Here is a 57671-nt window from a genome sequence, read left to right as displayed (position 1 = left end):
TAACACCCAACAGCTGAACCAGGGTAAGATAGGACCGCTTAACCCTGGGTTTCCCTACTATCTTGACAATGGTGGCGCCGGCAAACAGCAGGATGCCATATCCCGAATCGTTCATGCCAAATCCGAAGAAAAGAGCAAAGAAGGGAGCAAAGAAGATGGTAAGGTCAAGGTCTTTATAGGACGGAAGGGAGAATAGTTCAGCTATCGGCTCAAAAAGACGGTTGAACCAATTATTCCTGATCAATATAGGAGGATCGTCCGAAAACCGGGCCCGTTTTTGGAGATAGGCAATTTTTTTACTGTCGAGAAATCCGGCAAATACCTTCCGTTGCGCCCTTGGAACGAATCCTTCCAGCACCCTTACTTTCCCCTCGCATGCGACCTCTGTATTTATCATAATGCGGTATAATTCCTCCTTCGCGGTGAGCGTCAAATGTTCTTTTTGCAGCGAAGACAAATAAGAGGAAGCCAGCTGTTCGACGATATCACTGGTATTTTTATCGGGGTCCTCTTCTGATCTTTCCTTTGCCTGTTTTATTTCCGTGAGCATTTCAGAAACAGGTTTTTCTTCCTTCGACGACACAGCCTGGTCTTCGGGCCGGTGGGACATGAGAAATGTGATCGCCTCCTCAATTTCCGTTATCATCTGTCTGAGCTGAATTTGCTCGGTATCATTCCCATTCTTTCTCTCAGCCACATGGAAGGTCCCGATCTGTCCAAGATCCTGCAGGAAGGACTCATATTCCCGATGGAAAATGAGCAGGGAAAATTTGGTCATGGGGACAATCATATATTCTATTTTATAGTGACATTAGTTTATTCTTCATGATCTTTTGTATCGCCTTGCCCAGCGCCTCTTCATCGTCCAGGTACTTCGTTATCCTGGCAATCGCATCTGAATATCCCGGCACCTGTACTTTTTCATAAAGATTTACTTTTTGCGTTGTCTTTTTCCTGGTTTTTTCCAGCAGATCTGCTGTCTCAGAGAGGATGCGCTGTTCGATGGCAAGACAGGCCAATTCCCTGAGCATCCACATCCCATCCGGGATCCAGGAAGGCATGGTAAACCAGCAGACGGGCTGCTGATCGAATTCAACGTTTTCCAGCTTCGGCACTCTTACCCCGGCAATATTCTTCGTGCTTGTTCTGACATTTCCGACAGCGAGCGCATACAGGGGAAACTCCTGCCATAATATATCCATGTGCATATATCCCTCCATCTTAGCCTTCAGCTTTTGTTCCAACTCGGCCTTGGTCTTTTTCGCTTTTTCTGCCTCCGACCTGAGAACAGCCTCCTTAAACTTCAGCACAGGCAAGGCGTCCACCCTGATCTTCAGTTGCTGCTGCATCTGCTTTAGTGAGATCTTGTTATATTGAAATCGAATGGCCATTTAATTCTCGCTTTTTTTTGCCTTGCCCCAATATTTATCTATGAGTTGCTTTCGAATGCCGAGCTCTTCCATTTGAAAATGCTGTTTGAACAATGCCCAGGTGATGTCCAGCATCCGGGTGATGTCGATATTTATGTCTATTGCTAATAATTGCCCGGCATATTCTTTCGCGAACCGGATGGTGCGCCGGTCGTAATCGCTTAGCTCAAATCCATTCTCGAGTTTGGTTTTGGCTTTGGCGGCGTCCGCATATAGCCGGATAGCGGCATTCATCACTTGCGGATGGTCCTCCCTCGTTTGTTTACCTATAACCAGCTGCTTTAACCTGGACAGGCTCCGGAAAGGGTCGATAATCACCTTGCCGATCTCCGGGTCCCTTTTTAAGAATAACTGACCTTCCGTGATATACCCGGTATTGTCAGGTATGGAGTGAGTAATATCTCCTTCCGAAAGGGTAGTTATAGAAATGATGGTAATGGAGCCGCCGGACGGCAACTGCACCGACTTCTCGTATATTTTAGCCAGGTCGCTGTACAGGGATCCCGGCATGCTGTCTTTGGAGGGTATCTGGTCCATCCGGTTGGCTACAATGCTCAATGCGTCGCAGTATAGGGTCATATCGGTGAGCAGCACCAGGACTTTCTCATTCTTTTCCACCGCGAAATACTCTGCTGCTGTTAGCGCCATATCGGGGATCAACAGTCGTTCTACCGCCGGGTCGTTGGTAGTATTGATAAAACCCAAGGTCTTTTCCGGTCTGTCTGTGTCTGTAAACAATGCTTTGAAATAGAGGTAATCATCGTTGGAAAGACCGATCCCTCCCAGAATGATCCGGTCGGCATTCGACCTGAGCGCCACGATCGCTATCACGGCATTGTAAGGCTGGTCGGCGTCGGCAAAAAAAGGAATCTTTTGTCCTGCCAGCAGGGTATTGTTCAGGTCGATGCCTGCAATGCCCGTTTCTATCAAGCTGTAAGGCTGCTGGCGTTTAACAGGGTTTACCGAACGACCTCCAATGGCGACCCGCCTTCCCTGCGGAACGTATTTCCCGTCGATAGGTTCTCCATACGCGTTGAAGAATCTCCCTCCCAGGTCGTCGCTTAGCGCGAGGGTAGGGGCATGACCCAAAAATATCACTTCCGCATCGGTCCTGATCCCTTCCGTGCCCCCGAATACCTGCAGGGTCACCTCCCGGCCGCTGATCTTTATCACCTGCGCCGATTTACCGTCCACCAGCGCCATTTCCTCATAACCCACATTTACGGCTTCCAGCGTACAGGTTGCCTTGGTCAGACGAGTTACCCTGGTATGGACTTTCCTAAACGACAGATCTTTCATGGCTTTGTTTTTTTGTGTTTACCATTTCATCCAACTGCCGGTCGAACTGGCCGAACGCATCCGATAGGTAGGGTGAATAGTTGATCTGCTTCCATATATTGATGATGGATCTGAAAAATACGCTTACCTCTTCGTAGGCCGAAAACTCAAACACCGCTTCACAGATGCCGGCTATCTTCTGCTGCATATAGCGCAAGCGTTCCAGTGACGTGAAACTATCCTCCGGATCAAAAGCATCCTGCTGCAGGAGTGCAAAATCGATCAGCTCCGACTTCCAGAACCGTTCATGATACCCCACCGGCACATTGTCGTCGCCCAGGATATTCATCTGGTCCATGGCCTCCCGGCCCTGTAACAGCCGGTCGCGCATCCTCGCTACTTCTGCGTTCCAACCAGGTGCGATGACCTGTTCCAGCCAAGATGTCAATTCCGGGTAATCAAGGAATTTCGAATAGCTTTCAATAGGATCTACCGCGGGATATCGCTTACTGTCGGCTCTTGCCTGTGACAAGGCGTAAAAACTATGGGTTGCCTTCTTCGTGGCTTCGGTCACAGGCTCCTTCAGATTCCCTCCCGCCGGCGATACGGTGCCCAGCAGGGTGATGCTTCCGAAAGCACCGGACGACAGTTTCACCTTCCCTGCCCGGGCATAAAAATTCGAAATGACAGAGGACAGGTCCATTGGGAATGCATCAGGTCCCGGGAGCTCTTCCATTCTATTGGACATTTCTCTCAATGCCTGCGCCCACCGGGAGGTAGAATCCGCCAGCACCAGGACCTTCAATCCCATGGCCCGGTAATACTCGGCGATGGTAATGCCCGTGTATACCGACGCCTGTCGGGAAGCCACAGGCATATTCGATGTGTTGGCGATGATCACCGTTCTGTCCATGAGCTTGCCTCCCTTCTGCGGGTCATCCAGTTGGGGAAACTCTACAAAGATCTCGACCACCTCGTTGGCCCTCTCTCCACAGGCCACCATGACCACGATGTCAACCTTTGCCTGCCGGGCAATGGCGTGTTGCAGCACTGTTTTTCCACTGCCGAAGGGGCCGGGAATAAATCCTGTGCCTCCTTCAGCCAGAGGATTCAGCATATCCATAGTCCGGATGCCCGTTTCCAGTAGCTGATCAGGGCGTATCCTTTCCATGTATCCTTTCAAAGGCCTGATCACCGGCCATTTCTGTATCATGGTAACTTTTAGCTCTTCTCCATTCCCTCCTTCCAGCAGAGCAATGGTATCCGTCACCCTATACCTTCCAGCTCCGGCAAGATGTTTTACGCGAAATCCTTCTTTCAGCGTAAAAGGGGCCATGATCTTATGCGGGATATTCTTTTCCTTCACTTCGCCCAGCCAACTCCCGGGGCCGGCGGGATCGCCCACCTTTGCCAGGGGAATGAAGTCCCATTCGCCATCCATATCCAATGCGTCTGCAGCATATCCCGGTAGCAGAAAGACTTCGTTTATCTTGTCCAGGTCATTTTGTAACCCATCGTATTTTTTCGAGAGAATGCCGGGACCCAGCGCGACTTCCAGGAGGTGGCCCAGAAAGATCACTTCATCATCCACTTTCAATCCTCTGGTATTCTCGTACACCTGCACAAATACCTCATCTCCCGTTATCTTTATTACCTCAGCCTTCAGGAACACCTCTCCCAGGCGGATATGGCACATTTCATTTTGTGCCACCGCGCAATCCGCGGCCACGATAACGAGGTTGGAAACGATGGCCTTTATTTTCCCGGTTCTCATGGCTTTTCGATTGTTTGATTATAGAGTTCCTGCTTCCCTGTCAGCGACTGGAGAATAAACGGCAGATCTCTCATCTCATGTTTTTTATGCAGGGTCACCCACCTTTCGACGATCATCAATTGAATGACAAAACATAATATTCTCTCAATGGTGAAATAATGGAAGAAGGTCATTTCTTCGACCTTCTTCCACCTGAGCAGATCGATCTTTCGTTCACGTTCCATTAAATTGTCCTTTTCGAGGAGCTTGGCTGCCTCACCAGCGAAGTCCAGCGCGGGTTCTGTGCCGAAATCGGCGATCCCATCGCCTTTGAAAAGTGATGACATTTCATTTACTTCGATAATAAATGCTTTACCTGGAAGTTGTCTTTTCCTATTCCCCAGGACCAGCAGCAGGTTCTTAAGGTTCACCTCGAAGTCTATCCATTGGTCCAGGAATGCATTCCTCATACGCTTGCCTTCAGCGAAATAACTTTCGATAAGCCTGCTTTCCCACTCGGCTGCTGTAAAGCGGTCTTTTTCTTCATTAAATGCTTCGATAAAACTCGTCATATAGTCCGGCAGCGAAAGACTTCCTTTTATTCCTTTTTCCAGCTCCTGCAAAGAATAATATCCTTCGTAATGGATGGTCTTTTTGTGGAGCAGCATGTCGATAAGATTCCGGTTATCCCGAGCATAATACAACCAACGTACCAGGTCAAGATCGACAGGAGATAGCTTACCGTCCAGCCCGGTCAGAAAGTCTCTGGTGGTGACCGGAAGTTGCGTATCCGTTATAGCCAGGTCCGGCAACCCGGCAATCAGGTAAAAGTATTGGTTAGTCTTCATGATCGTCTTGTTTTATTCCATAGATCCAATCCACCGTCTTCTTGCGTAGATAACTTTTAAAAAACGCCTCGAAATCCTCGTCGCAAAAGCTTACATAGTAATGCTCCTTTTTCATGTTGATCTTAAAGCCGCTGTTTATTTTTTTGTCAACGATAATTTCTATTTCCCCTGTCCATTCTTTTTTTATTCGTTGCTCAAAGAACCCTCTCAGCTGCCGGCCTTCTTCCGGACTGACCAGGAGGTCAAGGTCCAGCCTGGCATCGGCGGGGTCCCAACGCTGTAATACGATTGAGATCATTTTTTGCAGGAACTCGCCGTCGCTGATAGCCTCGCCAAGCCCCTGCGTTACAATTTTAGTGCTTAACGTTTCGCCCAATTCATTCTTGATGTTGCTGAGCACTTGTTTGGCGGCGGTCTTCAATTCACTGTCCAGGCTGTTCCGCTTGTGTTCCATTTCCTTTAGGGCTTCCGCTTCCATGGCCTGTATCCGGCGTTTGGCTTCTTCCATCAGCCCCGATGCCGCCTGCTGTGCGTCTGAGATGATCTGCTGCGCCTGGCCGTTGGCCCTCTCGATCCCTTCGTTGTAGACTTTGTCTATAAGGGATTGCACGTCGGGGTTAAGATAGTCGCTCATAAACATGGTTTAATTTCGGTCGAAAGATAGGACGTTGTACAAACCCGCCACACAAGCGCCGGTCAGCCATCCGAGAATGAATACTCCGGTGAGACCGAGGGACCGTGCAGCCGATGAGCATCCAGAGCATATGTTTTTTCATAACAAAGCGTTTATACGTTTTTTAAAATGACGAATTGCATAGGGTTTAAATACAGCCTGACATACCGCAATTTGCTCCCGTCCTTTTCCTGTTGCAACACTTCTACACAACTGTCATATCCAAACAGGTTTTTCATGGACGAGCTCTTCTTATTGATTCGATAATCTATTTCCACATACTCGACCTTGGCATCACTGATGGAGGAATTATACACTACCAGGACCTCTTCATTGAAAAGTATCCTTGAAAACGCCAATATGCATTTAGCGCATACCGGCAAATGAAAGGAGAGACCGTCTTCCGACGTCCTTCTCATATACATCCTTCCGAACTTAAGGATAGGGCTCGAATTCCTGAGACGTGCCATAGTCGCAATGGATTGGTAAATGGCTGATCGCCCATTCAAAAGGTTGGAATTGACATCAGCCATGTTAAACATGCTTTCCCTGACAAACCAGTCTCCGCTGCCGCGTCCTTCCAGGCCCTGTTCCGTCCCATAATAGATGCAGGGGGTTCCCAGCGCACAAAGCAAAAAGCCAATGCCTGCGATAATTTGAGAGGGAGTGGCATCGTATCCAAACCGGGCTTTAAGATCTTTCCCCACCTGGTCATGGTTGTCGATAAAGGTCACCAGGTACTCTCCATATTCACCTCTGTTGAGTGCATTATGCTGTAGAGCCGCATAGCGCTCGATCAGCTTTTCAGGGGAAGATAGTCCCTTGATCACCCCTTCCAATATATGGTACAAGGGGAAATCCAGTACGGAGTTGAGTCCATAGTAAAGGTTCTTGTCGTCTATGGTTATGGCCGTCTTGGGGCCGATGTAGCGGTTGTATGTTTCCTCCGCTCCCAGCAGCTCACCGAACAGGAAAAAATTCCTCTTCCCAAGGGAATAGGCATATTCCCGAATATAAGAGCAAAAGCGGCTGATTGACTCTTCTCGCATGTGCTTGACGGCGTCTACCCTGAAGCCGTCGATATCCGTTTCTCGTATCCAGTAACAATGCAAGGTGATAAGAAGGTCCTGTACATACAGCGCTTCCCTGGAATCATCGTTCCGGTAGGTCTTCAGCTGAAAAAAATCTCCCTCCCGTACTTCGGGCATTGCCTCGAAATCCCTTATCTGTCCTTTTCGGTTGTATAGGTCGGGATTGCGCAATTCCGTTGGAACAGGCTTATCGGCATACCGCCAGCTTTCCAGGGGGAATTGCATGCCATTGTAGTAATAGTATTCCATGTTCCCCGGGTAGCTCCAGTTGTTGCCGGAATGATGGAGCACTATGTCCAGAAAGACCCGCATATCCAGGTCATGAGCTATTTCCACCAACTCTTCCAGGTCTGCCTTAGTGCCCCATCTTTTGTCGATCTCCAGGTAGTTTTCAATGGCGTAGCCGTGATAGGATTCCGGATTATTCCCGAATATCGGGCTCAGCCAGATGGAAGTACAACCCAGGTTCCGAATATATTCGATATGGTTGATAATTCCTCTAAGGGTGCCGCCACAGCTTTGTTGCAACTGGTGGGGGTTTCCGAATCCCGGATGGCGCTCTGTAAAATCCATTGGGTGCCGGTTGGCGGAGTCATGGAACCTGTCTACCAGGACAAAGTAAATGAACTCTTCCCGCCATTCACGGTGACAGCCGCGCCAGTATTTCTTTCCCTTCTTGGGCGACAGGTCGATATCATGAATTGATCTCATATTTATCTCTTCAGGATGAGTTGATTAAACCCAACGGTTATTTTGTTTTCACCAGGCCGGGTAAGAATGCCAAACTCTTTCAGATCGATCACAAATTCAGCACTGAGATTGCAAGTTGCACTGCCAACCGGGAAATGCTCCAATGTTGAAGTGAAGCTGAAAGGCCTGATCGAACCGTTGATTGCCAGCGTTCCATTTGTAAGGAACCTGCGTTGGGGATGCGAATGTGTTTCTATATGATTTATATTCATCTTCCCGTCAAAATATGCTTCGTTTCCTACCTGTTGCTGCAATCGGGCATTCAATGAATCATTGTTCGTCGACATTGTAGGGATACCCAATCGCATATGGATCTCAGACCGGTCATCGTTTACCTGCACACGCAGGAGGTAGCTCACCGCAGTCACACTTTTCTCTTGATACCTTCCACGCACTGTTATTCTCCCGAATCGTGTGGAATATATCTGTGCCGATGATGCTATCCCCGCGCACAGAAACCATATGATCAATAAGCCTTTCATTTCAAATGATTGAACATTTTCATTTACTCACCCTGTTGCATAAATGCCGAGATCTTTTTGTATTCTTCGTCCGTCAGCATGGCCCGTTGTCGCATGTGCATGTTGATCACACTCCACTCGGGATCCGTAAAGGCGGAACTAGGTGGGGTATTGTGACAGCGCTGGCAGTTCTCACTCCATAGCTGACTGCCGCTTTTGTCGGTCACCTTGGTAGAAACACAGCTTTCGACTATGACGGCTGCTATCGTTAAAGCCGCTATTGACATGATCATTGTATTTCGTTTCATATACTTATGTTTTGCTGTACAAAAATTAGAAACCTATTGCCACCTGCACAAAAAATGCGTTGTTATCCTGCTGTGATTGCCAGGCCGCCTTTACGACAGTACGCCAGTTGAACCAGTAGTCTACCCCATAGGTATATTGTTTTATTTTTCCGGGCCCGTTGAGATTATCCGCCGGGTTCAGACCCGCATACCGGAATACCAGCTCTGTTTTCTTCAAAAACTTACTTTGGGACATATTCGGCCTGTAAGCAGCCTGGGCAAACACGGAGTTACGCTTATTGTCGAAGCTGTAAGTGGTATTTCCCGTAGGATCGGCAGGATCCGCATAGGTTGCCTTGTCAATATACTCAAAGTTCCATTGGGCCTTTACGTCAAACATGCCTTTGATAAAAGCCAGCTGTTCGACATACGTGAGGTCCAGCGCGTATTGTTGTGCCCCGGTATTCTTATAGGTGGTGGTTTTATCTCCCACTTTCCCGTTCCGGAACGATCCCCCGATCTCCAGGGATGAATTGGACAACGGTAAAAAGCCGATGCGTCCACCAACTGTCTTCTTGTTATTGCTGGCATCGATATTACCATAGGTCAGCGTGCCCTGTTTGGAGGGATCTGCTACATCCGTAATCAGTTGCGCGTTATTGGCCAGGTAAAAGCTATAGTTCATCTTTGCCGAACCCAAAGGAATTCCACCTCTAAGGTCGACGCCTATTTCCGCCGTTGGCCCTATTCCCCAGTCATCCTCTCCTGTGCCAACGGGTGTGGTGGGCAGCTTGTTGATCCATCCGGCATGCAGCCTGTCCTGAAAAATCCCCCATGGCGCAAGAAATTTTCCGGCGCGGACGGTTAGGTATTTATTTACAATGAAGGAGGCATCTGCATATCCAAGCTCGATATGTGTTTCACCGCCCTCCAGCTCCATTTCCAATTCGGCTTCTACCAGGATCCTTTGATGTGGCTGCCACAATAAAATGGGATCGAATATAAGGTTGGTGAATGAGGTTTCGTTTTTGCTGAATTTGGCGGCGAGGCCGGTATAGCCCACCAGAGCGAATTTACTGCCGCCACCAACCTGGGACCTCACGCTGCTTTTCACCAGACTGTCGATATATTCCTGGGTAAACTGTTGAGCCCGTGTTGTGCAAAAGACCATCAGTAGCAGTCCCGGCAGTAGTATTGATCTTTTTTTCATAAAATCCGTTTGTGCTGTTTATTTTAAGGTTCTTATAAAGACCACTGTCTGCCATGCCTGGTTTTCCGTTAATTTCTTCTTAAAGGAAGGCATTGGCTTCCGGCCTTCTTCTATTTTCCAGAACAAAGCGCCATCACTTTGTCCCTGTGTAGCCGCTGTTGAAAAGTTTCCCGCAGGGATATCCAGGGTCGCAGCTGAAGGACCATCACCCTTTCCCTTTTTTCCGTGGCAGGACTGGCATTCTTTGACATAGACTTCCTTGCCGGCAGCTATCGTAGCGGCATCCGATGCAAGCGGATTCTTTTTGGCATCCGCAGATGCAGGCGCCTTCCAGGGTGTTTGTTGGTAGGTTACAAAGGATGATATGCCAAGGAATAAAGCAATTATCACGGTAGCCAGGAAGAAGCTTGAATAAAACGGAGGTTGGCCAATTGTTTTCATTTTGTTTTGCTTATTGGTTAATAAATATTTTTTTTGAAGCGCTGGCTTTAATTCGATAGACCAGATAGAGGGCGTAGGCAAATGAACCCCACACCATGGCTACAACGAGCCAGAAAACAAGTTGAAGCCAAAGCGGCGGGGTAGAACTGATCAGACCGGCTTTTACCGGTGTATGTGCTGGGAAGGACAGTTTTGTTTTAATTGTCGCCCGGAAAATAGTATCATTGATAACGGCATTGTCCTCCACTTTTGCCAGGGCGATCAAATTCCCCAGCGTATCGCCGGCCGGAATGCTAAGCGGGAATTCGGCGGTAATGACTCCAGTGGTATCGGTAGTGCCGTTGCCAACCTTCATGACCCCGAACGTCCGCTGGACATAGAAGGTGATCTCGACTCCTTTCAATGGCGCCTTTGTCGCCAGGTCATTGACTTGCGCTGTCACCGTATGCATGGTATCGTTGGCGCCCAACTGCAGGGTAATCAGTCCATCTTTTTTCTCCTGGGCCATCGCGCTGATCCCTGCCGTTAATAATGCGATCAATAAGTTCTTCTTATTTGCCATGACCTTGTATGATTTGAATGTTGGACAAATGTTCTACACCGACTGCCTGCTCCCCGCTTTTTTCTACTCCCTCTATGACTTCCCACATGGTGATCACCGGGAATGGCTTGAACAGAAGGATAATGAGCAATACGAAGCCTGCCAGCGAGGAAGCCGTGATCATCCATTCTATCAGCGTGGGATTGTAGGACGCAAAGCCCGGCTGCGCATGCTGGATCGGCACAAAAGGATGCAGCATGTTGGGCACCACGATCAGGTAGCGATTGATGAGGGCGCCCAGCAACACCATTACAGCTACCGATACAACACCTTTGATCGACTCCCTGATCCGCTTGAAGGACAGCAGGACGATGGGCAGGAGCAGGCCTGCCACCTGGGTGAACCAGAACAGGAGGGACTGTCTGCCGGTGAACAGGTCTTGGAGGAGATATCGTTCATCCTTGGCCATTTTATAGGCAGGCACACCATATTTGTTGACATTCAGGTATAGGTAAAATGCTGTCAGGGCCAGCAAACAGGCCGCCAGTCTGCTGAAATGCGTAGGCGTTAGGTAGTGCTCCAGGTGATATCCGTGACGCAAAATGGCAATGATCAGGATCATAATGGCGCATCCGGCCATCAGTGCTCCGAAAACAAAATAGGGCCCCATGATGCTGGTATTCCAGCCTGACCGGAGGGTCATGGCGATCAGCCAGGCGCTGACGGTATGTACGGATACGGCTACGGGAAGGATCACCACCGACATCAGCCACATAGCTTTTTTCAATAGCCTGCGCTGCGTGGGATTTCCTTCCCAGCCCATAGCGAGCCGACGATAAACCTTTTTTCGCCAGACAGGAATATCCGTCAGCTTGTCCCGCATGATCGCCACATCGGGGATCAGGGGCAGGTAGAAGAAGATGACGCTTCCAAAGAAGTAAGTGCCGATAGCCAGGACATCCCAGAGGATGGGAGATTGTATCCGGCCATGGGTGATCAAAAAATACAGCCGTTCGGGGCGGCCCATATCCAGCACGGGCATAAAGCCTGCAAAAAGTATGGCAGACAAGGTGACCGCTTCGGCAATGCGGATCAGGGGATAACGCCATTTGGCGCCCGAGAACCGCAATATCGAGGAGATCAACGCCCCGATCAGGCTCACCCCTACGAAGAAGAAAAGGAGCGAGATGTATAATCCCCAGGAGACATAGTCCCGCATTGCTGTCACTCCTAATCCTTTTCGTAATTGAATGATCCAGGCCACTGTCCCTCCTATACATACCAGGGCAAGAAATATTACCCAGAATGTTTCCTGCCGGTAGCGGCGACCGACCGTGCTCAGGAGCTCGAGCTCGACGCGGTCTTTTATATCCTGGCTTAGCTTTTCCATACAGTCATTTTTTATTTTTCAGCTTCTTTTTTTTCAATCTTCATGTCTTTGGTGGAATAGGTACGGTTCACCGGCGGCAGATAGTATACCCTTGGCTCGGTGCCCAGCTCTTCCATGAATCGGTAAGCTGCGCCATCTTCCAACAGCTGAGACAGTTTGGTCGTCGTACCGTCGAAACAGGTGACGGCATCCTCATTGGCATCCCCGAACCAGATGGCATTCATGGGGCAGTTCGTCACACAGGCCGGCAATTTGCCTTCTCTGGCCATATGCGGACAGAAATCACATTTCTCGACACACCCTTTTTTGCTTTGGAAAACATGTTCGGCGGCTGGTGTTTGCTCTATAAAATCCGGTTTGACGGGCTCCGTCCAGTTGAACAGCCGGACGGAGTACGGACAGGCGGCCATGCAGAACCGGCACCCGATGCAACGGTCTGTGTCGATCCCTACGATCCCGTCTTCCCTTTTGAAAGTGGCATCCACCGGGCAGACCTTTGTGCAGGGCGGGTTATCACAGTGAAAACAGGGCTTAGGAAAATAATAGGGGGCCTCCTTGGGCGAATCCTGCATCTCAAGCACCTCGATCCATTCCTTATTGGATGGCAGGTAGTGCATTTTATTGCAGGCCTTGGTACATTTTCCGCAACCATCACATTTGGAAAGGTCGATCACCATTACAAACTTCTTGCCGGGGATGCCTCTTCTTACATCTTCATCTGAAATATGCGGTTTGAAATCGGCTACCTGCGACCGGGCGACTGAAACCATCTTACCGTCATGCGTCATCACATGCACCAATTCATCATTCTTTGTAGTTGGTGGGTTGCAGGATGCAAAAGCATCGATAAGGGCGCCTCCTGCGAGCCCGGTGGTTAGGGCGGCAATGGAATTCTTAAGGAAATTTCTCCGGGAGCCATCGCCGTTGCAAGTGCAGTTATTTCCGCAAGCCATAAAGTTGGATTTGAAGATTTAAACTTATTTATTGACAGAGAGAATATGATTTATCTTATACATCTTATGGAAACTATCATAGGCCGCCAAGTCCTTATCCTCTTTAAAGGTGGCATCTATGGCATCATGAAATTTGTGATTGCCCGGGAAGGCCGTTTTTAGGGTTTCCTTGGTCAGTACCTGCGGGGCTGACGCTATGTCCTTGGTGAAATAATACTGGGAGACATATTTAATGCTGCCTTTAGTGGAGCCTGTAGGGCTTTGGTATACGTATAAGATCAATCCATCCCCCTTGCTAAGTATCCTGTAAACCTTGTTTTCGACAAACCTGTAATCAACACCTTTTGTGTCCCTATAGCCATACGTATCGGCCTTCTTAAGGGTATAAGCTGTCCCTTCATGTTTGACCTTTATTTCCGATTCGTTGAACAGCAAATTGTCTTTGATCTTGTGTTTTTCTGTCTTATAATTGATGGCATAGGACAATTTTCCCTGTTGAAAGTCTGCTGCCGTCTTGTAGATCCCGCTACTGTCTTTTTGAGCTGAAGCATTGAAAGAAAGAATGGAAAAAAACGATACTGCCAGGAATAAATTCTGTTTCATTTTTTTAATTTTTAAATATGTTGTAAGAGTATGTCAAGGAGTTCAATCATGTATTAGACTGCCATGACAGCACAAATAATGCTATGTGGAATGGAATGCACGTCTTCAACAAATGTGAAGTCGTAACAAGGAAATACCGGGAGAAGGATTATATTCTGAAAACCTGATGGAGTATGTACAGGTCGGCGAAGGAGGCGTATTTAACTCTGTGCTGGTGAGGGTCCGGATCGGGTTGGCCCTGAAATCCAAGGGGTAGAAGGGGACTTATGTAGTCCGGGAAAAAGACTGGCGCCTCGATCCAATGCTGTATGCTGATCGTCGTTTCTGCTGCCTGTATTTTATGATTATCCGTTTTGCAAAAGGTAACTACGTTCTTGCAACATCCGGGCGGCATGCTGCCCGGCGGGCAATCACAGTGGGCATGACCCAGACCGACAATCGTAACATCTGCAAAGCCCCCTCCGCAAAAATGAATATCTATACCCACCCCCAACGCCGTGTTCAGGTAAATGAAGATAAAGAATATAGAGATCAGTTTTTTCATGTCGCTGTGGACTTTGAATCGTGTTTTAAAGGTAATCCTGCCAGAAAATCTTGTTTATGATCTGGATCAGGCTATAATCTGATTTTTCTCAGGCCGGAGATTTATGACTCGAATCAAGGCCGGCATTGACGGTGATCATGGTCACCGTTGATATCCTGTAATAATTTTGACAGGCACACTATTCTGAAATACTAAATTCTTTACTATGCACAACCATTCGATAAGAGTTTTCCCTGGTCACCCTTTACATTCCGTCATTGACCGAAATCCTGGCATGCAGGTGGACAAAAATGAAGAGAAAAAGGAAGGGTCCTCTCTGTCCGACGAAGAGATCATCATAAGGCTGAATATTATTGCCGGCAGACATCCATTTTGCAGGTATAGGAAAGTAAAAAGCCATGATCCTCTATAATGACATGCCGGACCTGCCGGGTCTGGATTCACTCGAGATGCTTGCATTGGATGTGCGCTGGTGCTGGAATCATGCCGCCGATGAACTGTGGCGTCAGTTGAATCCTGAACTATGGGATCTTACCCATAATCCGTGGGTTGTTTTGCAGACCATTTCCCGTGATCAATTTAAGCGTTGCCTGGCGGATTCCGATTTCCGTCAGATGATGGATAAGATCATCCAATCAGAGAAAGAGGCCGCATCGGGGTCTGCATGGTTTCAACAGCAGTACCCGGATACACCTCTTACATGCGTCGCCTACTTCAGCATGGAGTTCATGCTGAGTGAAGCCCTGCCGATCTATGTAGGGGGATTGGGGAACGTAGCGGGAGATCAATTGAAAACGGCCAGCGACCTGGGCGTGCCGGTGATCGGCGTAGGTCTGCTTTATCAACAAGGCTATTTTCGTCAGGAGATCGACAGAGATGGGCGCCAACAGGCGCTATTCCCTTACAATGACCCCGGACAATTGCCTATAAAGCCTCTTCGACGTGAAGACGGTGAATGGTTGCGGTTAAAAATATCATTATCGGGTGACGTGGTATGGCTTCGTACCTGGGAGGTGCGGATAGGGAGGACAAAGCTTTATTTGCTGGACAGTAACGATCCGGCCAATGCACCGGTCCACCGTGGAATTACGGGAGAAATGTATAGTGGCGGTCCCGAAATGCGGATCAAACAGGAGCTGATACTAGGCATCGGAGGATGGCGGTTGCTTGAGGCAATTGGCATCGATCCGGAAGTTTGCCACCTGAATGAAGGCCACGCGGCATTCCTCGTGCTGGAACGCGCCCGCAGCTATATGAAAAAGACAGGGCATCTCTTTGAAGTGGCCCTGGCAACTACCCGCGCCGGCAACCTGTTCACTACCCATACGGCGGTCGCGGCGGGCTTCGACTATTTCAACCCCTCGCTGATCGGGCAATTCCTTGGAATATATGCAAAGGACGAGCTGGGAGTATCTTTACACGATCTTCTGGCGCTTGGTCGCCGGGATGCCGATGACTCGGCCGAGTATTTCAATATGGCGTACCTCGCTATCAGAGGCAGCATGGCGGTGAATGGGGTCAGCCGGCTGCACGGAAAGGTGAGCAAGACGCTCTTTCAGTCGCTGTTTCCCCGATGGCCGGAACATGAAGTCCCTGTCGGATACGTCACTAACGGTGTGCACATGCCCAGTTGGGATTCCAAATATGCGGATCAACTTTGGACGGAGACTTGCGGCAAAGGTCGTTGGGTAGGCGATACAGAAAAGCTCTGCCATCATATGTGCTGTCTTTCGGATGAAAGCATCTGGCAGATGCGCTCCGACGCCCGCAAAGAGCTTATCAAACATATCCGAGGGAGGGTGGCGAGACAATTAACCTCTAGCGAAGGGTCGCCGGCATCCGAAGGGTTTGCAAAGAAGCTCTTCGATCACGCAACACTAACACTTGGCTTTGCACGCAGATTTGCCACGTATAAACGTCCCAATCTATTGTTGCAGGACCCGGGACGGTTGATCAAAATATTAACAAATACAGACCAGCCTGTCCAGCTGCTGATCGCCGGGAAAGCCTCCCCAGCGGACCGGGAAGGTCAAGCCCTTATCCGGGACTGGGTGCAATTCATCAATAACCACAATTTGCACGGGCACATCGCTTTTTTGAGTGATTATGACATGCTGCTGGCGGAACAGCTTGTACAAGGAGTGGACGTTTGGATCAATTCACCCCGACGACCATGGGAAGCCTGCGGCACCAGCGGCATGAAAGTCCTGGTGAATGGTGGGCTCAATATATCCGAACTGGATGGCTGGTGGGCGGAAGCGTATGATCCATCAGTTGGATGGGCCCTGGGGGACGGGCTCGACCACGGGAATGATAGCAGCCGGGATGCGGTGGAAGCTCAATCTCTCTATGATTTGCTGGAGCAGGAAGTGATCCCTTCCTTTTATGCCCGTGATGACAAAGGCATCCCTGTTTCCTGGGTTGCGAAGATTCGGGAGAGCATGTCAAGGCTGACAGTTCAGTACTCGGCCAACCGGGCAGTAAGGGAATACGTGGAGAGATACTATCTGCCCGCGGCCCGCGCATACCATGAGCGGACGGCTGGCAACGGAACTGGGGCTGTGCAAATTGTGGACCGGCTTCATGAGTTGGAACATAAATGGACCGGTATACGCATTGAAGCGCCTGCCGTCCAATCAGACGATAGGATTCATCATTTTACTGCGGCGGTATTTCTAAATGGGCTCGACCCTAACACAGTGTCGGTGGAGCTGTATGCGGACGGGGTGGATGGCGCTGGTGCTCTGCGGGAAAAAATGCTGGCTGACGATCCGCAGGGAATGCCGGCACAGCTTTTTATATACCGCGCAAGTGTTCCCGCGTCACGACCGGCATCCGACTTTACGGTGCGGGTGATACCAGGGTACGGGGATATACGGGTTCCTCTGGAATCGAACCGAATACTTTGGCAGCGGTAAGTCTTAAAAAAAATGTTATGCCTGGCACAACGAATATTCTCACTATTAACAGCGGATCATCCAGCATCAAGTTTGCGCTGTATGCTGCAGGTGAACCGCCTGCGCGATTGATCCGGGGGAAGATCGACCGCATCGGTCTGGATGATCCCACCCTGACGTGGACGAATAGTAGGACAGGCGACCGGCAAACTTACCCGGCAAAGGCATCCGATATAAGAGAGGCAGCGTTTTTTCTGGCAGACTGGGTTGCGGAACAAAAGGGATTCGACCAGGTAAGGGCCATCGGCCACCGGATAGTGTATGGTCCCGGCCATAGCCACGCAGTCTTTATAGACGAGGCCCTTATGAACGAATTGCATCGCAACAGCGTATTTGATCCCGACCATCTTCCTGGTGAAATTGAGCTCATAGAGATATTTCGGAAGCGGTACCCTCAGCTGCCACAGGCGGCCTGCTTCGACACTTCCTTTCACGCAGACATGCCGAGGGTGGCGCAGTTGCTGCCGATACCCCGTCGCTATGACCGTGAAGGAGTCCGGCGCTATGGTTTTCATGGTCTGTCCTGTGCTTATATCCTGGAAGAGCTCACCCGTATTGCAGGAGCAGAAACGGCGAACGGGCGCATATTATTGGCCCATTTGGGCAATGGGGCCAGTATCACAGCAATAAAGAATGGAAGGAGCATAGATACGAGCATGGGTTTTACACCGGCAGGCGGTATTATAATGGGTACCCGTCCCGGGGATGTGGACCCCTGCATCGTAGGGCATATCATTAGCAGGGATCACCTGTCAACCGGTCAATTGAATGACCTGGTGAATCATCAATGTGGTTTGCTGGGCGTATCCGAAATAAGCCCGGACATGCATGACCTGCTGGAGAAAGAAGGATCGGACATCAGGGCCGTCGAGGCGATCAGCCTGTTTTGTTACCAGGTGAAAAAATGGATTGGGGCCTTCTCTGCTGTTTTGGGCGGAGTGGGCACCCTGGTATTCACAGGAGGTATCGGGGAGAATGCAGCGGCCATCCGATGGAGGATCTGCCAGGGACTGGAATTTCTGGGTATCAAGGTGGATGAGAAGAGAAATGCCGAAAATGCTTCCCTGATCAGCACCACCGGGAGTTCCGTTACAATTTATGTCCTTCCCACCGACGAGGAAAAAATGATTGCCACGATGGTATTCCGGCTCTTGGTCGCACCAGATAAAAAATATTAGTAACAATAAAACTGATTTTATGGCAACGCAAACGCTTACAGATCCAGCTCGACAGTTATCGGAGAGCTTATTGCGGAAAATGGATGCCTACTGGCGGGCCGCTAATTACCTTTCCGTCGGGCAGATATATCTTCATGCTAATCCCCTGCTACGGGAACCCCTTAAACCGGAACATATTAAGAACACTTTGCTGGGGCATTGGGGTACCACGCCGGGCCAGAACTTCGTTTATGTGCACCTGAACCGGATCATCCGGCAATATGATCTCAATATGATCTACATCTCAGGGCCGGGGCATGGTGGACCTGCCTTAGTGGCAAATACGTATCTTGAAGGAACGTACACGGAGGTATACCCGGAGATAAGCCTGGACGAGGCCGGATTGAAAAAGCTTTTTACGCAATTCTCCTTTCCGGGCGGTATACCCAGCCATGTTTCCCCTGAATGCCCTGGATCCATACATGAAGGCGGGGAACTGGGATATTCCCTTTCCCATGCGTTCGGCGCTGCCTTTGACAATCCGGACCTGGTCGTTGCCTGCGTGGTGGGAGACGGGGAGGCTGAAACAGGGCCGCTGGCTACCGCATGGCACTCGAACAAATTTCTCAATCCCGCAACAGATGGCGCAGTGCTGCCCATCCTGCACCTCAACGGCTATAAGATCGCGAATCCCACCATCCTGGCCAGGATCACCCCAAAAGAGCTGGAGCAGCTGTTCAAAGGATATGGATGGACTCCCTATTTCGTGGAGGGACAAGAGCCGGAAGCTATGCATCAGGCAATGGCTGTCACCCTGGACAAGGTGATGGTCCAAATTAAAGGAATACAGCAAGACGCACGTCTTCATGGCAATACCACCCGCCCGTTATGGCCGATGATCATCCTTACAACGCCCAAAGGGTGGACGGGTCCGAAAGAAGTGGATGGTACAGCGGTAGAAGGAACCTTCCGTGCACACCAGGTGCCCCTGTCCGACCCAGCCCATAACGCCGGGCATCTCCGGCAACTGGAATCCTGGTTGAAAAGTTACCGGCCCGAAGAGCTGTTTGATGGCAATGGCCGTCTTCGCCGGGAACTGGCCGATCTTGCCCCGGAAGGTGAGCGGCGGATGGGCGCCAATCCGCATGCCAACGGGGGTATTTTATTACGGGACCTCAAAATGCCGGATTTTACGGACCATGCCGTCGCAGTGCCCGCCCCCGGCGCCGTCCAGGCAGCCGATACACTCGTATTAGGCGCTTTTCTCCGGGATATTATCAGGCTTAATGAGGATCAACGAAACTTCAGGATCTTCGGTCCCGACGAGACACTTTCCAATCGTCTGGACGCAGTATTCCAGGTTACCAGCCGTCAATGGGAAGGCGGGGTCTTACCAAACGATCAATTCCTTAGCCCCGCGGGGAGGATCATGGAAATGCTCAGTGAGCACCAATGTGAAGGCTGGCTGGAAGGTTATTTACTTACCGGTAGACATGGACTGTTCAACAGTTATGAAGCCTTTATTCATATCGTGGATTCCATGTTCAACCAGCACGCAAAATGGCTAAAGGTCACTTCCGGCCTTTCCTGGCGCAGAAAGATCGCTTCGCTCAACTATCTCCTGGCGTCGCATGTATGGCGGCAGGACCATAATGGCTTTACTCATCAGGACCCGGGCTTCCTGGACCACGTGGTCAACAAAAAAGCCGGCGTCGTACGGGTCTACCTGCCGCCTGATGCCAACTGCCTGCTGTCTGTGATGGATCATTGTCTCCGCAGCCGGCACTACGTGAATGTGATCGTAGCCGGGAAACATCCTGCACCCCAATGGCTTACTATGGAGCAGGCGGTTATCCACTGCAGCAAGGGAGTTGGCATTTGGACCTGGGCCAGTAATGACCAGCGGGAGGAGCCTGATGTGGTAATGGCTTGTGCTGGTGACGTGCCCAGCCTGGAAACGCTCGCTGCCGTCTCTATCCTCCGAAAGGAATTGCCGGAGCTAAAGATCAGGGTCGTCAATGTGGTGGATTTGATGAAGCTGCAGCCGGAAAGCGAGCATCCGCATGGATTAAGTGATACGGATTTCGATATGCTGTTCACAAAGGACAAGCCTGTTATTTTCGCCTTTCATGGCTATCCCTGGTTGATCCATCGTCTTACTTACAGACGGACGAATCATAAGAATATGCATGTAAGGGGATATAAGGAGGAAGGTACTATCACTACGGCTTTCGATATGACAGTGCTGAACGATATGGACCGGTTTCACCTGGTGCAGGATGTGATCGACCGTTTGCCTCACATTGGAACGAAGGGAACCTACCTGAAGCAGACCATGCAGGATAAATTGATCGAACACAAACGGTACATATGCAGCAACGGTGTCGATATGCCGGAGGTCCGGGATTGGAAATGGGGGAAATAGGCCTGTATCTTTAGGCATGTCGGATCAATGCAGCCGGGCAGGATTTATGCTACTTTTTTAATGCCTCCAATTTGGCTTTCATTTGCTGAATCTCGGCCTCCTGGCTGGTAATGATTTGATTTGCCAGCGCTCTGATCTCCGGGTCCTTTAATGACGCTTTTTTCACCATCAATACGGCCGCAGCATGGTGCGGTATCATGGAACGTAAAAATGGTTTGTCCGTGACGCCTGCCTGCTGCCTAATACAGACGTAAAAAAAAAATCCTCCGATCAATCCGGCGATGATCAATCCCGTATTCAACTTTTTATTCCCATACATGCCGCCCATGATAATAAGTTCAATAAGCAGCATAGGCATGGTCATCAGCCCCGCCATGTAGAATTGATTAACGTTTGGTACAACATTGGAGAATTTATCGACCATCGCGTACATGAGAATATACATGAATATAAAGGAGGTCACTATCATCAATAGCAGCTTTTTATAGGGCATACCATTTTTATACATAATATGTTTTTCTTTTTGTGCTTGGATGTTCATACTAAGGTTGTTTATAATTAAAAAACATTCTGGTGAAGTTGACAGCTATACAACGCCACTAACCCAACTTGTTCCTAGACGTGCTGGGCCATATTGGCGCATACTTCTGCGCATTTTCGGCAAGTTTCTGCACACTGTCTGCAATGCTCCATCCTGGTATATTTTTCACATTCTTCAGCGCACCGATTGCAAATGTCTTCACAAAGATGGCAAAGTTGCGCGGACATTTCGCCGTCCAGGCTCATTACCTGCGCAGCTGTATTGCAAATAGCCGCACATTCGAGATCAAGCTGAATACACCGTGTCATCATTTTTACATCTTCTTCATGGAGACAGGCTGAAGCGCATTGATTACAGACGGTCGCGCATTCGCGGCATGCTTCGATACATTCCTGATACTGTTGATGTGACATAATAGTCGTTTTTATTAGTTAAGAAATAGCTACTACATATTTTCCATCTTCATCTTGTGCATCTTCATCAGGGAAGGATAGAATCTGAGGTAAACCTCTCCGGCCAGCGGGTTTTTGCCATATAAACTACTCAGTTGCTTATCCGGGTGATACCAGGACAATTGCCCGCCACCCATTACCCGTACATTGCCGGAGTGAATAAGGTCGTAACCGGCGCCAATGGTAGTGGCGTTGACGGGAAACTGAACATTGTTCCCATAGGTATTGGGCTCAAGGTTTAGCTCTTCTACGGATTTTTGTACCCATTCATAGCGAAAATAGGCCAGGAAACTTTTCAGGCGGAGCGATGCTTCCAGCTGAGCATCGTTTGATCCATCCAGATCCTTTTGTTTATTCAGACCCCAGACGGCAGTGGCGTTGAAAAAGTGTTCCTCCCTGAAAGCACAGGAATACATGGCGGAGGCGGTGGTCCGGTGAATATTTTCGTCAGGCTTTAGCGCTTCAGGGCTTTTTATGTATCCATGGGATATCTGGAGTGCCCAGTTTTTAGTAGGATTTAAGGAAAGGCGGCTGCTCCAGGAGTTAAACAATGGCTTGTCAAAATTATACCTGTCCTCATCAGGCTCCTGGCCGGTAAACGAGGATGCTTCCAATTTAAAAAGGCCGTACCGGAACCCGATGGTGGCTACCCCAAATGTAATATGGGTAGCATCCGTCCAGTGATGCCCCAACGGCGCATCGGGATTATCCATCCCGGAGGGTCGGTGGACATAGGTCACTGGCCCGAGGGCCGGTTCCCCAGGATAGCCGAAGTAAACGAAGAAGTCGGACTTCGGAGAAAAAGAATAGGAGTAGCTTACCGATAGCTCTGAGAACAGGTCATGTGGATGCTGCCGGTCGACCAAAGGTTTTCCTTTCCAGGATTCTCCTGTCTGGAATAGAAGGGGATACCCACTTCCGCCGGCAATAGCTGCATCAAGAGAGAACATGGTGTTAAAGTGAAAAAGACCTTTGCTGCCAACCTTGGTTTGTCCCATAAACATCAACATGTTGGGGGCATCCCATTTCTCACCTCCTCTCGTGCCTGCCTTGCCAAGGTCCTGGTGGTTATACCGGAGGAATATATTCCCATGGACCATGTACATCCATTTCTTAGAATGGAGCATATAAGCATACATGGGAGCGTCATCCGGTAACCAACTGGTGCCTGAACCATTCCGGGACATGGGCAGGTTCAGAGAAAAAGCATTAGTCATGGGCACATCCATCGGCATATCCATGTCCATACCCTTGTTCATTGGGTGGCTGGTATCCATAGATATACCGGAACTATCGCTTCCAGCCGGCATACGATGTTGGTGCTGGTGCTGGGCGAAGCCGGGAACCCAAAACACTGCCAATAAGGCGAGTAAAATTGCGTATCTGGACATAGTGTTAGATTTAAGGTTTACGTTTATTAGCGATTAACCAACTGGCAAGCTCATTGATCTCCATTGTTTGCGATTTGACCATACTCTTAGCCATATCTAATAGATCGGGGTAATGTCCATGATGAAGATAGGCGGAAGCATTATCTGTCGCACTTTGGTGATGCACAATCATCAGCGTTGCAAAATCGTTATCGATATCTCCTGTTATCAATTGGATGTCGGCCGTCGTGTCCATTTTTCCCATGTTGGCTTTCTGTTCCATGGTAAATTCAGGGTCGCTGTTATCAACGCTGAGACCCGCCAGTATGCGGGAAAGATCTTGTATCTCTTTTTGCTGCTCTTCAATCGTTTTTTGAGCAATCCGTTTTAAGGAGTCGTTTTTTCCTTGTTGAATCTCCAGGTTGGCCATGCTGATCGCGCCCTGGTGGTGCATGCGCATCATGGCTGCAAAATCGATATCGGGGTCATTGGTCATTTTCGTGGTATCCATTCTGCTCATCATAACATGTACGCTGTCCATCATACGATTGTTGTCATGTGCCTGCAGCTTGATGCCGCTATCTTTAGAGCATGAAGCAATGGAAATAAGCAGGCATATGCTTACTGCCAAATAAAAAGGTGATTTCATATTGTTAATTTGGGAGAGTAAATAATGGTGTATAGGCTCCTGAGGAACTTATAGAAAAAACTTGGCAGTGCCATTTGGCCTGCCGGCGATCAAACCCGGAAATTCAATAATGTTAAATAGCGGGGAAGCGCTGGAGGGGCATGAAAAGAATAGGTTTCTCCCAACCTTTTATCAATTTTTTGGTCGCTGTAAATAATCCAGGTCGCACTAGTCGGTAAAGCATAGAGACTGGGAGAGAAATCACATATAATTGGAGAAATATGCTTATCGCCTGATTTTAAGCTTAGCTGGATGTCCTTACAACAGGCTTTTGAGTCCTTTTTGGCATCCATCCCGCAGCCGGCGCAAATTTTTTGCGGTCCGGTAGATGAAATTTCGACTAACCTGCCCATGCAAAAATGACAATCAAAACTTGCCTGTATAGTAGACAGCGAATAAAGGAGAAACAATATTATGGACATGACTCTTTTCATGGACTGGCATAACAACAAAACATGCAGAAAATTCTATGCCATGCAGTTATTGCCAGGTTCGGGGTAAAGGAATCATCAAAGCAGATACCCTATAATAGTAAAATGGGTAGTGTTTTCCACCATAACCTTACATTTTCATATTGTCCATATCCATCCCTTCCATAGGTGATGACCCTTTCCGAAAAATATATTCGCTTTCCAGCAAATAAGCGCCCGTGACCACTACTACATCCCCTGGCTGCAATCCCGACCTGATCTCGATAAGACCATTCCCCTCCATTCCCGTCTCGACCATCCTGCTTTTGAAGGTGTTTTGCGTCGTCTCCACCCAAACTACCGACATCTTACCGTTCCTAAGCACGGCATCGATGGGAAGAGAGAGCGCTTTCTGCTGAGGGTTTTTGATCGTAACATAGGCAGGCATGCCTGGTTTTAGCTGATGATCTTTATTGGAAAGTGTGACCCGGATCAGGTTGATGCGGGTGTTCGGATCGATCTCAGGATTTACAAAATCGATGACTCCTTCCATGGGTTGTTTTTCCGGGAAGTCAGGGAATTGCACCAGTGCCTTGCCTGTTTGCCTGAGCTGTGTCAGTTGGGAACTGTACACCTGCGCTTCCACCCATAGGGTAGAAAGATCTGCAAGGCGTAGTATGGCACCGCCTTCCATCACATAGTCGCCTTCTTTTACTGTCAGTTCAGTAATGGTACCTCCCACCGGGCTGTAAAAACTTGTTGTCACGCCGGCTTTACCGTTTTTCACCAGCTCATTCACCTGGGCATCGCTGATTCCCCATAATAGTAGCTTGTTCCTGGCTGCCTCGATCAATGGATTGTAATCTATGATGGAATTGCCGAGCGTTCTTTGCTTTTGTATAAGAAGGAGATATTCCTGTTTGGCATTGTTCAATTCTTCACTGTAGATGTCGAATAATTTAGCCCCTTGGGGGATGTATTCGCCGATATTCTTAAAATAGAGGTGATCGATCCGGCCACCGATGCGAGCGCTGACTGCATTCGTTTTGGACTGGTCTGTATTGAGGGTCGCTGTCAGCACCAGCTGACTTCCTGTGTATCCCGGATGGATTGTATCAGTAGAGATATTTCCAAGCCGCATTTGTTCGGGGCTGAGTTTTAGCTCATCGTTTTTCTGTTGCTGGCTTTTGTGGACGGCTGTTAGCTCCATATGACAAATGGGGCATTTCCCTGGCTTGGACTCCACTACCTGCGGGTCCATGCTGCAGGTGTAATAAATATCCGGGTCCGATTTTGCCGTTTGCTCTTTTTTTAGCTTGCAGGAGGAAAGCAGGAGCAGCAGTCCCACTGCCATGAAGATCGTAGGAAGTTGAAGCCTGTTCATTATTGTTGTTTTATTTTGATAAAACTTTCGCTGTCCATTAGGAATTGGGCGTCGGCCGCCACGCTGTCTTGTTCATCCAAGCCGCCCGTTACCTGGATAAGACTATCGGTCAGCAAGCTCGTTCGGACGGCCTGCACTGCAAAGCCTCCTTCAGCCTTCTTTAAAACAACATGACTCAAGCCAAGGTTCAACACCGCTGACCGGGGAAGCCAGGCTGCACTGGGGCTATTGCTCCGGACGATGGCCCTTACCTGGCTGCCAATAGGTATTTTCCGGGTGGCATTATTAAAAAAGATCCTTACCGTAAGCGTCTTATTATTATCCCTGAAAAACGGCTCTACAAAATTGATGCGGGCGTCAAAGGAATCATTAGTGGTCTCCGGAATGATCGTCACCGGCATGCCCTGCTTAATAAACGGCACGTCATCCGGAAAAATATTAAGGATGATCCAACTGTTATCCGTATTGAATAGTTGGAATATCGTTTGCCCTTTTGTGACATACATACCTTCCTTAACAGGCAATTCTTCGGTGCCTTTCGATACATCCATGCGTTGTGCTCCGTTGTCCGGCGCTTCGCCCATACCTCCGGCGGCATGAATATGTCCGCTATAGTCACTATATACTGATACTGTATACGAAGATTTTCTTGTCTGCATCACTTGTTCCATCTGCTGTACGGTCATGCCAAGCAACAGCAATTTTTCCCTGGCTGCGTTTAGCAGGGGAGCGTTGTCGGGATCATGGCGGAGAAGGAATAAAAGGTCCTGCTGGGCGGTGACCAGTTCCGGGCTGTAGATATCCATGATCTTCGCGCCCTGGTGCACATGCTGGAAGCGGTATTTTACATATAGCCTTTCGATCCTTCCGGAAACCCGCGCGGAAATAGTATGTACCTGCCGGGTGTCATAATCCACGCTGCCCAACACTTCTTTATTAACGGTTTGCACGCCTGTTTGCAGGGTAGTCACCGGTATACTGGAAATTACATAGGAGTTGGTAGGTTTTAGCAAGGTGCCAGGATCGGCCGTTTCTGTGCCTGCCTCCGCTGCTGTATACTCCTTTTTTACCAGGGTCATACCGCAAATGGGGCAATTGCCGGGTTGGTGGGCGATCACCTGTGGATGCATAGGACAGGTGTAAATGACTTCCTGGGCAGCAGGGGCTGGCTGTTTGGCCGCAGGGACCTTTTCTTTACAGCCGATAAGGAGCAAAGTTGAGGCGAAAAAGCCTGTGATCAACCATATATACAGTTTGTTCATACTTATGTCAATTTTGTTGCAGCACTTTATCCATTTCTACCTGCATGTTCAATAGCTCCTGCAACTGGCCCAGGTATTCCAGCTGCGTCATATTCAGGGTTTCCCAGGCATCCAGCAACTCAAACAGCTCGCCTGTATTCTGTTCGTAGCTCAATTGCATGGTCTGGTAATTTTTCTGCAACGCAGGGATGATCTTTTCCTCGTACAGGGATACCTGTTTCTTTTTATTGTCCAGACCAGCGAGAATGCCCGAGATCTGTCCTGTGGCTTCGTTCAACACCAGCTGTTTTTGTTCTTTGAGTGATTCGGCTTTCCAGGTCAGGCTTTCGATATTTGCTTTATAGCTTTTGGACGACCAGGCCGCGATGGGCAGCTTGACCATTGCCATCAAACTGTATTGCATGGGCAGTCCTCCAAATCCGAACATATGATCGTAGCGGATACCGAACTGGGGCTTTAGTTTAGATTGTTCCAGGTTTTGTTGCAGGTAAGTGAGCTGAATATTTTTGTCAATGGCTTTCAGATCGCTGCGGGCCTGGACAAGATAGGAACTGTCGGCCGGCTGATAGTCCCTGATCGTGTAAATAGTATCGATCCCGAATGTCATGTCTTTGCTTCTGTTCATTAAAGTATTCAGCATGATCTGTTGTTGCCGTATCTCGTTTTGCAGCATGATGCGCTGGTTTTCGATGCCCGCCAGCGCAGCCTTGGCCTTGTAGTAGGCATTGAGCTTACCCAGGTTGTTCTTGTACCTGATCTCTGTGCTTTGGATCATGAAATTGAGCAGGCGCTCGTCCTCATCCAGCACCCGGATTTTTTTTTCTGTGATCAGCCAGGTGTAATAACTTTTTTTTGCGGCGGCATAGAGCCCGTTAAGATTCGCCTGCTTGCTTTCCCTGCTGACGGCGGATGCGGCCTGCATATACCGGGCGTTAGCTTCCTGCTCTTTTTTATTGGGAAGCATCTGCTGGGCGGAGATCATATATTGTCCCATACCCGGGGTGCCGTCGGCCATCTTTTTCCATAAGGAAGGATTGTAAGGTGTCATCCAGAAGCCAGTGCTCAGCTCAGGCGGCATCCAGCTTTTGGCCCCTTTGGCCGCCTCATCCATAGAGCGAATGTCAGCATCATACATTTTTAGTGAAGGATGGTTAGACTGAACAGCCGATAAAATATCATCCAGCTTCATCACCGGCTGTGCCTGTCCCTCCCGTAGGGATAATATAGAAATAATCAGTGTAATGAGTAGTTTGTTCATCGTATTAATGTTTTACTTCCAGCACATCGATCTTTCCGTGCTTTCTCAATTCATATTCCTTGCTCATTAAGAAAATGATGGGAGTGACCAGTAAGATATGGATGGAGGAGGTGAATACCCCGCCGATCATGGGCAGTACAATCGGCTTCATGACATCGCTGCCCACGCCCGAACTCCATAATATGGGTATCAATCCGAACAAGGCTACGCAGACAGTCATCAATTTAGGACGCAGCCTTTTGGCGGCCCCCGCAACCACGTATTCCCGCAGATCTGCTGGGGTAATGCTCTCCCTGGAATTGCCTTTTGCCGTCACCAACTGCTGCATGGCATCGTTCAGGTAGATCACCATGACAATCCCTGTTTCTACAGCCAGCCCGAAAAGAGCAATAAAGCCCACGGCGACTGCCACCGACAGGTTGACTCCCCAGAAATAGACCATATAGGCCCCGCCGATCAGGGCAAAGGGAATGGTGATGAGGCTCAACAAGGCTTCCCGGGCGGAATGGAAGGCGAAATACATGGAAATAAAGATCACTGCCAGCACAACCGGCAATATCATCTTCAACGTCTTCTCGCCGCGGATCAGGTTCTCGTATTGTCCGCTCCATTCCAGGAAGTAACCTTTGGGCAGGCGGGTCAGCATTTTATTCAGCCTGTCCTGTGACTCTTGTACGGTACCGGCCAGGTCCCGGTCGCGTACATTGAACAGAACGGTGCCCCTCAATAAGGCGTTCTCCGAATTGATCATGGGTGGCCCTTCCGTCAACTGCACATCCGCTACGGCGCTTAAAGGGATGGGGCCGAATGGCATAGTCTGGACGGACAACCGCTTCAGCGCTTCTATATCGTCCCTGAAGTCCTGGGCGTAGCGGGCGTTGACAGAAAAACGACGGCGACCTTCCACAGTGGTTGTCAGCTTCATACCGCCCAAAGCGCTTTCGATGACGGCATTTACGTCATCGATGCTGAGTCCGTACCGGGCGATCTCGTCCCTTTTGATGGCTATGTCAATATATTTCCCTCCCGTAATAGGTTCTACATACAGGTCTTTCACGCCTGCGATGCCTTGTAATTCCGTCTTTACCTTTTGCGCAAAGGCAGAGATGGTATCCAGGTTCTGCCCGTATACTTTTACTCCCACGTCCGTGCGGATACCGGTAGACAGCATATTGATCCGATTGATGATGGGCTGGGTCCAGCCGTTGGTGACGCCGGGTATCTGCAATTTATTATTCAGCTCATTGATAATGTCTTCTTTGGTGAGGCCGGCACGCCACTGCGCTTTTGGTTTCAGCAGGATGATCGTTTCTACCATGCTGATGGGAGAATTATCCGTGGCAGTGTTTGCCCGGCCCGCCTTGCCCAGAACGTTCATTACCTCCGGAACCGATTTGATGATCTTATCCTGCACCTGCAGGATCCTTTTGACCTCGGAGTTGGAAACATCGGGTAATGTCACCGGCATAAAGAGGATGGAACCTTCGTCCAGGGGCGGCATAAATTCTCTTCCCAGGCTTAAGATCAGGGGTATACTGATGATCAAAGCAATGATATTAATGCCGATGGTCGTTTTCCGCCACTTGATACAGAGCCTGATCAACGGCTCATACATTCTTTCCAATACGCGGTTCACCGGATTGGCCTGCTCTCCCCTAAAACGTCCGGTCATAAAGAAGGAGATGAGCACGGGCGCCAACGTCACCACTAGGAAGGCGTCCACCAGCATGATAAAGGTCTTGGTATAAGCCAGCGGATGGAACAGCTTGCCTTCTTGTCCCGTCAGCAGGAACACCGGTAGAAAAGAAGTAATGATGATAATGGTAGAGAAAAAGACACCTCGCGACACCTGTTTACAGGACCTTTCGATGATCGCCAGTCTTTCGGCCCGTGGAATGCGGTAATAATTACGCATGTTGATTATTTATTCGGTGAATGCTTTGCCTGCCATTCGGCTAAATTCCGGTAGGAGTTTTCCGCCATGATAATGCCGTTATCCACGATCACACCGATAGCCAGGGCGATACCTGTCAGGGACATGATATTAGAGGATAAACCAAAGGCATTTAGCAGGATAAAGCTGATGGCAATGGTGATAGGGATTTGTATGATGATGCTCATGGCGCTGCGCCAGTGGAATAAGAAGAGGATGACGATAAGCGATACGGCCAGCATTTCCTCTCCCAGCTTGCCCTTGATATTGGCGATGGCTGCTTCGATCAGGCTGCTGCGGTCATATGCGATCTTGAAATGGACGCCTTCCGGCAGTCCTTTTTCCACATCCTTCATCTTTTCTTTCACCATTGTGATCACTTTGTCGGCGTTCTCGCCATAACGCATGACGACAATGCCCCCTACTACCTCACCTTGTCCATTTTGATCGAAGATGCCGAGCCGCAGGTCGCCTCCCAGTTGCACCGTGCCAACATCTTTTACCCGGACAGGAATGCCTTTATAATTGGCCAGGGCGATGCTTTCCAGATCTCCCTTGTTTTTAACATAGCCCAAACCTCGTATGATATAGGCCATATCGCTCATTTCGAATTTCCTGCCTCCTACGTCATTGTTGTTAGCCTTGATCTTGTTCATTACATCCATCAGGGAAATGTTGTAGAATTGCAATTTGATGGGATCGACCACTAACTGGTATTGTTTCTCGAATCCACCAAAGGACGCTACCTCGGCAACGCCGGGAACGGTCTGTAATCCGAACTTGATATACCAGTCCTGCAACGCCCGTTGTTCCCCCAGGTCTACGCCCGGTGCATCCAGGGTATACCATAGCACATGTCCGACGCCTGTACCATCCGGACCCAGGGTAGGGGTGATACCTTGCGGCAATAGCCGCTGGGCATAGTTCAATCGTTCCAGCACCCGCGTGCGGGCCCAGTAGATGTCGGCGTTGTCGTCGAATATGATGTAGATGAAACTCATCCCAAACATGGAGGTCCCCCGGATATTTTTCACTTTTGGAATTCCTTGCAGGTTAGATACTAACGGAAAGGTCACCTGGTCTTCCATGATCTGCGGGCTTCGTCCCATCCATTCCGTGAATACGATAACCTGGTTCTCCGACAGATCAGGTATAGCATCGATGGGATTTTGCTGGACAGCAAAGACGCCCCAGGCAAACAGGCCCAGTGCTGTTACCAACACCAGGTACCTGTTGCGTAGGGATAGTTCGATTAATTTCGGAACCATTCTTATTACATTTTCATTTTATCATGGTTCATCGGCTCCTTCTTAACCAGGTCCATACCACACTTCGGGCATTTGCCCGGCTTGTCGCTCCTGACTTCCGAATGCATGGAACAGGTGTAATACGGTTTATCCGCATGGGCCTTTTTGGCAACGAGCGTCATACCGCATTTGGGACATTTGCCTGGCTTGTCCTTGATTATATCCGGGTGCATGGGGCAGGTGTACACGGTCCTTGTTGAGTCCATCTTTCCCATTGGCATCGTGTCTTTGGCTTTTTGGGCAAAAGTGGCGAGAGTACCTGTCAGAAAGAGGATGAGAATGAGGAGTTTTTTCATTTTTTGATGATTTTGCTATTGGTGAGTATTTGATTATGATTTTCTTGGATAATGACAGCAGTCAGGTAGGGCATTGTACACGACATCGCTTGCCTTTACCTTTTCGGTATCATGACCGTCAGCGGCCACCAGCTCCTGTATTTTATCGGTATTGATCTTTGTCCTGGAATACTTAACCAACAACGTTTTCGAATCTATATCCCAGTTGACATAGGAAATGCCCGAAGTAGTCTTTAGGGCGCTCTCGATCCGGTGTTTACACATATCGCAAACACCATTTACTTTGATAGCCTTTGTGGCCATAAAAGGCCCGTCTAATTTATAATTCTGTGCTTTTGTAGTGGAAGTGATGGCGAAAACAAAAGCAATGACGAAAAATGCTTTAATCGTTTTCATACATTTTAATTTATTGGTTAACAATACTGTTACACAACGTTTAGAATAACTTTTCTATGAAAGAGATAAGATGCTTGTAGTAAGAAGATGTACAAAGCACCGATAGCCCAACAGAATGTCAGGCTGTGAGCGGAAAGAAGTAAATCAAATACGGAAATTGCAATTGCGGAGGAACACAGGGACTTTATCAGGCTCGGGGGGAGCATTGGTCGTAGGATAGCCGGCTATGTAAGCAGCAACATATATATCAGCTTGAATAACCGGCTGAACAATTACTGCTTGAGATGCAAGATGGAGAAAGTTATAGGCTGATTCGGAGGCTTTTTGATCTTTGTCCAGCTTCACTACGGCCTGCTTGTCTTTGCAACAGCCATCCTTCATGGCCATGCAGTGGCCGTCTTTGGCATTTTTGGGCATTCCACAGTGACCACAATTCTGGCTGTCCTCGTTTGCCAGGCTCCAGGAAAAAAGCTTGTCCATGCAGTAGTGCAGATGCACTGTTGCCCCCATCGAAGTGGATAGGTAAATGACGGCTAATATGGTGGCAAAGGCCTTTTTCATTGAAAATGCTACCCAAAAGTATAATTATTTTTTATTTGATCAAATTCCACTTTGTTAATTCTGCTATTTCTGATCATCAGAGACCAGTGGACGGCCCAACTTCGATAATTTAACTCTTCCATCAACCATTTCATTTCCATGCTAAACCAATGAAAAACCCATACGATTTTGCCAGAGTACCGATGCAGGAATATAGGGCGCGGTCACCCTTGAAGGGTAGGACCCGGGCTACTTTGTTACCATAATAAGGTGAGCGGTTGGTAGCTGCTTACCCGGAATGGTTGCCAACGCGTAAAAAATGTAGGGGTGCTTTATTGTCAAGCGCGTCTAAAGGAACAAAAGAGGAAATTTTGAATGGTTTGAAAGGGCGTCTGGTGGTTTTCGGTAAGGAGTACCGGGGAACTGGAGGCGCTGCTGGGTAGCGATGCAAATGCAAAAGGTTTTTCATCGTCGACCGAAGCCTTCTAATAAGGTTTTGGTCTTTTTATATTCTTAACGGCGGGTTTTCATGTGCGCTATTGTTGCTGGAACCGCCTATTTCTTTTTTTTCGGTTTTTCGGGTTCTTTATACCTCAAAACCTCGCATAAATTCACATCTAAAACAGAAGCTATTGCTATAAGTGTTAATATCGTTGCGTTGGATTGACCCTTTTCAATAGCGAGTATCTGAGTGTATTTAACTTGTGATACTGCAGCCAGGTCGCGCAGGCTGATACCTTGTTTACCCAATGATCTTTTCTTGCCTTCGGGACCCATGTAATTCATCCGAGCTTCATGGAATTTCTGGCCGATTTCCTGTAATTTTTCCGCACTTTTTATACTGTCGAGCATAGTATTTAGAAACGCGGAAGGTGCTCCTATTTCTAGAAATTTTTTGTTCCATTTCTTGGGAACAAAAAATTAATTCTTTATATTTGTTATAGAAGTTCAATATAAAAACTGAAAAAAAACATGGAATTCAATACAGACAAGCATTTTGCCTTAAGACCCTCCCCGGATTAGGAGAGGATTTTTGGTAAAAGTTAATTAAAAAACTGTCGGCAATTCGCCAATAAGCCTGTAACAGAAAAGGTCGAAAATTTTCAAGACACGGGTAAGTTAGGCAAATTGCCCACCTAAAAAGGTGGGCTTTGCTTGCTTATGTGTCTTAGGGCTTCGACCTCCCTCTGTTACTAAGCAATGTCGGGGCCCATCTTTTTTGTGCCGCCTCTCATACTGAGGGAATGTTGCTCTATTGGCTAACCTGCTACAGTGGTTTCACTAAATGCAAATGCCAACGTTCCAATCTTTCAGTATGATAACTTATCCTCCAAGAGAAACAGAATTTGATCTGGAGTTTCTTCGTGACTTTGCTGATGGGAATGAAGCGGGCCTCTCCCGACTATACACGCTTTATCATTCACCCTTAATTAAATGCGGGCTGCGAATAGTCCAGGATTACTTCGCAGTTGAAAATTTCGTCCAGGACGCTTTTCTAAAAGCCTGGACCTTACGTCACAGGTTAAACAGTTACATGCATGCCTATCGATTTATGCGCATGAATGTAAAATGGGATTGCTACGACTTCTATAAGAGGCCTGAATACCGTCTTGTGGTATATTCTGAGTATGAGCCCTATCCCGATGCTGAGAATTACCCACAGGCCGAGCAGAAAGACGATGTCTGTAAAGACGAAGAAATGCTTCAATCCATTTATAAGATCATCCCATACTTACCACCCGATCGCCAAACCATTTTGAAACTTTACTTTAAATATGGGTTCAGTTATAAGCAGATTGCTAAACGCTACGGGTCGAATATTCAGAACATAACAAAAGAAATTTACGAAAGCTTGGACTATTTAAAGAAAGTGATTCACGCCAAAAAAAAAATATGTGTGTCACCGACTGCCACTTCGCATTGGAAAGGCGCTGAAGAATGCCTTTCTGGCGAAATGCTTGAGATTTTTAAACTCAGATTTGAAGGCAAGCTCCCATTTGAAGTAATTGCTAATAAAATGAACCTTTCCCAGGCAGACGTGCAGCAGCAATATGTTATTGCACATAGAAAACTTAATCAGTTAAAAGCAAACCGCCGGCAATGAACGAAAAACCGATTATATTAACCAGAAAAGTACAACTGGTTATCAATAGTGACGACAAAGTAGTCGTAAGTGAAGCATTCAAGACGCTGCATCAATGGCGATATATTTGTTTTAGAGCCGCCAATTATATTTTCACTCACTTGTTTATACAACACCAATTAAAAGAGTTGTTCTATTTACGGGATGACGTGAAAGTGAAACTAGCCGATAGTGCCAAGGATCCAAATGGTATCCTTACTACTTCACAGCTAAATACTACTTATAGAATGCTGAGTGCGCGATTCAAAGGAGATATACCTATGCATATTATAGCAACGCTGAGTATGACATTGGCAAAGCATTTTAACAATGAAAAGCAAGATTATTTAAAAGGGGAAAAGTCCGTCCGAAATTATAAACGAAATATACCTATCCCGTTCGGAATTAAGGATATCGCACATTTGCAGCCTATCAAGGATGGAAGGGAATACAGTTTTGAATTATTCAAAATCCCTTTTCGGACCTATCTTGGCAGGGATCAATTTTACAAACGCCCTTTATTTGAAAAGCTACTGAAAGGGGATATGATCCTGCACACTAGCTCTATCCAAATCGATAAGAACAAAATTTACTTGCTGGCAGCCTTTGAGATAGAAAAGGAAATTAACGATCTTGATATCAGCATCGTTGCTGAAGCACATTTGTCGATTGACTACCCTATAATTTTGCACATTGGCAAAATGCGCCACACCATCGGTAGCAAGGAAGAGTTTTTACACCGTCGATTAGCTATACAGGCGGCTAGAACCCGGGCTCAGAAGGCAGCTTCTTTTAATCGAGGCCAACATGGCCGCCGAAGGAAACTAAAACCATTGGAAGAATTTCGGGAGAAGGAAAGGAACTATGTTGAGCATAGACTTCATCTGTATAGCAGACGATTGGTTGACCTGTGTGTTCAGCATAGAGCCGGTTCGCTGATACTTGTAGGGCAAACGGAGAAGGAGGCCGCCGCCGCAGAAGATGAACTGGTTTTGCGCAATTGGAGTTACTACTCTCTAAAACAGAAGATTGAGTATAAGGCTAATAAGGCAGGTGTTATGCTTATAACAGAATAGTACTTGATGAGGCTGCTTGTACAGCCGTAAGGTGAGAAAAGCAGATACTCACTAAATACCCGCAGGGTATATACAATCGAAGAGACATGGCTTTTAAGAAAATTATTCATAATATAATGAGGCTGCTTGTAAAGCCGTAAGGTGAGATTGAAAGATATTCACTAAATATCCGACAGGATATATACAATTGCAGAGTAAGGCCTTTTATTAATAGCAAGTTTGTTATATAAATGAGGCTGCTTGTACAGCCATAAGGTGAGATTAACAATACTCACTAAATACCAAGCTGAGTATATACAATCGCAACGCCATAGCATTTAATAAATAGTCAGTTCGTTGGATAAATGAGGCTGCTTGTACAGCCGTAAGGTGAGATTAACAAGTACTCACTAAATATCCACCAGGATATCTACAATCGTAGGGCCATCGCTTTTTGACAAAAGGAGTCTTAATACATTTATGAGGCTGCTTGTATCAGCCGTAAAGTGAGGTTGACAAGGCACTCACTAAATACCGTTCGGGTATATACAATGGCCCACTTATGTCTTTGTAGACGGACTACTAACATTGAAAATATTGAGGCTGCTTGTACAGCCGCAAGGTGAAGCTTATTTGGCACTCACCAAATATCCCAACAGATATATACAAAGGCCCCTATCAGCTTTTTGGGGCGATATATTAACAATGGGTATATACAACGTGGTCTTTTTGCTTTTTTGGGGTGATTCGATCGGTGCCACGGCTCCAGGAATAGGGGATCGATCGTAGCTGCGATTATTGTGAGCGCCGGCGTCCATATTTTCGTTTTTTCGATCTTTTTAACCTCCATTTCAATGTTTTTATAACAGCGTGCTGTTTTTTCAGCGTTTCTTTCACTAGCCCGAGTTCTTCCCACATATTTTTGGTAGGCTCGACTTTGATATTGTCATCGACAAGGGTCATGTCCTGCTCGATTTGAAATACCGGTACTCCCTTTTCAAGTTTCGTGATGACGCTACTCGCCGTCCCATAAAAATCTACCAGGTCCTTGGTCGTAATGGGTTCGATTCCGTTCAACTTCTTGCTCAGGTTCCCTTTATCCCGTCCCATCCATCGGGCCAGTTGCGCAGCACAAAATGCGTTGAGGAAAAGCTGAAGGTCCAAGGTAAATTGCTCAAACTCCGATTTTCTGACATTCCGACCGGGACGGATATTCAATTTCGACATTCGTAAGGATTATGAAGAAACCGGAGCAGTTCCTGGTAGGCTACTACTTTTGTCTCCTTTTTTTCTTCTTAGTGAAATTTGTACTTCTTTTAATTTTCGATCGTTCTCGTTTGTACAGGTTCTCTTGCCAGTCCTCCGATACTACCACGACCGCAGTAAATCGGTGGTATAGATTCAGGATCTGCGCCTGACCGAGCTCGTATTCATATTTCTCTTTATTAGCAGTTACTGCATGCGCCAAGAGCCAGAGAATGGATTTCGTCGACCCGGTAGTTATTTCTTTGAAGAAATCCTGGTAAAACGACGTAGGTAATGGGCTGGCATCACGTTCCATGTCTTTTTTATAGTAACTGTCGTAGTACTGCTGCAGCAGTTCGTCTAACGCGTTGTCACTATGGTCGCTGATCATTGCAGCCGCTGTCGTATAAACGGCGTCGATGAGTTGGACGAATTCAGTTTGCAGATGGCTGACAGCATTGATCTCATTTTGACGGGACGGGTCGATCTCCGCCACCGCGATGCAGCACCATTTGTGGAAATGTTCCTTTAGATAGCTAGGGGTTACATCTCTGAAAATTAGCATTGCACCGATGTCGGGACCGTCTGTCGGAAAATATATGGGGAGGAAATGTTCCGTAATCATGTTGATTGGAGATTATCTATTGTATTTTTTAATCATCTTCTTCCAATCGTGTCCGGTGATGACAATTGCAGAGTAGCGCTCAAATAAGTCTAAGATACTCGACTGGTCAAGATGATATTCGTGCTTGGTGCTATGCACAGCGGCCAACTCCATCAGCACCCAAAGTAAAGACTTCATAGACCTAAAGGATATTTCTCGAAAGAACGCTTCGCAGAAAACCGGCGGTTGCACGATATCCTCTTTTTTCTCGGTTTTTTTATAGTAATTCTCGATATAGTGGTGAACGGATTTCCGCATGTCTTCGTCCGTGATGTCCTCTCTGAAAACCGTGGCGATGAAATAAACAGCATCGACCAGCCCAAGAAATTCGGTTTTGACCAGATGGATGGCATGAATCTCAGCCTGTCGGGATCGGTCGATTTCCGAAAGTCCGATTTCACACCATTGCAGAAAATTCACTTTTAAGTAGATCGGACTAACGTCCTGGAACACGAGCATTGGGCCGATCTCAGGCTCGTGGACAGGGTGGTTAACGAAGTGGAACGTTTCAGTTATCATAATTACACAAGGATAATTTAATTGGTTGGAAAATCTTTTGGTGCTTGCTTTACAATTCGAAAGTGACACTCGTAAAGGCGTAGGATTCTGTTACTCGAATTTTTACCTTGACATTACCATAATCGTAGTCAACGTACGTTTTGTAAGTCTCTTCGCGAACTTTAGATCCCTTTTTTGATTTTGGTTTTTGAGTGCTCTTTGCTTAAGAGCCATTTTTCCAATGCAAGCCATATTGATCATATGCCTTTCGTTTCTTGGGATCGCTAAGCACTTCATTCGCCTCGGTGAGTTCTTGGAATTTTATATTGGCGTCCTTGTCATTCGGATTAAGATCAGGGTGATATTTACGCGCAAGTTTGCGGTACGCAGCCTTAATCTGGTCGGAGGTTGCGTCAGCAGCGACGCCCAATATTTTATAATAGTTTTTGTTCATATAATATTTTATTGTTGGACTTGAGAAATTGTACCACGGCAGTCTCACTTTTTAGGAGACTTTTGTCTCTACGTTACTCCTTCTTGGCAGATGCTAGTAGAAAAGAGGCCTCCAACAGAATCATAAGGTTCTTTTCAAACAATAAATAATCCGCTCTCTTTTGAGGATCGGAAAAAGGGGGTCGGTCCGTGGTCAGGCAAATCTCTTGTATATCTTCTCTTATTTGCCTAATCTCACTTAGACGGTAATCTGCAAAGAATTCCTTGACTACCATTAAGGGATACTCTCTTTCAGCTTTAGAGAGTAAAACGGGTTCATTAAAAAACTCGGGATGATTGGCAAATTCGGACATACCTGCTGATTGAAGATGTACAATTCCTACCATCCTAAGATGGTAGTGACCGAAAGGCATAAGTGGGACCAACCAGAATGTAGTAACGGATGGGGAAGGGCCGAGCCAGACGTATTAAGCCGGATATTAGTCAACCTGCCAATTTATTAATCAGCTCAATTTTATTGGATACGTCCACCTTTTCAAAAATATTCTGAACATGTTTTGTGACAGTTCTCTCGGCTATGAAGAGCTTGTCGCCGATCTCTTTATATTTATATCCTTCACATATTAACTTAGCAACGGCCTTCTCCCTCGGCGTTAATTGATATACCTGGCAGTTCTCTTCAAAATTATCCGTGCCATTCGTTGTTTTGCCTGGGGAATGGCCGTTCATATAAGACAAATGATCAATTGCCTTCGATAGTAGAGCTTTTCTTTGCTTTTCTGATAGATTTATAATCGAATCTACTTGCTGCATTAGCTCCTGAATAGAGAACGGCTTCGGCATAAATCCTATAGCGCCTAACTTCAGCCCTTGCAACTTTTCAGTCGCAGTAGCTTTGGCTGACAGAAATAGAAAAGGTATATGCGCCAAATTTGGATCTTCGGAAATAATCTTTGCAAGATTGAAACCATCGAGTTTATCCATCATGATGTCCGAAATGATCAGGTCGAATGAGGAGCCTGGAACTCTTATAATATGTAAGGCATCATTTCCATTCAAGGCAACCGTCACATTATATTTGTCCGAAAGCTTCCTTTGAAGATAATTGACCATCGAAATATTATCTTCAACAACTAAAAGCGTTTTCTTTCGTTCATCGTGCACGATCTCTTTTAAATTCAATTTTTCGGTTCCAATATCCCTTATCTTTCCTCCCTGAAATGAAACTGCTGATTGTTTGTCTTTGATAGAAAAACGATGATTGCGGAAGGATACCGTGATTAGCGTTCCCCGTTCCCTTTTAGGGTCGCTGTTTAAAGAAATTTCACCGTTTAATTCTTGCACGATCTTTTTTACAATGGGCAAGCCGAGCCCCATCCCTTGACTACTGGCTTTGGTAGTGTTTAGCTGAAAATACGGCTCGAAAACTTTTTTGTGCATTTCCGGCGGTATGCCGATTCCCAAATCTTTTATTGATAACCTGACTTTGTTACCATCGTTTTGTAGCAAGACTTCAACTGATCCACCATTTGCAGAGAATTTTATAGCATTTTCCACTAAATTTATAACGATCCGACTTATGGCCGCCGGATCAGCTTTTATTAGAATGTCTCCCTGTACACTTGAATGAAGGGTAATCCCTATTTTTTGACAATAGGCGCCAAAAAGGGCGAGGCTGTCATTTGTTACCTCACTGAAGTTCGTAACCTGGTTGTGATTAAACAGGGACATGCCTCGATTTAACCTTTCCAGGTCGAATATATTGGAAATATCAGTTGTAATCTTCCAAAGACTTCTTTTCACAATCGATAATTCATATGCATTTCCGTTCTTCGCAATATATTCCTCCAGATAGTTGTCTATTAAAGTTAAAGGTGTCTTTGTTTCATGCGCAAGATTTACGAGCGTGTTGGTCCTTTGTTCTGAAATTTTGATCAGCTCGTGGGTCCTTCGGTCTACTTCTGCTTGTAGGGTTGAGTTCCAATTCATCAATTGGGTTTCGGACTGAATTAACCGCTGATGCTCCTTCCGAAAGAGCGAGATATGGTTTTTTAAGTGCAGCGATAAAAGTAGCAAAAACCCAGTGTTCGTAACGGATGCTTCGATCACCTGGCTGAGATCAAAATAAACTATAGCCGGGAGTCCAACCCAAGGAGTCAAGCTTAGTAGCAACCCTATCAGCTCTTCTTTCGACTCTCCCGTTGAAAAATTACCTGAATACTTAAATTTAAGCGCTCTAACGAGAGAAATTATTACCCATATGGCATATAGAACAGGCAGTATCAAAAGATTTTGCGCTACGGATAGTTTCCCGGATACTCCATAGGCTATGACAAAAAGCAGATAAGGAAAGATCAGGTAAATATAAACTCCTCGGAACGCATGGAATTTCATCTTCTTCAGACCGAATCCTTTATATACGTAGTATGGGAAATAGGAAGGAGTGATGAAGCCTGTACCGTAAGCGATTATTTCCTGAATGAAGACAGACCCCGGCAAATTCGGATCCGGAAGTAAGCCTCCCGAAACATTATAAATGAGCAGCAGAAAGATTAGCCAAAGATCTAATACGGCTGTTTTGTCGTCTGGGCGGGCAAATTTATATATTAGAAGACAGAAGAAAATTACTGTTTCCACGCATGCGAATGCAAAAGTTACAATGTGCATTTGGGTTCCGGGTAGCAACATAACGACGCATTTACCTTTCTCTCTTCAAACAAAATAACTTATAACCGAAATCCAGCTCATTATGAACTTTAAACCCAAACTTCTTGTACCAGGGAAGATTCCGTAATGTCGAAGTTTCGAGGTATAAAGGTCGTTTCATGGCATTGCTTTGGGTGATCATCTCAGTTAATAGAGAGCTCCCTATTCCCTTATTTTGAACTTCGGGACGAACTCCGATAAACCATAGGTAATACATCAGGTCTCCCGGATGTACGGCCTTTATTCTTGCCTCCCTGTCCATTGCTTTTTTCAGGTTGGATACACCGATGCAAGTCAGCGCAAGCTTTACATCCAGGAGAATCGACCTCAGGCTGGTTTTTTTCTTGTCAGGCAAAATGGCCAAAGCGCAGGCATTCTTGTCATCGGAAAGAAATACCTCTCCAAACAAACTGCAGTAGTCGAAGGAATATTCCATGAGCCTGGATATTCTCTTCTTCCTGGAACGGCCTTGATTGATTACATAGTTGACACTCTTGTTGTCATCGAAGGAGTTAGACAGAATCTCCACCACCAGGCGTTTGTCTTCATATTGTGCTCTTATCATAACACAGGATTAAAGGTTTCATAGATCGTAATTGCCGGAAACGGTACGATCACTAATATTGAGCGCCTTAGCCATGGTGGAAAATCAGAGGATATTGTGCCGCTGAATGATCAGCCATTTTAATTTACTTACTTTATAGGACTCTATAAAGAGGATAACCAGCCGATAACAGATTTTTGCAAATTATTCACATTACTAATTTCCCAAAGGCTAATCAAACGGAGAGGGTGATTTCACGTGCAGGCATTGGGTCATTAAACCTTAATAAGTGGCAGCTCTTATTATGACTTAGATATTGTTGCTTATGCCGAGTCGGGTAATTTCGTAAACTTGTCCTGCCATTTTACCGGACTGAAACTTTTACGGATAGGGGAGTATCCGGTAGCCCAAGCATTACTCATTTTTACGTACATAAATACTACAATTTCCGTATTGTCCTGGATCTTAATTCGTTGTAAATTTAATAGAATACCTCTCAATCCTTCGACCGTGGTTTAAAGTTTCTCTTAAAGACTGACATGGACCTAATGACCTTTAATCCGCACCTTGCACATGGGCAAACGGTATTTGACAACAGCCGCAAAAAAACATGCCATGCAAGAGGTATTTCAGCAACTACAGGCCAAAATGGAATTGAGCCTGGAGGAAACAAACCTTATTCCTGATCCGGTCGAACGCTATGGCCGGTGCATAAAGCTCGTAAGCAAGTCGATTGATGAGATTAAAGGGATATTCTCATCATACACTTTCCGAACTTTAGAAGAGGAAATCTATTATTTTAAGGACATATGCCCCGTCTTTTACAGTAGACATTTTTATCTCACCAAGGTTTATGATATCGAACTATTAAAGCGCTCGGCAGGAAAGAAAAATCTTCGATGGAAATATGATCATGATCTTAGGGAAATAGAGCTGTTTTTCTCCCAAAATCAGGGTTTGAGCAAGTATTTTTTCGGAAACCTAACCTATTTAGACGAACAACTCTTTACTCGACGTAACGGCCAGCAGGGCTTAATTGAGGACCTTTCCCCGGTCATCGACCCGAACTTTACTTTGGCGACCTACAAGGTTTCGTGGATCATAGCCAACCAAAAATACCGGTCCTATCTCCAAAAGGAACTTCAGCGACTTGACCACCCGGACGAAAACATAGAAGAAAACAAAACGCGCAGGGATGTCATCAGCCTCGGCGTTTCTAAGTCTTATCTTGCTGAGGAAATTGTAGCATTGCAATTAGCGGAGCTTATTTATGTCAATGGACAGCCAGCATCTCTAGCGTGGCTTACGGAGCAGGCAGAACTTCTCTTACATACTGACCTCAAGGATTTCAAAAGCCTTGACTATGCTAATCGGAGCCGCAAGAAAGAATTGACACCATTGCTAACCAGTATGATCAAAAAGTATTTGGACCGCGCGAGTCGTCTTAATAAATAGCCAATGGAAGGCCTTCATTGGCCTCGTCTCTTCAAAAATGTTCTAAAGGATTACTCTTCAAATTCAGGCTTTTGCCAACAATTTCGTTCAACGGCAAACTTCAAGGTTAATAAAATCGCTTTTCATTGACGCCATTTTTGTTTCGTGAACTAAAATTCCGAAACTATGGCCAACCCAGCATCCACGGGGCCTGCCTACTGGACCGAGCTCCGTAATGATCTTTCCGAAGGCCTCTCTACCACTGTAAAGGACGGTCTCCAACCCATCCATCTGGCCCAGAAGGGGATGCGCCTGTCCGAGGTGGCGCATGCCAAGCTTAAAGAATCTCTACAGCATTACTCCTTCTCCGATTTACACGAACAGATTACCTTTTATAAGGAGGTACAACCCTTCTTTGTCAGCCGGATGATCTTCTTTAACCGTGTCTTTCGCTTAGAAACCGGCCGGCCTCCCGGAGATCCGGCAAGCGTACAAAGCTATCTGCAAAAGGAATGGCAACATATTCGAGACGTCCATGCCGAACATTACTTCCTTTGCCGCTATATCCGTGCCGGGGAGACCTGGCTGGATGAAAAGCTCTTCGTCATGAACTCTGACCATTTGGTCGTCCCCCTTAATTGGGACCTGCACGATTCTCTCCTTCATGATGCGTCATGGACCGTCGCACGGCTTCTCTCGCTCGATCTTATGCAAGACTACCTCCTTCGAGCTGAGGAAGAACTTAACAATCCGCGTGATCCCAAACAACGAAATATTGCCAAACTTACCTGGACCGATTCGAAGTCCGCCCTGATAGAGCTCGCTTACGCCATCCAGTCTGCCGGCTCACTCAATGATCGCAAAGCCAGCCTGCGCGAGATCATTGAAGGCTTGGAAGCGGCATTTCACATCGACCTGGGTCATTATCCAAGGGTCTTCCAGGAGATATTGTCCAGAAAGACGGGTTACACCAATTACATTGACCGCCTGCGCGAGAAGCTCTTGCTACGCATCAAACTGATCGAAGAAAAATATGATCCCAAATAACCTACGCATCCAGGGATATTTTTCAAAACTATTTTCCCCAACACCGGCTCCATACTGAAAACCCGCCTTTTTACGACCCCATCTTTGCTTCAGAACATCAGTCAACTCACCACCCAAAACAGAAATCTCATGTTCCCCCATCTTCCACCCCCGCTACTTCCCACCACAGCTTCCCTCCTCGTGGTGCTTCTACCCGTGATCGCTTTTGTACTGTTTGCGTTCATTAACTACCGCAAACGTCTTTCCGCAGTTCTCCAGCATGGATCGACTCAAGTACAGATGAAGGCTTCCTCCAAAACTGCCGAGCCCTTTTTTCCCGCGCTGATCGACAAGCCTGCCCAGTCTAGTCACCAGCCATCCGTCCAGGTTGCTATCGAGGACTATGCGGACGATGACATTATGATCATGGCCGACGAGGACGAAAGCTTCCTACTCAAATCCGCCGAGAATGTCGTCGAACAGATCCAGTCCGTTGTGGACGAGGTTGCGGCCGGCCCGTCCCCATACCCAGCGAACCCCGAGGAAGTTTTCACTAAAATTCGCGCCATAGTTTCCCAGTACCGCATATTCGAAAATACCGAGTACTACGACGCCATTAACAACTTCGTAGCGGTAACCGTCCAACGCGACTGCGATCTCACCCTCACACCCGATGACCTCAAGGGGCTTTGGTTGCTCGAAGCGGCATAGCCCTTACCTACCGATCTCCCAGTAGTTCCCTTCCTCTCACGCTCTCTTCTCTCAATTCCCCGCCCCCTGTCGGGCCGGGCCAGGGCATGCATGTCCCACAGAATCCGCTCACCCTCATAATCAGCTTCTATGTCTCCCCGTACCCCCCACAACAAAAGAAAGGTATCTCTTTCCCATTCCCGAATCCTCACTCTTGTAACATTCCTTTTTCTGACCGGTCGCAGTTATGGCCAATTGGCAGGAAATGGCAACAGCGGCATCACCACCGCCGCCAACACCGTCAATGGTTATTTCAATATCGCCTGCACCCTCCTTTATGCCATCGGCGGCATCGTGGGTCTGATCGGCGCTGTGAAGGTCTTTAATGCCTGGAATAGTGGCGACCCCAACACCAATAAACTCGCCGCCGCCTGGTTCGGCTCCTGTGTCTTTCTGGTCGTAGTCGCCACTGTTCTCAAATCATTCTTTGGCGTCGGCGCCTGATGCCATGAAATCCCTGCCAACCATCGACATCGCTAGTACCGATTTCCTTGTAGATCTCCGGCGGATGGAGCTCAGGGAGGTGGCTAATCCAGCCAACAAGATCACCTTCTACGACTTACGGGACAACGGCGATCACCTCGTGCTGCTATACGATACTGAAACCCGCAACGCTTACAGAGGGCCGGGCAGGGATCTAACGGAAACAGGCAAGATAAAGATTATCCGACTTCCGCCGCTCGATCAGCTCGATTCCTTCACCTATACGCTGTTGCAAAGCAGGCAGGACAGCCGCCTCAATCAGCTTCAACGGGCTGCCCGGCTCTTCGAATCTTCTCCCGAAAGTTGCCCCGCTCAACGAAAGAAAACCAAATGATATGGCCACCGTTTATCCCATCAACCGCGGCGTTAATCGCAGCCTGGAGTTCAAGGGAATCAAAGCGCAATACGTCATTTACCTCGCCCTCGGCCTCGTTCTCCTGCTACTCCTCTTTGCTGTTTTTCATATTGTTCACTTCAATCTCTATGTCAGCATGGCCATCATCCTGCCTGCCGGAGGCGCGCTCGTGCTCGCCGTCAAACGGCTAAGCGACCGCTATGGTGAACATGGGTTGATCAAACACAGCGCCGCCCGCCGCCTTCCCGCCTCCGTCCAGTCTCGCTCCCGGAAGATATTTCTCCAGCTCAAACCCTCCACCAGTGAAAAAGCATAAAACACTTGAAAAGCTCCTGCCTATCTTCAAGGTTGAAAAGGACTGCATCCTTTCCCGCTTGGGCGATATTACCATCGCCTACGAGCTCACGCTGCCGGAAATATTCACCCTATCCACCGATGATTTCGAAGCTCTCCACCAGGCCTGGCTCAAGGCCATCCGCGTACTCCCGAATCATACCGTGCTGCACAAGCAGGACTGGTTCATGGAAAGCCGCTACCGGGCCGACTTTTCCAACCCAGAACAATCCTTTTTAGGCCGCAGCAGCGAACGGTTCTTTCACGAACGGCCTTACCTCGACCATCACTGCTACCTTTTCCTCTGCCAGAAGCCCGAAGGGCGCCGTCCATCGAGTTCCCTTCTTTCGACGCTGATCCGGCCGACCCTGGTGCCGGCCTCCGCTCAGGACACCAAGCGCTGGGACCTCTTTCTCGACAAAGCCGGCCAGTTCGCTCGCATCCTGCAGGAGTCCGGCTATATTCAACTACGAAGGATGACTGGCGACGAACTCGCGAGCACCGCCGATCGGCCCGGGCTACTGGAACGGTATTGCTATCTCCTGCATCCCCAAGATGCCCCCGTTATCCGCGACCTCGAGCTATTACCCGACCTCCGAATCGGCGATCTGCATTGCCAACTGTTCAGCCTCGCCGATGTCGAGGATCTTCCCCCGCTGTGCGGCCCCCGCGTGAACTACGACAAATACAGCACCGATCGCACCAAATTTAGCGTCAGTTTTGCCGCACCGCTTGGCCAGCTACTGTCCTGTAACCACCTGTACAACCAGTATATTTTCATCGAGGATGCCCGAGAAACCCTCAAAAAAATGGAGGCACGCCGACTCCGACTCCAATCCTTATCCGCCTATTCGAGGGAGAATGCTATCAGCCGCGATGCCACCAATGATTTCCTTAACGAAGCCATCGGTCACCAGCGTCTCCCTGTCAAGGCCCATTTTAATGTGCTCACATGGTCCGATGATCCTGTACAGGCCAAAGAAATGAAAAACATCCTCTCTGCGTCCCTTGCCCAGATGGATGCGCATACCCGACAGGAAACCGTCAGCGCGCCTCAGCTCTTTTGGGCTGGGATGCCTGGCAACGCTGCCGACCTGCCCATGCACGAGACCTTTGATACTTTTGCTGAGCAAGCCGCCTGTTTCCTCAATATCGAGACCAACTATCGCAGCTCCATTTCTCCGGTAGGCCTCCGTCTCGGGGAACGACTCAATGGCAGGCCCTTGCACGTCGATATTTCCGACGAGCCTATGGCCAGGGGCATCTGCACCAACCGGAACAAATTTATCCTCGGGCCCAGCGGGAGCGGCAAGAGCTTCTTCACCAATTTGTTCGTCCGCAGCTACGTTGAACAGGGCGCCCATGCCGTCATAATTGACGTTGGCCACAGCTATCGCGGACTCTGCGAATTACTTGAAGGCTATTACTTCACTTACTCGGAAGCCGATCCCATCCGCTTTAACCCTTTCTTCCTCGGCGAAGAGCAACTTGATACAGAAAAGAAAGAATCGATCAAAACGCTTCTCCTGGCACTCTGGAAAAAGGATGATGAAACGTTCAGCCGCTCTGAATACGTGTCTCTCTCCAACGCGCTCCAGGCATATTTTGATTACCTGAAACAACACCCAGACATTTTCCCATGCTTTGATAGCTTTTATGAGTACCTCCGGGATCAGTTCCTTGTCACCCTTCGGCATTCCGGCATCAAAGACAAAGACTTCGATATCGACAATTTTCTCTATGTCCTTAAACCTTACTATGCCGGCGGCGAGTATGATTATCTGCTCAACGCCCGGGAGAACCTTAACCTGCTTGACCAGCCTATGGTGGTTATAGAAATTGACGCGATCAAAGACCATCCGATTTTATTTCCGGTCACGACGATCATCACGATGCAGCTGTTCATTGACAAAATGAGGAAACTAAAAGGCGTACGAAAGATCATACTGATTGAGGAGGCTTGGAAGGCCATTATGCGCCAGGGTATGGCCGAATATGTAAAATATCTTTTCAAGACAGTCCGGAAATTCTACGGCGAAGCTATCGTCGTGACGCAGGAAGTTGAAGATATTATCTCCAGTCCGATCGTCAAGCAAGCTATCATCAACAATAGCGACTGTAAAATCCTGCTCGATCAATCTAAATACCAAAATAAATTTGATCAAATACAGGAAATGCTTGGTCTTACGGAGAAGGAGAAATCGCTAGTACTTTCTGTAAATAAATCCAACGATCCGAAACGAAAATATAAAGAGGTGTTTATTTCCCTCGGAGGCATGCTCAGCAAGGTCTACCGGACTGAAGTCTCGCTGGAAGAGTACCTCGCTTACACCACTGAAGAAAAGGAAAAGATGCACGTCCAGGCTTATTCTAAGAAATACGGCAGCATGCGTCGAGGCATTGCAATGCTAGCTCGCGATATGCGTGCGGCCTCATAGATCAGTCCTTTTTTCTTACCCAACTACACCTCCATACTGAAGGCCCACTTCTCTGGCGACCGATCTTTGCTTCAGATGACAACCAAAAAATTTACCATGAAACGGATCATTCTTATTTCGATTTTCCCCCTCCTGTTACTGTCCTGCGACCATCAGTGCAAACGTACGGCACCCCGTAACCTTCAGTTGGCGACGGCCTTTTTTGTGTCTGGCATCTACACAAACTTTGAGAAATCCAGTTATTGCCGCACTTAGGACACACTCGTAGTCACTAAAGACCGCCGTCAGATCAACGTCTATCGCATCACCCGGCTGACTTCATTCCAGCGCAACCTGGAAAATGATTTCGACCCGATCGAACGGGACAGCTCCTCATGGACCGGCTCCTATGACCCGGCCAAAGCCGTCATGCACGTGCTGGACGAAGGACAGCCCTTAATTTTCCAGCCGTCAACCAATACCACTTACCTCGACAACCACGTCTTTACCAAGATTGAATAACTCCAAACGTACCCCATGAAACGTATCCGAGTCATATTAGTCGTCTCGATGCTGGTGATTCTCTCATTCATACCATCTACTAGCAATGCTCAGTTTGGCGATATTCTTGCCGCTATAATCGAAGCAATAGACGTAGGCGTCCAAAAAGCTCAAAATGCGGTTATTGACTTACAGAATGCCGAAAAACAGATCGAAAACGAGCTTTCCCAAACCCAGCTAGCGCAGATTGCCGATTGGACCCAGCAACAGAAAGACCTTTATTCCAATTACTTCACAGAACTGTGGAAAGTGAAGAGCGTGATCACTAACTTCCGGAAAATCACTTCGATCATAGCCAATCAGGCGCAGCTTGTATCCGAATACAAGACTGCATATGCTCAAGTACGGCGAGATCCTCATTTCACCCCCAACGAAGTAAACTATATCTACAGTGTACTTACCGGCATCGTCAACGAAAGCATCCAAAACATTGACCAGATAACCAAGCTGCTTGAGTCTTTCACAGTCCAAATGTCCGATGCCGATCGAATGCGGCTCATCCAGCATGCTTCAGACAACATACAGCGTGAAATCGGCAATTTACGCGCATTCAACAATCAAAATGCTGCCCTGAGTCTCCAGCGAGCAACCGACCAGAACGACCTAAATGCAATTAAGCAGCTCTACGGTCTGCCCTAAAAAAATTCCCTATGAGCCTCTTTGCAGACATACTTGACGTGCATACCGACTGGCTTACACGAAAAGGCTTTGACCAGCAAGGGCTCGGGCTCACCGGCACCAATGAGGACTTGCTGAACAGGCTGGAAGACGCCTTGTTCAACACTGTATGCGACAAGAAGAATTTCTGGGCAAGAAAGCCCTTGGATATCAACTTGAAGATTACCGGTCACTTAGGTCATCATAAACAAGAGCTGGTGAATTTCCACTTCCATTACGTTTACTACCCGAAACGCCCAAAACTGAACTTGCTTTCCCTTCAGGCGGAGTGGAAGGGAATAACCGATACCTGGTTAATTACCGGCGATCGCCAGCATCTCTTGCCCAGCTCCGAGCATGCCTACCAACAGCTTTACTACAAAGCTAACATGCGCCAAATCAACACTGCTATCCACATCAGTCCGCAGATCGCAGAATTCAGACCCCGCTTGCATTGAGTTTCCCATGAGCCTGTTCTCTATAGTCCCTAAAATCGCCGCCCACTATGTCCTCCCAGATCATACCCACTCATCGAAGCCGGATCATCGCCATCCTTGCCTTTGTTTTAGTCCTGGCCGCCCGGCCCGCTCGGGCCCAGATGGACCGGGATGAAATGCTCGCACAGATTGCCAAACTCCAGCTCTTCATTTCCCAGACTGAAAAGGGCTACCAACTTGTCCGCCAGGGACTAACTACGATTGGCGACATCAAACAAGGAGATTTCAGCCTCCACCAGTTGTTCTTCACCTCGCTGCAGGTGGTCAGTCCTGAGATTCGAAGCTATCTCAAAATTGCCGATATCCTTACCATGCAAGCCAGCATGCTCTCCGCCTACCATGCCGGCTACGAACAGGTTAAAGCTGCTAATCTATTCAGCGCTGCCGATATCAGCTATATCAACTCACTGTACCAAGGCATTCTCGGAAAAAACAATGAAGATATCTTGGAACTCACCGGCATCCTTACGGACGGCAACTGGCAGATGAACGACGCCCAGCGGCTTAGCCGCATTAGCCACCTCTATGAAAGCGTCAATTCCCAATATCAGTCCCTCCTGCGATTTAACGATCACCTTCAGCTGCTAACCTTGCAAAAGAAACAAAACTTACAGGACCTGCAAAATATCGCTCAACTCATCCACCCATGAAAAAGCTTCTTTTCCTGCCACTTCTTTTTTTGCTCATCACTGTCCCTTCGCACCGCGCCTGCTGCCAGGCCGCTCAACTCGAACAACTAGCTCTCGATATTGAAAAGCTTGCCCAATTCAAAAGCATCCTGTCCGATATGAAGAAGGGCTACCAGATCCTCACTAATGGATACAATACCGTCCGGAGCCTTGCTCAAGGGAGCTTTAACCTTCATCAAGTCTTCCTTAACGGCCTACTTACAGTTAGTCCCACCGTTAAAAACTATGTCAGGATCGCAGACATCATCAGCACTCAGGCTGCTATCGTTTCTGAATACAAGCAGGCTGTTACCCAGTACAAGAGTTCGGGAATGCTCAATCCGTCCGAGCTCAATTACATCGCCGGCGTCTATGGCAACCTTTTCGATCACTCGATGGACAATCTTGACGTGTTGGTGAGTATCCTGACTGACGGCCAGCTGCGAATGAGCGATGCTGAACGTCTCTCATCTATCGACGCCATTGACGCTGACATGCATAGCCAGCTCACCTTCCAACGCAGCTTCTTGGGCCGAGCCGGGGTGCTTGTAGCCCAACGCCAGCAAGCCATGCAGGAATCTCAGCATCTCCAAAGCCTTTATTCCACTCCCAACGACTAAAGCCATGAAAAAGCTTCTTTCCTTTTTATCCGCCCTATTCCTTGCCTTCTTTTTACCTATGGTTACACGGGCACAGACCGCAGCAGGGGGCATCCTCCAAATGCATGTCGTCCTCGCGAACGTGCGTCAGCAGATGATGCCCCTGGTTGCCAACATGATCACCGTATCCCAGGCCATCGCCGGCTTCGGCACCATCTTCTATATCGGATTTCGTGTATGGAAACACATCGCCCGGGCCGAAGCCATCGACTTCTTTCCTTTGCTGAGACCCTTCGTTCTCGTCCTACTCATCGGCTTCTTCCAACCGGTCGTGCTCGGTACCCTGGAGGGCATCCTCCAGCCTACCGTTACCGAAACGGCCAAAATGGTCGATAACCAAAATGCCGCCGTCATGAACCTCATCAGCTTGCAAGCTCGGATGATCAACGGGGATACTACTCAACAGTTCGTTCTAAATCCTTACGATTTTGGCAGCGTGCGCGGTTCGGACCAATACACTAATCCTTCCGGTACGACTTCTGGGAGTTCGGATAGCGGAGGGTTTTGGTCGAGCATCGGAAGCGGGCTAAAATTTATGATGAGTGGTCTGTACAACAGCCTGAAAGTGATTTTCCAGTTCTTTCTATCCCTTATCCTGCAGATATTATATTATGCGGCGTCACTTTGCATCGATACCATCCGCACGTTCCATTTGATTGTGCTTGCTATCCTTGGACCGCTTGCCTTTGGATTCAGCTGTTATGATGGCCTTCAAAATTCCCTTGTTCACTGGCTGGCCCGCTACATTAATATATACCTGTGGCTACCTATCGCCAACATTTTCGGGGTGATTTTGGGTAAGATCCAGGAAAACATGCTTCAGATCGACCTCGCCAACGGAACATCACATTTCGTCCAGACCGAGATTACCTACCTCATCTTTCTGGTAATAGGCATAGTTGGATATTTCACCGTCCCGGGAATAGCAAATTACATCATCCACACGCACGGTCCTAATCCGCTCGCTCAAAAGGTCTCCAGCCTCGCCCAGACGGCGGTATCCGTAGCTGCTACAGCTGCCACCGGAGTTCCCGTTGGTGGAGCCGGGGGTGGGGGAGGCACGAGTCCTACCGCGGCCACGGGCTACCAAGATAGCCAGGGCGCAGCCAAAGGTGAACCCAATTCCTACGCCCGCAAACAGATCGAAGGCTAAATCATTCACCCGACACGCTTACACCCTATGTTCCAACAACTAAAAAACATTGACACCGCTTTTCGGCATGTCCGCCTATTCTCTCTGCTCTTCATTATCGGCGCCGTGGCCATCTGCTGCTACACCATCTACCGAACCTCCACCGCCTTGGAGCGCAACCGGCATGAAATTTATCTCCTGGTTAACGGCAAGCTTATCAATGCTATCGCCATCGATCGGAAAGACTCGCTTTCTGTCGAGATCAGGGACCACGTAAAAATGTTCCATTTCTACTTCTACTCCCTGGAGCCCGACGAACAGATCATCAAGCGCCACCTCACAGCTGCTCTTTACCTTGCGGATAATAATGCCAAGCAAGAGTACGATAATCTCACGGAAACCGGCTACTACTCCAATATTATCAGCGGCAACATCAGCCAGCAGGTACTCGATCCCGACAGCGTCCTGGTTAACACCAGCCAACCGCCCTATTATTTTCGGTATTACGGCAAACTCAGGATCGTCCGAGAAACTAGTATTCTCACACGCTCGCTTATTACCGAAGGTGCCATCAGGGTGCTGAGCGCTGTCAGCGACAAAAATCCCCACGGTTTTCTCATTGAGAACTGGAAAGTACTCGAGAACAAAGACCTCTCGGTCGAATTGCGAAACAATCATTAATCCCAATCTATGCGCCTGTTTCACCGAAAACGAAAATCCGTTCCGCCTCCGGCACGACCGAACGAGCTGGCACTCGCGCTTAACCGCTGGATCGATGCCAACAAACGCCGCCTGGCCGATGCGCTCAGCCGCCGCGAGCAGCGAATGACTCTCCAACAAAAAAAATGGGCTCTTGCTCTTTTTTGCGGCCTTGGCGCCGGTCTCTTCCTTTTTGACCTCTGTCGCGGCTTGTCCCACCAGTCGACCAGCTATCGGCACACTGAGTACATCCATATGCCAGCCGAACTCCCGCCTCCCGTCCCGCGAGTGCAGAAGCATCCTCCTTCACCTGGAGACAGCACCTGCCGGATTTCTCCTTCTGATTCCACTCATTGAAAATTCAACACATGCAACCACAAGACAATAAACAATCGAAAAAAAAACGCCTCCTGGCGGCCCTCATCATCTTTGGACTCCCCGCTCTGGTCATCCTAGGTGTCGTCTTCAGCCTCTACCATCCCCACGCTGCCACAGAAGCTTCCATGGGCAAAAAAGACGCGTTCAATCCCCGCATGCCGGCGCCCAATCTAAAAGAACGCGAAAAAAACAAGCTCGAAGTTTACCTCGACGCGGAAAAAGATTCCGTTCGCCGTCAACAATTGCTCCACAGTGACCCCTACGCGAAAAACTCCAGTTCTACCACCTCTCTGATTGATTCCCCTGGCAAGAAAGCAGGTGTCGCCGGGCAGCCCGCTTGGCCGGCCGCCGTCTCTCCCGTCGATAGCATCGAACGGAAGGTGAACGAGCACCTCGCCCGGCTCTACAATGTCCTCCATAATGCCGCTCCCGCTGCTGGAGAGGAAGGAGCATATATTGCTCCCGCATCCGGCCAGTCGGCTCTGAGCTCACCATGTTCCACGTCCGCCTCACCCCTCGACCGGTCAGTTGATCGGCTTCAGCAGCTCCAGAACCGTCTTCAGCAGCAGGATACGGCTCCAAACCCCCAGTTCCAACAGATGAATACCCTGCTGGATAAGGTCCTCGCGATCCAGCATCCCGATCGCATTAAAACCGCCTCCGACAGCGCAGGATCCAATAGAAATAGGCGAAGTGCCTATCTGGTCACCGCGCAGGACCCTGAGATGGGTAAGCCAGATAGTGCTCCTCTTTCTACCAGTGACATCACCGTCTACGGCGCAACCGCTAACGCTTTCTACGGGTTGTCTGATGATTCAGACAGCACCATGGCTGCTTCGCAAGTTATCCGTGCGGTGGTACATGCCGCCCAAACTGTCCAGACCGGTTCGGTGGTCAAGCTCCGCCTCCTTCAAGATATTTTCATAAAGGGTGTCCGCGTACCCGCCAACTCCTTCATCTTTGGCCCCTGCGCCATCAGCAACGAACGCGTCGCCATACATCTCTCCCAGGTTCAATTCGACGGCCAGGTCTATCCGATCGACATGCGGGTCCTCGATGGGGTCGATGCACTCGAAGGACTCTATGTCCCGGGGGCCATTAGCCGGGACGTCTTAAAGGAAGGAGCCGGGCAAAGCGTCAGTAGCCTTGGCCTCACCTCTTTCGATCCCTCACTGGGCGCACAGGCCGCTGCCGCAGGGATTGAAACAGCCAGGAATTTAATCGGCCGCAAGATCCGCCTGATCACTGCCACGCTCAAGGCAGGGACCCTCGCTATCCTCCAACCGACCCAGTCTCACCCATGATCCCCATTATCTAATCCCCCAACGTACTATTCATGAAAACGCTCATTTCCGCCATCTTCCTCTTCACTCTCGCTCTGACAGCCCATTTGCCCGCGCGTAGTCAGTCTTTGCCTCTCCCGCCGTCCACGCTGATCCTCCATTACCGGCTATTCTTAACCTACAATTCGACCACTGTTCTGGTTTTTCCCGCCCCTGTCCGACCTGTCGATCGGGGCGACTGCGACGTTCTGGCTCAACGCCAGGTGGGGGTAGAAAACGTTCTAAAGCTGAAGGCTGGCCGTCGCAATTTCTCGCCAACCAATCTGCACGTCTTCACTGCTGACGGAAGGGTCTATGCCTTTGATCTCTATTATACTGACACTCTGGCCTCTACCTACAACCTCACCCGGGTGGACCCTGCTACAACACCAGCCGGCCCGGAGATTGTGCTTGCCGGTCAAGCGCTAAATTCAGATCAGCTTAGTATCTGCGTGGCCCTTGTTCGGCGGCAGTCCCCCGAATTTTCAATCCGCAGCCATCACTATGGGATGCGGCTGCAGCTTCAGAACATTGACATGGCCGGCCCCATGCTATTCTTTCGATTCACCGTCTCCAATAAGTCTAATCTGGATTACACCCCAGACTTCCTAAGGCTCTATCTCAGCGACCAAGCCAGAGCAAAACGAACTTCTCGCCAGGACCAGGAGCTTAGCCCGCTATATGCAGACACCCTGGTAACGATCTCTGGTAAAAACAGCCGCATGTTCATTGTCGGGCTTCCCCGCATAACAATCCCTGATCGGAAGGAGTTCCGCGTCGAACTCTACGAGAAAAATGGAGGACGAGCTCTCGCTCTCCGAATCCGTAACCGCCAGCTCCTACACGCCTTACGCCTGGCTATCCCTACCTCTCCTTCATCCAATGCCAACCAATAATCAACCTTTCGACCGCGTCCTTGACGCCCTTCTCATGCAGGCAGAGCAAGAGGCTACCCAACGCACCCGAAACCCAACGCTGCGCCGGGACGACCCCTATTTGCTTGGCCTCCGCCAAGCTCAATACGAATCTATCCTTGACGGGTATAGGAATCGGAAAGACCTAACTCAGGAAGAAAAGCGAGGCCTTATCTATGTCCGCACCCAGGTCCGTAACTTAAATGCCCGCTTGCACCCAAATCTGCTCAACCGGATTCGCTACCTGCGCCCTGTCAACTGGATATTCAATTGGATACGTGGGCGCGCTGCCCTGGTAGATGGATACAACAGCCAACTGCAGGATCAGGACCGGCGAACGGTACAGGAACAAAACGTCCAGCGACTGAGCGAGGAAATGAAAAAGGCAGGCTTCAAGGTAAGCCTGGAGGGGCCGTTGAAAAGGGCTATTGCCCAGGACCGACCCTATTTCAATCTCCCATACGCTGCTTCTGATGATGCCAAGACCGACTATGTCTTACATTTCAAGAAACTCCCTGGTACTGATGCCTATTATCTTGATAATTTCGATGCTGCCACGAAGCCCACGCCACAAGAAGTTCTCAGAGGCAATCCCATCGTCAGGCAAAACTTTTCCCTCATTGATGACTACGCGCTATCCGCCCATGAGGCCGCCGCTGTTATCCGTCAAATACCCGTCTTCAGGAACATCGACGGCCAAGAAAAATGGCTTATTACGGACGCCCTGGGCGAACGGAGATGGGTTGACTTCGACTTACAAGCCGCTCTCAAAAAATATCCTATAAAAGACCTACGGGACCCGGCTCGGATGCAAGCTCTGGTCACTGCCCTTCATAGTGGCAGCTCACGGGACATCACATTCCATAAGAATAGCCAGACCCACGAGCTCCGTGTACAGGTAGACTCATGGGCTGAAGGGTTGCTCTTCAAGGACAAGAATGGGAACCTCGTCGATGCCGACCGGATTTTCCAGTCCAACTCCAATGTTCAAAAGGTTCTCTCCATGGCCCACGAAGAGGCCGTCGTACGAGAACTTCATCCCAGAAGATTTTAATATCATCATCCATGCCCTCACTACCGTATAAAACCCTCGCCGATCATGAAACCCTCCTCGCCGAAAAAGGCTGGCTCAATCCGGAGATGGGTGGCACGCGCGTAGGAGATTGGCTCAAGGAGTTCCGTGAAAAATTCGAAGAATGCCGTATTGACGCCCTCACCACCGGGAGAAGAAAGGAATTCACTTTGCCCGCAACAGGCATTTTCAACGATGGGCTCGATAAAGTTGCCTTCACCCTCCGCTACCGTTATGACCCCCGCGTTGAAGCTCTTGCCTTGATCACTATTCAGACAAAACTTGGCCGCACCCCCTGGACCTACTTCCTCAATGGCCGCAGGGAGCCACCCACACCCACTGAGGCCTATGAAAAACTCCTAGGACGCGAAGGCCCTCTCCGCAATGAGATTGTTCTT

59 protein-coding genes (2 of these 59 running past the window's edge) are annotated in these 57671 nt (G+C 48.4%); 22 read left to right on the top strand and 37 right to left on the bottom strand.

The annotated features are described in order from the left end of the window. From VHE34_RS16605 to VHE34_RS16530, 16 genes are all read right to left on the bottom strand, one after another. Window positions 1-790, bottom strand: partial view of a V-type ATPase 116kDa subunit family protein gene (locus VHE34_RS16605; RefSeq protein WP_325589963.1) — the 5' portion only. The gene continues 680 nt to the left of window position 1, outside the view; the window shows 790 of its 1470 coding nt (coding positions 1-790); its start codon is at window positions 788-790; its stop codon lies beyond the left edge, outside the window. 10 nt (window positions 791-800) lie between these two features. Continuing rightward, the gene (locus tag VHE34_RS16600; protein ID WP_325589961.1) at window positions 801-1391 is read right to left on the bottom strand and encodes a V-type ATP synthase subunit D; all 591 of its coding nucleotides are present in this window, start codon (window positions 1389-1391) and stop codon (window positions 801-803) included. After that, a complete protein-coding gene (locus VHE34_RS16595; RefSeq protein WP_325589959.1) occupies window positions 1392-2729 on the bottom strand; it encodes a V-type ATP synthase subunit B in 1338 nt (445 codons plus the stop codon). Further along, window positions 2710-4482 (bottom strand): V-type ATP synthase subunit A, encoded by a 1773-nt coding sequence (locus VHE34_RS16590; RefSeq protein ID WP_325589957.1) that lies wholly within the window; start codon window positions 4480-4482, stop codon window positions 2710-2712. The genes VHE34_RS16595 and VHE34_RS16590 overlap by 20 nt, the downstream gene beginning before the upstream one ends. Further along, window positions 4479-5309: a DUF2764 family protein gene (locus VHE34_RS16585; protein ID WP_325589955.1), complete on the bottom strand. Its 831-nt coding sequence runs from the start codon at window positions 5307-5309 to the stop codon at window positions 4479-4481. The genes VHE34_RS16590 and VHE34_RS16585 overlap by 4 nt, the downstream gene beginning before the upstream one ends. Then, window positions 5299-5943: a hypothetical protein gene (locus VHE34_RS16580; RefSeq protein WP_325589953.1), complete on the bottom strand. Its 645-nt coding sequence runs from the start codon at window positions 5941-5943 to the stop codon at window positions 5299-5301. The genes VHE34_RS16585 and VHE34_RS16580 overlap by 11 nt, the downstream gene beginning before the upstream one ends. Window positions 5944-6095: 152 nt before the next feature. Further along, entirely contained in the window at window positions 6096-7784 is a 1689-nt protein-coding gene (locus tag VHE34_RS16575) for an alpha-amylase family glycosyl hydrolase (RefSeq protein ID WP_325589951.1), read from the bottom strand. Between the two features lie 2 nt (window positions 7785-7786). Next, window positions 7787-8305: a YceI family protein gene (locus VHE34_RS16570; RefSeq protein ID WP_325589949.1), complete on the bottom strand. Its 519-nt coding sequence runs from the start codon at window positions 8303-8305 to the stop codon at window positions 7787-7789. A gap of 23 nt (window positions 8306-8328) precedes the next feature. Continuing rightward, entirely contained in the window at window positions 8329-8592 is a 264-nt protein-coding gene (locus VHE34_RS16565) for a cytochrome c (RefSeq protein ID WP_325589947.1), read from the bottom strand. Window positions 8593-8617: 25 nt separating this feature from the next. Continuing rightward, a complete protein-coding gene (locus VHE34_RS16560; RefSeq protein WP_325589945.1) occupies window positions 8618-9781 on the bottom strand; it encodes a hypothetical protein in 1164 nt (387 codons plus the stop codon). An 18-nt stretch (window positions 9782-9799) separates the two neighbouring features. Beyond that, window positions 9800-10222, bottom strand: coding sequence for a c-type cytochrome (locus VHE34_RS16555; RefSeq protein WP_325589943.1), 423 nt, complete (start codon window positions 10220-10222; stop codon window positions 9800-9802). Window positions 10223-10232: 10 nt separating this feature from the next. Then, window positions 10233-10784, bottom strand: a complete 552-nt coding sequence (locus VHE34_RS16550) for a hypothetical protein (RefSeq protein ID WP_325589941.1) — start codon at window positions 10782-10784, stop codon at window positions 10233-10235. Next, window positions 10774-12153: an NrfD/PsrC family molybdoenzyme membrane anchor subunit gene (nrfD, locus tag VHE34_RS16545; protein WP_325589939.1), complete on the bottom strand. Its 1380-nt coding sequence runs from the start codon at window positions 12151-12153 to the stop codon at window positions 10774-10776. The genes VHE34_RS16550 and nrfD overlap by 11 nt, the downstream gene beginning before the upstream one ends. A gap of 11 nt (window positions 12154-12164) precedes the next feature. Then, window positions 12165-13106, bottom strand: a complete 942-nt coding sequence (locus tag VHE34_RS16540; RefSeq protein WP_325589937.1) for a 4Fe-4S dicluster domain-containing protein — start codon at window positions 13104-13106, stop codon at window positions 12165-12167. Window positions 13107-13130: 24 nt separating this feature from the next. After that, window positions 13131-13709: a hypothetical protein gene (locus tag VHE34_RS16535; protein ID WP_325589935.1), complete on the bottom strand. Its 579-nt coding sequence runs from the start codon at window positions 13707-13709 to the stop codon at window positions 13131-13133. Window positions 13710-13857: 148 nt separating this feature from the next. After that, window positions 13858-14253, bottom strand: coding sequence for an HYC_CC_PP family protein (locus tag VHE34_RS16530; protein ID WP_325589933.1), 396 nt, complete (start codon window positions 14251-14253; stop codon window positions 13858-13860). A gap of 398 nt (window positions 14254-14651) precedes the next feature. Between VHE34_RS16530 and glgP the strand changes: the two genes are divergently transcribed. Genes glgP through VHE34_RS16515 form a run of 3 tightly spaced genes read left to right on the top strand, consistent with a single transcriptional unit; the run spans window position 14652 to window position 20792 of the window. Continuing rightward, the gene (gene glgP, locus VHE34_RS16525; RefSeq protein ID WP_325589931.1) at window positions 14652-17171 is read left to right on the top strand and encodes an alpha-glucan family phosphorylase; all 2520 of its coding nucleotides are present in this window, start codon (window positions 14652-14654) and stop codon (window positions 17169-17171) included. Window positions 17172-17188: 17 nt separating this feature from the next. Beyond that, window positions 17189-18388, top strand: a complete 1200-nt coding sequence (locus tag VHE34_RS16520) for an acetate/propionate family kinase (RefSeq protein ID WP_325589929.1) — start codon at window positions 17189-17191, stop codon at window positions 18386-18388. Between the two features lie 19 nt (window positions 18389-18407). Beyond that, entirely contained in the window at window positions 18408-20792 is a 2385-nt protein-coding gene (locus tag VHE34_RS16515; RefSeq protein WP_325589927.1) for a phosphoketolase family protein, read from the top strand. Window positions 20793-20841: 49 nt separating this feature from the next. Here the strand turns inward: VHE34_RS16515 and VHE34_RS16510 are convergent, their stop codons facing one another. The 14 genes from VHE34_RS16510 to VHE34_RS16450 form a co-directional block, all read right to left on the bottom strand. Further along, entirely contained in the window at window positions 20842-21333 is a 492-nt protein-coding gene (locus VHE34_RS16510; RefSeq protein ID WP_325589925.1) for a DUF305 domain-containing protein, read from the bottom strand. Between the two features lie 74 nt (window positions 21334-21407). Further along, window positions 21408-21746 (bottom strand): four-helix bundle copper-binding protein, encoded by a 339-nt coding sequence (locus VHE34_RS16505; protein WP_325589923.1) that lies wholly within the window; start codon window positions 21744-21746, stop codon window positions 21408-21410. 32 nt (window positions 21747-21778) lie between these two features. Then, a complete protein-coding gene (locus VHE34_RS16500; RefSeq protein WP_325589921.1) occupies window positions 21779-23062 on the bottom strand; it encodes a hypothetical protein in 1284 nt (427 codons plus the stop codon). Between the two features lie 124 nt (window positions 23063-23186). Continuing rightward, on the bottom strand, window positions 23187-23804 hold the full coding sequence (locus tag VHE34_RS16495; protein ID WP_325589919.1) for a DUF305 domain-containing protein: 618 nt from the start codon (window positions 23802-23804) through the stop codon (window positions 23187-23189). An 89-nt stretch (window positions 23805-23893) separates the two neighbouring features. After that, entirely contained in the window at window positions 23894-24265 is a 372-nt protein-coding gene (locus VHE34_RS31150) for an HYC_CC_PP family protein (RefSeq protein ID WP_414709901.1), read from the bottom strand. Window positions 24266-24404: 139 nt separating this feature from the next. After that, on the bottom strand, window positions 24405-25637 hold the full coding sequence (locus VHE34_RS16490) for an efflux RND transporter periplasmic adaptor subunit (protein WP_325589917.1): 1233 nt from the start codon (window positions 25635-25637) through the stop codon (window positions 24405-24407). Further along, the gene (locus tag VHE34_RS16485; RefSeq protein WP_325589915.1) at window positions 25637-26899 is read right to left on the bottom strand and encodes an efflux RND transporter periplasmic adaptor subunit; all 1263 of its coding nucleotides are present in this window, start codon (window positions 26897-26899) and stop codon (window positions 25637-25639) included. Before VHE34_RS16485 ends, VHE34_RS16490 begins: the two co-directional genes overlap by 1 nt. A 7-nt stretch (window positions 26900-26906) precedes the next feature. Continuing rightward, window positions 26907-28157 carry a TolC family protein gene (locus VHE34_RS16480; RefSeq protein ID WP_325589913.1) on the bottom strand — a complete coding sequence of 417 codons (1251 nt, stop codon included), beginning with the start codon at window positions 28155-28157 and terminating at the stop codon, window positions 26907-26909. A 4-nt stretch (window positions 28158-28161) separates the two neighbouring features. Next, entirely contained in the window at window positions 28162-30072 is a 1911-nt protein-coding gene (locus tag VHE34_RS16475; RefSeq protein WP_325589911.1) for an efflux RND transporter permease subunit, read from the bottom strand. 5 nt (window positions 30073-30077) lie between these two features. After that, window positions 30078-31358, bottom strand: a complete 1281-nt coding sequence (locus tag VHE34_RS16470) for an efflux RND transporter permease subunit (protein WP_325589909.1) — start codon at window positions 31356-31358, stop codon at window positions 30078-30080. Between the two features lie 5 nt (window positions 31359-31363). Continuing rightward, entirely contained in the window at window positions 31364-31693 is a 330-nt protein-coding gene (locus VHE34_RS16465) for a heavy metal-binding domain-containing protein (RefSeq protein WP_325589907.1), read from the bottom strand. A 33-nt stretch (window positions 31694-31726) separates the two neighbouring features. Next, window positions 31727-32089, bottom strand: coding sequence for a heavy-metal-associated domain-containing protein (locus VHE34_RS16460; RefSeq protein ID WP_325589905.1), 363 nt, complete (start codon window positions 32087-32089; stop codon window positions 31727-31729). 144 nt (window positions 32090-32233) lie between these two features. Beyond that, window positions 32234-32650, bottom strand: a complete 417-nt coding sequence (locus tag VHE34_RS16455) for an HYC_CC_PP family protein (protein ID WP_325589903.1) — start codon at window positions 32648-32650, stop codon at window positions 32234-32236. 534 nt (window positions 32651-33184) lie between these two features. Next, the gene (locus VHE34_RS16450) at window positions 33185-33481 is read right to left on the bottom strand and encodes a helix-turn-helix domain-containing protein (RefSeq protein WP_325589901.1); all 297 of its coding nucleotides are present in this window, start codon (window positions 33479-33481) and stop codon (window positions 33185-33187) included. Window positions 33482-33944: 463 nt separating this feature from the next. Here VHE34_RS16450 and VHE34_RS16445 point away from each other — a divergent pair, with 463 nt between their 5' ends. After that, a complete protein-coding gene (locus VHE34_RS16445; protein ID WP_325589899.1) occupies window positions 33945-34733 on the top strand; it encodes an RNA polymerase sigma factor in 789 nt (262 codons plus the stop codon). Beyond that, a complete protein-coding gene (locus VHE34_RS16440) occupies window positions 34730-35827 on the top strand; it encodes a hypothetical protein (protein WP_325589897.1) in 1098 nt (365 codons plus the stop codon). The genes VHE34_RS16445 and VHE34_RS16440 overlap by 4 nt, the downstream gene beginning before the upstream one ends. 774 nt (window positions 35828-36601) lie before the next feature. Here VHE34_RS16440 and VHE34_RS16435 read toward each other — a convergent pair. The 7 genes from VHE34_RS16435 to VHE34_RS16405 all read right to left on the bottom strand — a co-directional run bounded on the left by VHE34_RS16435 (window position 36602) and on the right by VHE34_RS16405 (window position 41937). Continuing rightward, window positions 36602-37033, bottom strand: coding sequence for a hypothetical protein (locus tag VHE34_RS16435; RefSeq protein ID WP_325589895.1), 432 nt, complete (start codon window positions 37031-37033; stop codon window positions 36602-36604). 43 nt (window positions 37034-37076) lie between these two features. Then, a complete protein-coding gene (locus VHE34_RS16430; protein ID WP_325589893.1) occupies window positions 37077-37676 on the bottom strand; it encodes a hypothetical protein in 600 nt (199 codons plus the stop codon). A 12-nt stretch (window positions 37677-37688) separates the two neighbouring features. After that, a complete protein-coding gene (locus tag VHE34_RS16425) occupies window positions 37689-38234 on the bottom strand; it encodes a hypothetical protein (protein ID WP_325589891.1) in 546 nt (181 codons plus the stop codon). 202 nt (window positions 38235-38436) lie between these two features. Continuing rightward, window positions 38437-38667 carry a DnaJ domain-containing protein gene (locus VHE34_RS16420; RefSeq protein ID WP_325589890.1) on the bottom strand — a complete coding sequence of 77 codons (231 nt, stop codon included), beginning with the start codon at window positions 38665-38667 and terminating at the stop codon, window positions 38437-38439. Between the two features lie 73 nt (window positions 38668-38740). Beyond that, on the bottom strand, window positions 38741-39019 hold the full coding sequence (locus VHE34_RS16415) for a hypothetical protein (protein WP_325589888.1): 279 nt from the start codon (window positions 39017-39019) through the stop codon (window positions 38741-38743). A 130-nt stretch (window positions 39020-39149) separates the two neighbouring features. Further along, window positions 39150-41303, bottom strand: a complete 2154-nt coding sequence (locus tag VHE34_RS16410; RefSeq protein WP_325589886.1) for an ATP-binding protein — start codon at window positions 41301-41303, stop codon at window positions 39150-39152. A 61-nt stretch (window positions 41304-41364) separates the two neighbouring features. After that, entirely contained in the window at window positions 41365-41937 is a 573-nt protein-coding gene (locus tag VHE34_RS16405; RefSeq protein WP_325589884.1) for a GNAT family N-acetyltransferase, read from the bottom strand. 594 nt (window positions 41938-42531) lie between these two features. Between VHE34_RS16405 and VHE34_RS16400 the strand changes: the two genes are divergently transcribed. From VHE34_RS16400 to VHE34_RS16320, 17 genes are all read left to right on the top strand, one after another. Beyond that, complete coding sequence (locus tag VHE34_RS16400) at window positions 42532-43371, top strand: RteC domain-containing protein (RefSeq protein WP_325589882.1); 840 nt, start codon at window positions 42532-42534, stop codon at window positions 43369-43371. A gap of 165 nt (window positions 43372-43536) precedes the next feature. Then, complete coding sequence (locus VHE34_RS16395) at window positions 43537-44397, top strand: RteC domain-containing protein (RefSeq protein WP_325589880.1); 861 nt, start codon at window positions 43537-43539, stop codon at window positions 44395-44397. Between the two features lie 129 nt (window positions 44398-44526). Next, window positions 44527-45087: a hypothetical protein gene (locus tag VHE34_RS16390; RefSeq protein ID WP_325589878.1), complete on the top strand. Its 561-nt coding sequence runs from the start codon at window positions 44527-44529 to the stop codon at window positions 45085-45087. 129 nt (window positions 45088-45216) lie between these two features. Then, the gene (locus VHE34_RS16385) at window positions 45217-45570 is read left to right on the top strand and encodes a DUF4134 domain-containing protein (protein WP_325589876.1); all 354 of its coding nucleotides are present in this window, start codon (window positions 45217-45219) and stop codon (window positions 45568-45570) included. 4 nt (window positions 45571-45574) lie between these two features. Beyond that, on the top strand, window positions 45575-45943 hold the full coding sequence (locus VHE34_RS16380; protein WP_325589874.1) for a hypothetical protein: 369 nt from the start codon (window positions 45575-45577) through the stop codon (window positions 45941-45943). 1 nt (window position 45944) lies between these two features. Beyond that, window positions 45945-46280, top strand: coding sequence for a DUF4133 domain-containing protein (locus tag VHE34_RS16375; protein WP_325589872.1), 336 nt, complete (start codon window positions 45945-45947; stop codon window positions 46278-46280). Beyond that, the gene (locus VHE34_RS16370; protein ID WP_325589870.1) at window positions 46267-48735 is read left to right on the top strand and encodes a TraG family conjugative transposon ATPase; all 2469 of its coding nucleotides are present in this window, start codon (window positions 46267-46269) and stop codon (window positions 48733-48735) included. The genes VHE34_RS16375 and VHE34_RS16370 overlap by 14 nt, the downstream gene beginning before the upstream one ends. 516 nt (window positions 48736-49251) lie before the next feature. After that, window positions 49252-49914, top strand: coding sequence for a conjugal transfer protein TraI (locus VHE34_RS16365; protein WP_325589867.1), 663 nt, complete (start codon window positions 49252-49254; stop codon window positions 49912-49914). Window positions 49915-49925: 11 nt separating this feature from the next. After that, on the top strand, window positions 49926-50390 hold the full coding sequence (locus VHE34_RS16360) for a hypothetical protein (protein ID WP_325589865.1): 465 nt from the start codon (window positions 49926-49928) through the stop codon (window positions 50388-50390). 47 nt (window positions 50391-50437) lie between these two features. After that, window positions 50438-51079 (top strand): hypothetical protein, encoded by a 642-nt coding sequence (locus VHE34_RS16355; RefSeq protein WP_325589863.1) that lies wholly within the window; start codon window positions 50438-50440, stop codon window positions 51077-51079. Beyond that, a complete protein-coding gene (locus tag VHE34_RS16350; protein WP_325589861.1) occupies window positions 51076-51717 on the top strand; it encodes a TerB family tellurite resistance protein in 642 nt (213 codons plus the stop codon). The genes VHE34_RS16355 and VHE34_RS16350 overlap by 4 nt, the downstream gene beginning before the upstream one ends. A 4-nt stretch (window positions 51718-51721) precedes the next feature. Beyond that, a complete protein-coding gene (gene traJ / locus VHE34_RS16345) occupies window positions 51722-52909 on the top strand; it encodes a conjugative transposon protein TraJ (protein ID WP_325589859.1) in 1188 nt (395 codons plus the stop codon). Between the two features lie 27 nt (window positions 52910-52936). Next, window positions 52937-53569, top strand: a complete 633-nt coding sequence (traK, locus tag VHE34_RS16340; protein ID WP_325589857.1) for a conjugative transposon protein TraK — start codon at window positions 52937-52939, stop codon at window positions 53567-53569. Between the two features lie 386 nt (window positions 53570-53955). Then, the gene (gene traM, locus VHE34_RS16335; RefSeq protein WP_325589855.1) at window positions 53956-55269 is read left to right on the top strand and encodes a conjugative transposon protein TraM; all 1314 of its coding nucleotides are present in this window, start codon (window positions 53956-53958) and stop codon (window positions 55267-55269) included. Between the two features lie 32 nt (window positions 55270-55301). Further along, the gene (traN, locus tag VHE34_RS16330; RefSeq protein ID WP_325589853.1) at window positions 55302-56183 is read left to right on the top strand and encodes a conjugative transposon protein TraN; all 882 of its coding nucleotides are present in this window, start codon (window positions 55302-55304) and stop codon (window positions 56181-56183) included. Beyond that, window positions 56170-57255 (top strand): hypothetical protein, encoded by a 1086-nt coding sequence (locus VHE34_RS16325; RefSeq protein WP_325589851.1) that lies wholly within the window; start codon window positions 56170-56172, stop codon window positions 57253-57255. Before traN ends, VHE34_RS16325 begins: the two co-directional genes overlap by 14 nt. Window positions 57256-57266: 11 nt before the next feature. Further along, window positions 57267-57671 carry the 5' portion of a hypothetical protein gene (locus tag VHE34_RS16320; RefSeq protein WP_325589849.1) on the top strand. It continues 174 nt past the right edge of the window, so 405 of the gene's 579 nt are visible here — the first part of the coding sequence; its start codon is at window positions 57267-57269; the stop codon falls past the right edge of the window.

This window comes from Puia sp. (assembly GCF_035546395.1).
Lineage (GTDB): Bacteria > Bacteroidota > Bacteroidia > Chitinophagales > Chitinophagaceae > Puia.
This window is presented reverse-complemented; position numbering and strand designations above follow the sequence as displayed.

Bases quoted from the DNA above. Each gene is read 5' to 3' on its own strand.
- glgP (WP_325589931.1), top strand. From the start codon at position 14,652: ATGATCCTCTATAATGACATGCCGGACCTGCCGGGTCTGGATTCACTC.
- VHE34_RS16485 (WP_325589915.1), bottom strand. From the start codon at position 26,899: ATGAACAAACTGTATATATGGTTGATCACAGGCTTTTTCGCCTCAACT.
- VHE34_RS16425 (WP_325589891.1), bottom strand. From the start codon at position 38,234: ATGATAACTGAAACGTTCCACTTCGTTAACCACCCTGTCCACGAGCCT.
- traM (WP_325589855.1), top strand. From the start codon at position 53,956: ATGCAACCACAAGACAATAAACAATCGAAAAAAAAACGCCTCCTGGCG.
- VHE34_RS16590 (WP_325589957.1), bottom strand. From the start codon at position 4,482: ATGAGAACCGGGAAAATAAAGGCCATCGTTTCCAACCTCGTTATCGTG.
- VHE34_RS16375 (WP_325589872.1), top strand. From the start codon at position 45,945: ATGGCCACCGTTTATCCCATCAACCGCGGCGTTAATCGCAGCCTGGAG.
- VHE34_RS31150 (WP_414709901.1), bottom strand. From the start codon at position 24,265: ATGTCCATAATATTGTTTCTCCTTTATTCGCTGTCTACTATACAGGCA.
- VHE34_RS16400 (WP_325589882.1), top strand. From the start codon at position 42,532: ATGCAAGAGGTATTTCAGCAACTACAGGCCAAAATGGAATTGAGCCTG.
- VHE34_RS16500 (WP_325589921.1), bottom strand. From the start codon at position 23,062: ATGGATACCAGCCACCCAATGAACAAGGGTATGGACATGGATATGCCG.
- VHE34_RS16495 (WP_325589919.1), bottom strand. From the start codon at position 23,804: ATGAAATCACCTTTTTATTTGGCAGTAAGCATATGCCTGCTTATTTCC.
- VHE34_RS16440 (WP_325589897.1), top strand. From the start codon at position 34,730: ATGAACGAAAAACCGATTATATTAACCAGAAAAGTACAACTGGTTATC.
- VHE34_RS16380 (WP_325589874.1), top strand. From the start codon at position 45,575: ATGAAATCCCTGCCAACCATCGACATCGCTAGTACCGATTTCCTTGTA.
- VHE34_RS16595 (WP_325589959.1), bottom strand. From the start codon at position 2,729: ATGAAAGATCTGTCGTTTAGGAAAGTCCATACCAGGGTAACTCGTCTG.
- VHE34_RS16460 (WP_325589905.1), bottom strand. From the start codon at position 32,089: ATGAAAACGATTAAAGCATTTTTCGTCATTGCTTTTGTTTTCGCCATC.
- VHE34_RS16550 (WP_325589941.1), bottom strand. From the start codon at position 10,784: ATGGCAAATAAGAAGAACTTATTGATCGCATTATTAACGGCAGGGATC.
- VHE34_RS16365 (WP_325589867.1), top strand. From the start codon at position 49,252: ATGAAACGTATCCGAGTCATATTAGTCGTCTCGATGCTGGTGATTCTC.
- VHE34_RS16600 (WP_325589961.1), bottom strand. From the start codon at position 1,391: ATGGCCATTCGATTTCAATATAACAAGATCTCACTAAAGCAGATGCAG.
- VHE34_RS16570 (WP_325589949.1), bottom strand. From the start codon at position 8,305: ATGAAAGGCTTATTGATCATATGGTTTCTGTGCGCGGGGATAGCATCA.
- VHE34_RS16580 (WP_325589953.1), bottom strand. From the start codon at position 5,943: ATGAGCGACTATCTTAACCCCGACGTGCAATCCCTTATAGACAAAGTC.
- VHE34_RS16445 (WP_325589899.1), top strand. From the start codon at position 33,945: ATGATAACTTATCCTCCAAGAGAAACAGAATTTGATCTGGAGTTTCTT.
- VHE34_RS16355 (WP_325589863.1), top strand. From the start codon at position 50,438: ATGTCCTCCCAGATCATACCCACTCATCGAAGCCGGATCATCGCCATC.
- traN (WP_325589853.1), top strand. From the start codon at position 55,302: ATGAAAACGCTCATTTCCGCCATCTTCCTCTTCACTCTCGCTCTGACA.
- traJ (WP_325589859.1), top strand. From the start codon at position 51,722: ATGAAAAAGCTTCTTTCCTTTTTATCCGCCCTATTCCTTGCCTTCTTT.
- VHE34_RS16530 (WP_325589933.1), bottom strand. From the start codon at position 14,253: ATGAAAAAACTGATCTCTATATTCTTTATCTTCATTTACCTGAACACG.
- VHE34_RS16455 (WP_325589903.1), bottom strand. From the start codon at position 32,650: ATGAAAAAGGCCTTTGCCACCATATTAGCCGTCATTTACCTATCCACT.
- VHE34_RS16430 (WP_325589893.1), bottom strand. From the start codon at position 37,676: ATGATTACGGAACATTTCCTCCCCATATATTTTCCGACAGACGGTCCC.
- VHE34_RS16475 (WP_325589911.1), bottom strand. From the start codon at position 30,072: ATGCGTAATTATTACCGCATTCCACGGGCCGAAAGACTGGCGATCATC.
- VHE34_RS16325 (WP_325589851.1), top strand. From the start codon at position 56,170: ATGCCAACCAATAATCAACCTTTCGACCGCGTCCTTGACGCCCTTCTC.
- VHE34_RS16515 (WP_325589927.1), top strand. From the start codon at position 18,408: ATGGCAACGCAAACGCTTACAGATCCAGCTCGACAGTTATCGGAGAGC.
- VHE34_RS16505 (WP_325589923.1), bottom strand. From the start codon at position 21,746: ATGTCACATCAACAGTATCAGGAATGTATCGAAGCATGCCGCGAATGC.
- VHE34_RS16360 (WP_325589865.1), top strand. From the start codon at position 49,926: ATGAGCCTCTTTGCAGACATACTTGACGTGCATACCGACTGGCTTACA.
- nrfD (WP_325589939.1), bottom strand. From the start codon at position 12,153: ATGGAAAAGCTAAGCCAGGATATAAAAGACCGCGTCGAGCTCGAGCTC.
- VHE34_RS16385 (WP_325589876.1), top strand. From the start codon at position 45,217: ATGTCTCCCCGTACCCCCCACAACAAAAGAAAGGTATCTCTTTCCCAT.
- VHE34_RS16555 (WP_325589943.1), bottom strand. From the start codon at position 10,222: ATGAAAACAATTGGCCAACCTCCGTTTTATTCAAGCTTCTTCCTGGCT.
- VHE34_RS16490 (WP_325589917.1), bottom strand. From the start codon at position 25,637: ATGAACAGGCTTCAACTTCCTACGATCTTCATGGCAGTGGGACTGCTG.
- VHE34_RS16420 (WP_325589890.1), bottom strand. From the start codon at position 38,667: ATGAACAAAAACTATTATAAAATATTGGGCGTCGCTGCTGACGCAACC.
- VHE34_RS16480 (WP_325589913.1), bottom strand. From the start codon at position 28,157: ATGAACAAACTACTCATTACACTGATTATTTCTATATTATCCCTACGG.
- VHE34_RS16450 (WP_325589901.1), bottom strand. From the start codon at position 33,481: ATGCTCGACAGTATAAAAAGTGCGGAAAAATTACAGGAAATCGGCCAG.
- VHE34_RS16565 (WP_325589947.1), bottom strand. From the start codon at position 8,592: ATGAAACGAAATACAATGATCATGTCAATAGCGGCTTTAACGATAGCA.
- VHE34_RS16520 (WP_325589929.1), top strand. From the start codon at position 17,189: ATGCCTGGCACAACGAATATTCTCACTATTAACAGCGGATCATCCAGC.
- VHE34_RS16470 (WP_325589909.1), bottom strand. From the start codon at position 31,358: ATGGTTCCGAAATTAATCGAACTATCCCTACGCAACAGGTACCTGGTG.
- VHE34_RS16350 (WP_325589861.1), top strand. From the start codon at position 51,076: ATGAAAAAGCTTCTTTTCCTGCCACTTCTTTTTTTGCTCATCACTGTC.
- VHE34_RS16435 (WP_325589895.1), bottom strand. From the start codon at position 37,033: ATGTCGAAATTGAATATCCGTCCCGGTCGGAATGTCAGAAAATCGGAG.
- traK (WP_325589857.1), top strand. From the start codon at position 52,937: ATGTTCCAACAACTAAAAAACATTGACACCGCTTTTCGGCATGTCCGC.
- VHE34_RS16535 (WP_325589935.1), bottom strand. From the start codon at position 13,709: ATGAAACAGAATTTATTCCTGGCAGTATCGTTTTTTTCCATTCTTTCT.
- VHE34_RS16575 (WP_325589951.1), bottom strand. From the start codon at position 7,784: ATGAGATCAATTCATGATATCGACCTGTCGCCCAAGAAGGGAAAGAAA.
- VHE34_RS16510 (WP_325589925.1), bottom strand. From the start codon at position 21,333: ATGAACATCCAAGCACAAAAAGAAAAACATATTATGTATAAAAATGGT.
- VHE34_RS16415 (WP_325589888.1), bottom strand. From the start codon at position 39,019: ATGTCCGAATTTGCCAATCATCCCGAGTTTTTTAATGAACCCGTTTTA.
- VHE34_RS16585 (WP_325589955.1), bottom strand. From the start codon at position 5,309: ATGAAGACTAACCAATACTTTTACCTGATTGCCGGGTTGCCGGACCTG.
- VHE34_RS16560 (WP_325589945.1), bottom strand. From the start codon at position 9,781: ATGAAAAAAAGATCAATACTACTGCCGGGACTGCTACTGATGGTCTTT.
- VHE34_RS16465 (WP_325589907.1), bottom strand. From the start codon at position 31,693: ATGAAAAAACTCCTCATTCTCATCCTCTTTCTGACAGGTACTCTCGCC.
- VHE34_RS16405 (WP_325589884.1), bottom strand. From the start codon at position 41,937: ATGATAAGAGCACAATATGAAGACAAACGCCTGGTGGTGGAGATTCTG.
- VHE34_RS16390 (WP_325589878.1), top strand. From the start codon at position 44,527: ATGTTCCCCCATCTTCCACCCCCGCTACTTCCCACCACAGCTTCCCTC.
- VHE34_RS16540 (WP_325589937.1), bottom strand. From the start codon at position 13,106: ATGGCTTGCGGAAATAACTGCACTTGCAACGGCGATGGCTCCCGGAGA.
- VHE34_RS16395 (WP_325589880.1), top strand. From the start codon at position 43,537: ATGGCCAACCCAGCATCCACGGGGCCTGCCTACTGGACCGAGCTCCGT.